51 protein-coding genes (1 of these 51 running past the window's edge) are annotated in these 56,027 nt (G+C 68.9%); 28 read left to right on the top strand and 23 right to left on the bottom strand.

Features of this window, described 5'->3' with window-relative positions; all coding sequences use genetic code 11:
• The 5 genes in view from AC1DYD_RS29145 to AC1DYD_RS29125 are tightly spaced (at most 10 nt apart) and all read left to right on the top strand, a layout consistent with a single transcriptional unit that may run on beyond the window.
• Nucleotides 1–371, top strand: the final stretch of a protein-coding gene (locus AC1DYD_RS29145; RefSeq protein ID WP_478176236.1) for an SDR family oxidoreductase. The gene continues 463 nt to the left of window position 1, outside the view; the window shows 371 of its 834 coding nt (coding positions 464–834); its start codon lies off the left edge, out of view; it ends in the stop codon at nt 369–371.
• Nucleotides 368–1,549, top strand: coding sequence for a pyridoxal phosphate-dependent aminotransferase (locus AC1DYD_RS29140; protein ID WP_478176235.1), 1,182 nt, complete (start codon nt 368–370; stop codon nt 1,547–1,549). Before AC1DYD_RS29145 ends, AC1DYD_RS29140 begins: the two co-directional genes overlap by 4 nt.
• 10 nt (nt 1,550–1,559) lie before the next feature.
• Nucleotides 1,560–2,441 (top strand): alpha/beta fold hydrolase, encoded by an 882-nt coding sequence (locus AC1DYD_RS29135; protein WP_478176234.1) that lies wholly within the window; start codon nt 1,560–1,562, stop codon nt 2,439–2,441.
• The gene (locus AC1DYD_RS29130) at nt 2,441–3,721 is read left to right on the top strand and encodes a Zn-dependent hydrolase (protein ID WP_478176233.1); all 1,281 of its coding nucleotides are present in this window, start codon (nt 2,441–2,443) and stop codon (nt 3,719–3,721) included. The genes AC1DYD_RS29135 and AC1DYD_RS29130 overlap by 1 nt, the downstream gene beginning before the upstream one ends.
• On the top strand, nt 3,718–4,656 hold the full coding sequence (locus AC1DYD_RS29125) for a cupin domain-containing protein (RefSeq protein ID WP_478176232.1): 939 nt from the start codon (nt 3,718–3,720) through the stop codon (nt 4,654–4,656). Before AC1DYD_RS29130 ends, AC1DYD_RS29125 begins: the two co-directional genes overlap by 4 nt.
• Here AC1DYD_RS29125 and AC1DYD_RS29120 read toward each other — a convergent pair.
• Complete coding sequence (locus AC1DYD_RS29120; protein WP_478176231.1) at nt 4,653–6,224, bottom strand: cation:proton antiporter; 1,572 nt, start codon at nt 6,222–6,224, stop codon at nt 4,653–4,655. The genes AC1DYD_RS29125 and AC1DYD_RS29120 overlap by 4 nt on opposite strands.
• On the opposite strand from AC1DYD_RS29120, the gene AC1DYD_RS29115 reads away from it, so the two are divergent.
• Complete coding sequence (locus AC1DYD_RS29115) at nt 6,202–6,378, top strand: hypothetical protein (RefSeq protein ID WP_478176230.1); 177 nt, start codon at nt 6,202–6,204, stop codon at nt 6,376–6,378. The two genes, AC1DYD_RS29120 and AC1DYD_RS29115, sit on opposite strands and share 23 nt — an antisense overlap.
• A gap of 12 nt (nt 6,379–6,390) precedes the next feature.
• Here the strand turns inward: AC1DYD_RS29115 and AC1DYD_RS29110 are convergent, their stop codons facing one another.
• Both AC1DYD_RS29110 and AC1DYD_RS29105 read right to left on the bottom strand, forming a co-directional pair.
• Nucleotides 6,391–7,479 carry a transporter substrate-binding domain-containing protein gene (locus AC1DYD_RS29110; RefSeq protein ID WP_478176229.1) on the bottom strand — a complete coding sequence of 363 codons (1,089 nt, stop codon included), beginning with the start codon at nt 7,477–7,479 and terminating at the stop codon, nt 6,391–6,393.
• Nucleotides 7,480–7,524: 45 nt separating this feature from the next.
• A complete protein-coding gene (locus AC1DYD_RS29105; RefSeq protein WP_478176228.1) occupies nt 7,525–8,106 on the bottom strand; it encodes a TetR/AcrR family transcriptional regulator in 582 nt (193 codons plus the stop codon).
• 99 nt (nt 8,107–8,205) lie between these two features.
• On the opposite strand from AC1DYD_RS29105, the gene AC1DYD_RS29100 reads away from it, so the two are divergent.
• The 3 genes from AC1DYD_RS29100 to AC1DYD_RS29090 all read left to right on the top strand — a co-directional run bounded on the left by AC1DYD_RS29100 (nt 8,206) and on the right by AC1DYD_RS29090 (nt 9,720).
• Entirely contained in the window at nt 8,206–8,673 is a 468-nt protein-coding gene (locus AC1DYD_RS29100; RefSeq protein ID WP_478176251.1) for a nuclear transport factor 2 family protein, read from the top strand.
• 95 nt (nt 8,674–8,768) lie between these two features.
• The gene (locus AC1DYD_RS29095) at nt 8,769–9,002 is read left to right on the top strand and encodes a hypothetical protein (RefSeq protein WP_478176227.1); all 234 of its coding nucleotides are present in this window, start codon (nt 8,769–8,771) and stop codon (nt 9,000–9,002) included.
• A gap of 73 nt (nt 9,003–9,075) precedes the next feature.
• On the top strand, nt 9,076–9,720 hold the full coding sequence (locus AC1DYD_RS29090) for a hemerythrin domain-containing protein (protein WP_478176226.1): 645 nt from the start codon (nt 9,076–9,078) through the stop codon (nt 9,718–9,720).
• Nucleotides 9,721–9,753: 33 nt separating this feature from the next.
• On the opposite strand, the gene AC1DYD_RS29085 is transcribed toward AC1DYD_RS29090, so the two are convergent.
• From AC1DYD_RS29085 to AC1DYD_RS29020, 14 genes are all read right to left on the bottom strand, one after another.
• On the bottom strand, nt 9,754–10,158 hold the full coding sequence (locus AC1DYD_RS29085; RefSeq protein WP_478176225.1) for a ribonucleotide reductase subunit alpha: 405 nt from the start codon (nt 10,156–10,158) through the stop codon (nt 9,754–9,756).
• A gap of 10 nt (nt 10,159–10,168) precedes the next feature.
• The gene (locus tag AC1DYD_RS29080) at nt 10,169–10,975 is read right to left on the bottom strand and encodes a peptidylprolyl isomerase (protein ID WP_478176224.1); all 807 of its coding nucleotides are present in this window, start codon (nt 10,973–10,975) and stop codon (nt 10,169–10,171) included.
• A 10-nt stretch (nt 10,976–10,985) separates the two neighbouring features.
• Nucleotides 10,986–11,720, bottom strand: a complete 735-nt coding sequence (narI, locus tag AC1DYD_RS29075) for a respiratory nitrate reductase subunit gamma (protein ID WP_478176223.1) — start codon at nt 11,718–11,720, stop codon at nt 10,986–10,988.
• The gene (gene narJ / locus AC1DYD_RS29070) at nt 11,717–12,406 is read right to left on the bottom strand and encodes a nitrate reductase molybdenum cofactor assembly chaperone (protein ID WP_478176250.1); all 690 of its coding nucleotides are present in this window, start codon (nt 12,404–12,406) and stop codon (nt 11,717–11,719) included. Before narJ ends, narI begins: the two co-directional genes overlap by 4 nt.
• A gap of 8 nt (nt 12,407–12,414) precedes the next feature.
• Nucleotides 12,415–13,938 (bottom strand): nitrate reductase subunit beta, encoded by a 1,524-nt coding sequence (gene narH / locus AC1DYD_RS29065; RefSeq protein WP_478176222.1) that lies wholly within the window; start codon nt 13,936–13,938, stop codon nt 12,415–12,417.
• The gene (locus tag AC1DYD_RS29060) at nt 13,935–17,753 is read right to left on the bottom strand and encodes a nitrate reductase subunit alpha (protein ID WP_478176221.1); all 3,819 of its coding nucleotides are present in this window, start codon (nt 17,751–17,753) and stop codon (nt 13,935–13,937) included. Before AC1DYD_RS29060 ends, narH begins: the two co-directional genes overlap by 4 nt.
• A 24-nt stretch (nt 17,754–17,777) precedes the next feature.
• A complete protein-coding gene (locus AC1DYD_RS29055; protein ID WP_478176220.1) occupies nt 17,778–19,430 on the bottom strand; it encodes an MFS transporter in 1,653 nt (550 codons plus the stop codon).
• Between the two features lie 27 nt (nt 19,431–19,457).
• Nucleotides 19,458–20,714 (bottom strand): MFS transporter, encoded by a 1,257-nt coding sequence (locus AC1DYD_RS29050; RefSeq protein WP_478176219.1) that lies wholly within the window; start codon nt 20,712–20,714, stop codon nt 19,458–19,460.
• Nucleotides 20,715–20,878: 164 nt separating this feature from the next.
• Nucleotides 20,879–21,553 carry a response regulator gene (locus AC1DYD_RS29045; RefSeq protein WP_478176218.1) on the bottom strand — a complete coding sequence of 225 codons (675 nt, stop codon included), beginning with the start codon at nt 21,551–21,553 and terminating at the stop codon, nt 20,879–20,881.
• 5 nt (nt 21,554–21,558) lie between these two features.
• Nucleotides 21,559–23,421: a type IV pili methyl-accepting chemotaxis transducer N-terminal domain-containing protein gene (locus AC1DYD_RS29040; protein ID WP_478176217.1), complete on the bottom strand. Its 1,863-nt coding sequence runs from the start codon at nt 23,419–23,421 to the stop codon at nt 21,559–21,561.
• 85 nt (nt 23,422–23,506) lie between these two features.
• A complete protein-coding gene (locus AC1DYD_RS29035) occupies nt 23,507–24,055 on the bottom strand; it encodes a hemerythrin domain-containing protein (protein ID WP_478176216.1) in 549 nt (182 codons plus the stop codon).
• A 222-nt stretch (nt 24,056–24,277) separates the two neighbouring features.
• Entirely contained in the window at nt 24,278–24,400 is a 123-nt protein-coding gene (locus AC1DYD_RS29030) for a hypothetical protein (RefSeq protein ID WP_478176215.1), read from the bottom strand.
• A 109-nt stretch (nt 24,401–24,509) separates the two neighbouring features.
• Nucleotides 24,510–27,404, bottom strand: coding sequence for an adenosylcobalamin-dependent ribonucleoside-diphosphate reductase (locus tag AC1DYD_RS29025; RefSeq protein WP_478176214.1), 2,895 nt, complete (start codon nt 27,402–27,404; stop codon nt 24,510–24,512).
• A 70-nt stretch (nt 27,405–27,474) separates the two neighbouring features.
• Complete coding sequence (locus tag AC1DYD_RS29020; protein ID WP_478176213.1) at nt 27,475–28,182, bottom strand: GntR family transcriptional regulator; 708 nt, start codon at nt 28,180–28,182, stop codon at nt 27,475–27,477.
• Between the two features lie 190 nt (nt 28,183–28,372).
• Between AC1DYD_RS29020 and AC1DYD_RS29015 the strand changes: the two genes are divergently transcribed.
• From AC1DYD_RS29015 to AC1DYD_RS28995, 5 genes are read left to right on the top strand one after another with little or no spacing between them, the layout of a single operon-like run.
• A complete protein-coding gene (locus AC1DYD_RS29015) occupies nt 28,373–29,104 on the top strand; it encodes a DUF969 domain-containing protein (protein WP_478176212.1) in 732 nt (243 codons plus the stop codon).
• A gap of 2 nt (nt 29,105–29,106) precedes the next feature.
• A complete protein-coding gene (locus AC1DYD_RS29010) occupies nt 29,107–30,063 on the top strand; it encodes a DUF979 domain-containing protein (RefSeq protein ID WP_478176211.1) in 957 nt (318 codons plus the stop codon).
• 10 nt (nt 30,064–30,073) lie between these two features.
• Complete coding sequence (locus AC1DYD_RS29005) at nt 30,074–30,874, top strand: LamB/YcsF family protein (protein ID WP_478176210.1); 801 nt, start codon at nt 30,074–30,076, stop codon at nt 30,872–30,874.
• Complete coding sequence (locus tag AC1DYD_RS29000; protein ID WP_478176249.1) at nt 30,874–32,484, top strand: 5-oxoprolinase subunit B/C family protein; 1,611 nt, start codon at nt 30,874–30,876, stop codon at nt 32,482–32,484. The genes AC1DYD_RS29005 and AC1DYD_RS29000 overlap by 1 nt, the downstream gene beginning before the upstream one ends.
• Entirely contained in the window at nt 32,481–34,211 is a 1,731-nt protein-coding gene (locus AC1DYD_RS28995) for an acetyl/propionyl/methylcrotonyl-CoA carboxylase subunit alpha (protein ID WP_478176209.1), read from the top strand. The genes AC1DYD_RS29000 and AC1DYD_RS28995 overlap by 4 nt, the downstream gene beginning before the upstream one ends.
• Before the next feature lie 7 nt (nt 34,212–34,218).
• On the opposite strand, the gene mgtA is transcribed toward AC1DYD_RS28995, so the two are convergent.
• The 4 genes from mgtA to AC1DYD_RS28975 all read right to left on the bottom strand — a co-directional run bounded on the left by mgtA (nt 34,219) and on the right by AC1DYD_RS28975 (nt 39,892).
• The gene (mgtA, locus tag AC1DYD_RS28990; protein ID WP_478176208.1) at nt 34,219–36,795 is read right to left on the bottom strand and encodes a magnesium-translocating P-type ATPase; all 2,577 of its coding nucleotides are present in this window, start codon (nt 36,793–36,795) and stop codon (nt 34,219–34,221) included.
• 105 nt (nt 36,796–36,900) lie between these two features.
• Entirely contained in the window at nt 36,901–37,572 is a 672-nt protein-coding gene (locus AC1DYD_RS28985; protein WP_478176207.1) for a hypothetical protein, read from the bottom strand.
• 58 nt (nt 37,573–37,630) lie between these two features.
• Nucleotides 37,631–38,398 (bottom strand): bestrophin-like domain, encoded by a 768-nt coding sequence (locus AC1DYD_RS28980; protein WP_478176206.1) that lies wholly within the window; start codon nt 38,396–38,398, stop codon nt 37,631–37,633.
• A gap of 117 nt (nt 38,399–38,515) precedes the next feature.
• Nucleotides 38,516–39,892 carry a DcaP family trimeric outer membrane transporter gene (locus tag AC1DYD_RS28975; RefSeq protein WP_478176205.1) on the bottom strand — a complete coding sequence of 459 codons (1,377 nt, stop codon included), beginning with the start codon at nt 39,890–39,892 and terminating at the stop codon, nt 38,516–38,518.
• Between the two features lie 201 nt (nt 39,893–40,093).
• On the opposite strand from AC1DYD_RS28975, the gene AC1DYD_RS28970 reads away from it, so the two are divergent.
• From AC1DYD_RS28970 to AC1DYD_RS28905, 14 genes are all read left to right on the top strand, one after another.
• Complete coding sequence (locus AC1DYD_RS28970; RefSeq protein ID WP_478176204.1) at nt 40,094–40,681, top strand: DUF3302 domain-containing protein; 588 nt, start codon at nt 40,094–40,096, stop codon at nt 40,679–40,681.
• Entirely contained in the window at nt 40,681–41,901 is a 1,221-nt protein-coding gene (locus tag AC1DYD_RS28965; protein WP_478176203.1) for an HlyD family secretion protein, read from the top strand. Before AC1DYD_RS28970 ends, AC1DYD_RS28965 begins: the two co-directional genes overlap by 1 nt.
• Nucleotides 41,901–43,313, top strand: coding sequence for an efflux transporter outer membrane subunit (locus AC1DYD_RS28960; protein ID WP_478176202.1), 1,413 nt, complete (start codon nt 41,901–41,903; stop codon nt 43,311–43,313). Before AC1DYD_RS28965 ends, AC1DYD_RS28960 begins: the two co-directional genes overlap by 1 nt.
• Nucleotides 43,314–43,405: 92 nt before the next feature.
• Nucleotides 43,406–43,783: a hypothetical protein gene (locus AC1DYD_RS28955; protein ID WP_478176201.1), complete on the top strand. Its 378-nt coding sequence runs from the start codon at nt 43,406–43,408 to the stop codon at nt 43,781–43,783.
• Nucleotides 43,784–43,800: 17 nt separating this feature from the next.
• Nucleotides 43,801–44,049 (top strand): YMGG-like glycine zipper-containing protein, encoded by a 249-nt coding sequence (locus AC1DYD_RS28950; protein ID WP_478176200.1) that lies wholly within the window; start codon nt 43,801–43,803, stop codon nt 44,047–44,049.
• Between the two features lie 154 nt (nt 44,050–44,203).
• Complete coding sequence (locus AC1DYD_RS28945) at nt 44,204–44,893, top strand: lipid-binding SYLF domain-containing protein (RefSeq protein ID WP_478176199.1); 690 nt, start codon at nt 44,204–44,206, stop codon at nt 44,891–44,893.
• Between the two features lie 34 nt (nt 44,894–44,927).
• Entirely contained in the window at nt 44,928–47,297 is a 2,370-nt protein-coding gene (locus AC1DYD_RS28940; RefSeq protein WP_478176248.1) for a DUF3141 domain-containing protein, read from the top strand.
• Nucleotides 47,298–47,331: 34 nt separating this feature from the next.
• The gene (locus tag AC1DYD_RS28935; protein WP_478176198.1) at nt 47,332–48,270 is read left to right on the top strand and encodes a phosphate acetyltransferase; all 939 of its coding nucleotides are present in this window, start codon (nt 47,332–47,334) and stop codon (nt 48,268–48,270) included.
• Nucleotides 48,271–48,274: 4 nt separating this feature from the next.
• Nucleotides 48,275–49,474, top strand: coding sequence for an acetate/propionate family kinase (locus tag AC1DYD_RS28930; protein ID WP_478176197.1), 1,200 nt, complete (start codon nt 48,275–48,277; stop codon nt 49,472–49,474).
• A complete protein-coding gene (gene fabI / locus AC1DYD_RS28925; RefSeq protein WP_478176196.1) occupies nt 49,464–50,246 on the top strand; it encodes an enoyl-ACP reductase FabI in 783 nt (260 codons plus the stop codon). Before AC1DYD_RS28930 ends, fabI begins: the two co-directional genes overlap by 11 nt.
• Nucleotides 50,247–50,273: 27 nt before the next feature.
• Nucleotides 50,274–50,528, top strand: coding sequence for an RNA-binding protein (locus AC1DYD_RS28920; protein ID WP_478176195.1), 255 nt, complete (start codon nt 50,274–50,276; stop codon nt 50,526–50,528).
• 15 nt (nt 50,529–50,543) lie between these two features.
• Nucleotides 50,544–51,560 (top strand): hypothetical protein, encoded by a 1,017-nt coding sequence (locus AC1DYD_RS28915; protein WP_478176194.1) that lies wholly within the window; start codon nt 50,544–50,546, stop codon nt 51,558–51,560.
• 25 nt (nt 51,561–51,585) lie between these two features.
• A complete protein-coding gene (ppk2, locus tag AC1DYD_RS28910; RefSeq protein ID WP_478176193.1) occupies nt 51,586–52,467 on the top strand; it encodes a polyphosphate kinase 2 in 882 nt (293 codons plus the stop codon).
• Between the two features lie 2 nt (nt 52,468–52,469).
• Nucleotides 52,470–53,024 carry an N-acetyltransferase family protein gene (locus AC1DYD_RS28905; protein WP_478176192.1) on the top strand — a complete coding sequence of 185 codons (555 nt, stop codon included), beginning with the start codon at nt 52,470–52,472 and terminating at the stop codon, nt 53,022–53,024.
• Between the two features lie 6 nt (nt 53,025–53,030).
• On the opposite strand, the gene AC1DYD_RS28900 is transcribed toward AC1DYD_RS28905, so the two are convergent.
• Together AC1DYD_RS28900 and AC1DYD_RS28895 are read right to left on the bottom strand one after the other, a co-directional pair.
• The gene (locus AC1DYD_RS28900) at nt 53,031–54,797 is read right to left on the bottom strand and encodes a SulP family inorganic anion transporter (RefSeq protein ID WP_478176191.1); all 1,767 of its coding nucleotides are present in this window, start codon (nt 54,795–54,797) and stop codon (nt 53,031–53,033) included.
• Nucleotides 54,798–54,978: 181 nt separating this feature from the next.
• Entirely contained in the window at nt 54,979–55,914 is a 936-nt protein-coding gene (locus tag AC1DYD_RS28895) for a DUF2950 domain-containing protein (RefSeq protein WP_478176190.1), read from the bottom strand.
• Nucleotides 55,915–56,027: the final 113 nt, after the last annotated feature.

Raw genomic sequence — 56,027 nt, 5'->3', positions numbered from 1 at the left:
CCGGCAATGCGGCCGTCATGGCCTTCACGCGCGCGCTCGGCGGCGTCAGCCTGGACGACGGCATCCGCGTGGTCGGCGTCAACCCCGGCCCGGTGGCCACCGACCGCATGGTCAAGCTGATGAAGCGCCGCGCGCTCGACACGCACGGCGACGAGGGCCGCTGGGAGGATCTGTTCGACAACTATCCCGGCGGCCGCCCGGCCACGCCCGAAGAAGTGGCCGAACTGATGGTCTTCCTGGCCTCGCCACGTGCGGGCTACATCACCGGCACCGTGGTGACCATCGACGGCGGCATTGCCGCGCGCGGTTCGATCATCAAGACCAGCAAGAAGGTCATCGCCGCCGAGCAGGCGCGGAGGCTCGCGGCATGAGCGCGGTATTGAAGTCCTTCCCCGCGGCGCCCGCCGCCCCGGCGACGAACGATGCGGAAACCCGCAACCAGTACTTCGACCGGCTCTTCACCAACCCCGACCTGATGTGGCTGGGCCAGAACACCAACCACTTCCCGCTGCATCCGGCCGTGCGCAAGGCGCTGCACGACGCGATCGACGACGAGAGCTTCCATGCCTATGCGCCGCCGCTGGGCATGGAGGCCTTGCGCACGGCCATCGTGGCCGACCTGGGCGTGCCGGAGCAGTCGGCGGTGGTCACCGACGGCGCGGTCTCCGCGCTGGCGCTGGCCTGCCGCGCCTTCTGTGCCGAAGGCAAGGGTTTCGTCACCACCGACCCGGGCTGGAAGTGGCCGCTCCAGTTCGCGGCCAAGGCCGGCTCGGTGATCACCGAGGTCCCGATCTACGGCCCCGAGTACGGCTTCAAGCTCTCGGCCGAGGCGCTGGCCGCGGCGACCGACAGGAACACCGCCGTCATCTATCTGGTCGACCCGAACAACCCGCTCGGCACCGCCTACACCGAGGACGAGATCCGGGCCTTCGCGGATCGCGCGCGCGAGATCGGCGCGATCCTGATCCACGACTGCACCTACCGCGACTTCGCCGACAGCCACACGCTGGCCGCGCGCTTCTATCCGGAAGGCACGGTCACCATCGTGAGCTTCTCGAAGTGGCTCGGCCTGGCCGGCCTGCGCCTGGGCGCGCTGGTCGCGTCGCCCGCGCTGCTCGCGCGCATCCTGCCGCATTCGCAGGCCCCGCTCGGGGCCAGCGTGCTGGCCCAGCGCGCGGCCATCGCGGGCCTGGCCGTGAAGGACGAATGGATGCGCAGCGTGATCGCGCAGCAGCGCGAGAACCAGCGCCTGATCGTCGATGCCTTTGCCCGGCTGCCAGGGTTCGAGGTGCCGGTGTTTCCTTCGCAGGCGAACTTCATCGTGGTCGAGTGCACCGGCGCCGGCGTGACGCCCGAGGCGCTGGTCACCGCGCTCGGCGAGCACGACATCATGGTGCGCCAGGGCACCTACCACACGCCGCGCTTCGGCCACCGCTTCGTGAAGATCTCCACCACCGTGCCGAAGGCCTGGGCCCAGGCCCTGTGCGACGTGCTGCCGCGGGCTGTCGAGCGCGCCCGCAGCCTGCCCGCGACCGCGGCACTTTTCTGAGGAGCGGCGCATGAGTTTCGCCACCACCGCGGACGGCGTCCGCCTGTACTACGAGACCGCCGGCAGCGGCACGCCGATCGTGTTCGTGCACGAGTTCGGCGGCGACCACCGCAGCTGGGAACCGCAGATGCGCTACTTCGCGCGGCGCCACCAGTGCGTCACTTTCGGCGCGCGCGGCTATCCGCCGTCGGACGTGCCGGCCGGCATGGAGCGCTATTCGCAGGCCATCGCCGCCGACGACATCGCCGCGGTGATGGATGCGCTGGGGCTGGCGCGGGCGCACATCGTGGGTCTCTCGATGGGCGGCTTCGCGACCTTGCATTTCGGCCTGCGCCATGCGGCGCGCGCGGCCTCGCTGGTGATCGCCGGCGCGGGCTACGGCGCCGAGAAGGCGCACGAGGACTACTTCCGCGGCGTGTCGCTCGAAGTGGCGCGCCAGTTCGAGGCCCAGGGCTCGGAGCGCTTCGCGCGCACCTACTCGCTGGGGGCGAGCCGCGTGCAGTTCCAGAACAAGGACCCGCGCGGCTGGCAGGAGTTCGCCACCTGGCTCGGCGAGCACGATGCCGTGGGGGCGGCCAACACCATGCGCGGCGTGCAGGCGCGCCGGCCTTCCATCTATGACCTGGAGCGGGAGCTGCGCGCCATGGCGGTGCCCTCGCTGGTGGTGGTCGGCGACGAGGACGACCACTGCCTGCAGCCCGGCATCTTCCTCAAGACGACCGTTCCGGCCTGCGGCCTCGCCGTCATGCCCAAGACCGGCCACACGCTCAACCTCGAGGAGCCCGCCGCCTTCAACGCCTTGCTGGCCGAGTTCTTCGCCCAGGTCGAGGCCGGCCAGTGGAAGCCGCGCGACCCGCGCGCGCTGCCCAGCCAGATCATGAAGACCGACTGATGAGCGAGGCAGCCTCGGCCCGGGCGCCGGCCCTCCTGCGCGTCGATGCCGACCGGTTGTGGGGCCGGCTGATGGCGCTGGCGCGCTGCGGCGCCACGCCCGCCGGCGGCGTCAACCGCCAGGCGCTCAGTGCGCAAGAAATCGCGTCCTGGCAGGTGATGATCGATTGGGCCCGGTCGGCCGGGCTGGAGCCTTCGACCGATGCGGCGGGCAACCTGTTCGTCGCGCTGCCGGGCATGGACCGCGCCGCACCGCCCGTGCTCGCCGGCAGCCACCTCGACAGCCAGCCCGGCGGCGGACGCTTCGACGGCGTGTACGGGGTGGCCGCTGCGCTCGAGGTGTTGGTCACGCTGGCGGAGCAGGGCGTGCGGCCGGCCGTGGACATCGTCTGCGTGGCCTGGATGAACGAGGAGGGATCGCGCTTCGCGCCCGGCATGATGGGCTCGGAAGCCTTCGCCGGCGTGCGCAGCCTCGAGGCCGTGCGCGCGACGCGCGATGCCGAGGGCGTGTCGGTCGCCGAGGCGCTCGATGCCTTGCATGCGGCGTTTCCCACGCTGCGGCGCCGGCCGCTCGGCTTTGCGCTGAAGGCGTACATCGAGGCGCACATCGAGCAGGGCCCGGTGCTGGAGGCGCAGGGGCGGGTGATCGGCGTCGTCACGGGCATCCAGGGAAAGAAGACCTTCGACATCGTGATCGAAGGCGAGCGAGGACATGCCGGCACGCTCGCGATGGCGGAGCGGCGCGACGCGCTGGCGGCCTTCGCGCGCACGGCTTCGGCGCTCTACAGCGAAGTCGGCGGGCACGACCCGGCCGTCAAGTTCACCATCGGCCGGCTGCAGGTCGAACCGAACGCGCCGTCGGTCGTGCCCGAGCGCGTCACGCTGCGGGTCGACCTGCGCCATCCCGACAACGCGGTGCTGGATCGGCTGGGCGCCCGGCTCGTCGCGCTCTGCGGGACCCACGCCGCGCCGTGCCGGGCCACGGTGACGCGCCTGGTCGACGCCCCTTCCAACCGCTTCGACCCGCAGTTGCAGCGGGCCATTGCCGACGCCGCCGCGCTCGACGGACAGCCATTCATGCCCATTCTTTCCGCCGCCGGCCACGACGCGCGCCACATGGCGCCGCTGTGCCCGAGCGCGATGATCTTCATCCCCTGCCGCGGCGGCGTGAGCCATGCCGAGCACGAGTGGGCCGAGCCCGCGCATGTGGCGGCAGGCGCGAACGTGCTGCTGCGCGTGCTGCTGCCCTGCGCGGGCGTCGAGGAGGGCCTGGCCCGATGAGCGTCGCGACCGATGGTCCGATGGCCGACATGGCCGACCTGCCGGTGCAGCCGCCGCACGCACCGGCCAGCGCTGCGCAGGCGCGGGCGCGCTTCTTCAATTCGGGCAACGCCTTCAATGTGAAGCTGCCCGAGGTGCCGGCGCGCCTGTTCGCGGCGCCGACGGGCGCCGAGTCCGGCGTGTTCGACTGCGACCAGCGCGACGCGCTCGGCTGCGCCTTTCCTGCCACCACGCCGCTCATGCTCGCGCGCTATGTGCGCATCGCTGCCGGCGATGTGCGAGCCGTCGGCGTCGGTGCGACCGCTTCGGTCTGGTACGTGATCTCGGGCGCCGGCCGGGTCGGTGGGATGGCGGAGCCCCTGGCCTTCGGCGCCGGCGATGTCTTCCTGCTGCCCGGCGCCCCGGGCTGCCGCCTCGAAGCGGGGGCGGGCGGCGCCCTGCTGTGGACGGTGGGCAACGAGCCGCAACTGGCCTTCGACGCCTCGCAGCCGCCGGGCCCGGCCGATGCGCCGGTCGAAGCGGTGCACTACCCCGCCGCGGAGATCGAATGCCAGTTGGCGCTGCTGTCTTCGATGGGCAGCCGCGACGGCACCTCGGGCCGGGCGCTGATCTTCTCCTCCGATCGGCAGGAGGCCGCGCGCAATCTCACGCCCACCCTGACGCTGAGCTTCAACACCCTCGCTGCGCAGACCCATCAGCGCACGCATCGCCACAATTCGGCGGCGGTGACGCTGGTGGTTCGGGGGGAGGCCTGCCACTCCATGGTCGGCGGGTCGCATTGCCCCTGGGCTCCTTGGGCCACGCTCGTGACTCCGCCGGGTGCGCCGCATTCGCACCACAACGCCGGCGACGCCGGCGCGCGCTTCCTGATCGTGCAGGACGGTGGGCTGCACTACCACATGCGGACGATGGGCTTCGAGTTCCTCGAGGCCTAGTCTGCGCTGGCGCCGCCGGCGCTCAGTTCCGCCCAGTCGAATTCCTGCAGCAGGACCCGGTAGGCGTCGTCGCCGATCACCTCGTCCCGGCGAAGTTCGAAGGCGCGCTGCCGTGCGACCGTGATCGCCCGTCGCCGGAGCGCGCCTCCGGACAATTCGTCGATCGAGGTCCCGGGTCCCGGGCTGGAATGGAGTTCCACCGCCGCGCCGTACTCCTTGCGCAACAGCTTCGCTGTCAGGCTCTCGTCGTCCTTGATCGCCTCGAGGAGTGCGCCATAGGCCTGGATCCGGCCCAGCCGGACTTCTCGGCCGACCGGGTCGTCGTCGGCCAGGCCCAACCGGCGGATCAGCGGCGCCATCGTCAACCCCTGCAAGACCAGGGTGCCGAACACCACGGCGAATGCGCAGAGCAGGATCAGGTCCCGGAACGGGAAAGGCGCGCCGCTCGGGAGCGTCTCGGGGATCGCGAAGGCGGCGGCCAGCGTCACGATGCCCCGCATGCCGGCCCAGGACAGCACCACGCTGCTGCCGAATGTGGGCGCCGCATTCGCTGCCAATCCGGGCCTGGGACGGCGTGCGCGCCAGCGCTTGATTGAGTGATAGCCGAAGACCCAGGCGAAGCGTGCCGCGATCGTCACGCACAGGACTGCGACCGCCGTGGCGATGGCATCGTTGCGCGCGCTGCCGGTCTCGAGTCGGTCCCAGATGGGCCGCAGCTGCATCCCGATGAGCACGAACGCGAATGCGTTCAGGATGAACACCGCGGACTCCCAGACCGTGAACACGGGCACGCGCATGCGGGCCGGCATCCGCGCGCCGCTGCGCCGCGCCAGGGTCATCGCGAAGGCGACCAGGGTCAGGATGCCTGAAAGTCCGATGGCTTCGGCGGCGATCCAGACGCCGAAGGTCAGGGCGAACTGGACGATCAGCGCGATCGGCACGTCGCGCAGCCGGGTCGTCAGCGAGCCCACCGCATACGCACAACCCACACCGACCCCGAGGCTGCCGAAGATGGTCAGCAGGAAGACCGGTGCAAGGCTCGCGAAGCCGAGATGGCCGGCCATCGCGGCCATGATGGCCAGCCGGTAGACCAGCAGCGAGCTGGCGTCGTTGAGCAGGCTCTCCCCCTCGAGGATCTTCAGCAGCTTGTGCGGCAGTCCGACCTGGCGCATCACCGCGGTGGCCGCCGCCGCATCGGGCGGCGCGACGATCGCGCCAAGCGCGATCGCGACCGCCCAGGGCATGCCGGGCACGAGCCAGCGCGCCACGCAGGCGACGGCCAGCACGGTGGCACCGACGGCGGCGATCACGAGGCCGGCCACCGGCCGCCAGTTGCGTCGCAGGTCGCGCAGCGACGTGTCGTAGGCCGCGTCGACCAGCACGGGTGCGACGAACAGCGTCAGGGCCAGGTGGGGATCGAGGGTCCAGTTGGGGCTGTGCGGCACGAACGCGAGCAGGGCGCCGCCGATCGCGAGGAAGGTGGGGTAGGGCGCGCCGATCCGGTTCGCCAGTGCCGCGAGCAGCGCCGCGCCGAGCAGCAGCAGGATGATCCATTCGAAGGTTGCCATGACAATGCGTGGAGTTTTTGGCCAGGCCTCGATCCAGGATACCTTCTCCTGCCGGTCGTCCGCAGCCCGGAACGCCGGGCCGCTGTCGCGCCCGGAAGCCGTGGAGGCCGCAGGGCTGGCGCAGAAGGCGCAGCTGCTGCGCGACAAAGGCTGAGCACGGCGCCGTCTACCTGCGCGAGGCGAACCACTTGTCGTGGATCTCCTCATACGTCCCGTCCTGGTAGACCTCCAGCAATGCCTCGTTGATCCGCTTGCGCAGCGGGCTGCCCAGCGCCACGACGATGCCGTACTTCTCGGGCCTGAACACGGGGCCCACGACCTGCAGCGTGCCCTTGCCCGACGTGGCGGCCCAGTATTGCAGCGTGGGCGCGTCGAAGACGATGGCCTGCACCTTGCCGCGCATCAGCAGGTCCACGCCGGCAGCGGGATTGGCAATTTCGACGACCGGCAGGTGCAGCCGCGCCAGGTAGTCGGCCGCGATGCTGCCGGGCACCGTCGCGATCGTCTTTCCGGGCAGGTCGCCCGGTCCCGCAATGCTCGAGCGCAGCCGATGCACCGTCTGCGATGAGGTGACGGTCGCAGTCAGTTGTGCGATCAGCACGATCCCCATCAGCCACACGCACGCGATCACGAGCCGCCTGAGCGCGCCTGGGGTACTTCGCTCGCCATGCTCGCCGGTGGCGATGATGAGCATCGTGTTCCAGACCTCGTTGCCGACTCCGGCCGCGTAGCCTTTGCCGAGTTCCGGATTGCGCGTGTGTTCAATGAACCAGAGCACGTTGGCCCACAAGAACACCAGCACGAGTGCCGCGGCGAACAGCTTTCCGATGGTGCTCCAGGGGATGGCCAACAAGGTCGCGAGGACCGGGCCTTCCTCTTCGGCGCGGACCATGATCTGCAGGCCGGAGTCGAAATAGGATTGCGAAAAGTCGGCAAGCTTCTCGCGCTCCGGCGTCATCACGATGGCCGAGACGGCGACGTCCGCATCGCCGCGACGTACGCTCTCCAGCTGCTCGGCGCGCGGCCCCGCATCCACCCATTCGAACTTCACGTCCATCCGGCGCGCGAGTTCGTTCCACAGGTCGACGCTGAAGCCGGCCAGCCGACCGTCCTGCCAGAACACGAAGGGTGCCAAGGGTCCGGTGGCCACGCGCAGTGGAGCGACGGGTGCTGCGACTGCCTCGGCCGCGAACGCGCCCGCAGCGAACACCAGCGTCACACACATCGTCGCGAGGCGTGCTGAACATCGGGTCATCGTGCAGAGAATATGCACCCTCGCCGCCAGGCGGATTGACGCAGCTCAAGCGCTTGTCTTCAGCGTCGCCTTCAGGAGCTGTTCGAAGCCGGATGACACCTGTTCGGCATCCATGCCCAGCTGCACGTGAACGATCGCGCCGTCGACAGCCAGCGCCAGCGATTGCGCGAGGGCACGCCGGCGTCGTCCCGGCGGCAGCGTCGATGAGATCGCCTCGATCATCTCTTCCTTGTGGACGCGGCTCACCTCGAGCACCTCGTCGCTGGACGTACCGAGTTCCACCGATGCGTTGATGAATGCACAGCCGCGAAAACGCGCGTCGGACCACCATTCCTCCAGCGTCGGAAGGAGTGCCATCGCTCCAATCCTTGCGCTCCCATGCCGGGCCAGCGCGTCCCGGAACCAGTCGATCCACAGTCGGTGCCGATGGTCGAGGTAGGAACGAATCAGGTCGTTCTTGCTCGGGAAGTGCCGGTAGAAGGTGACCTTCGTGACACCGGACGCGGCGATCAGCTTGTCGATGCCGGTCGCTCGAATTCCGTCTCCATAGAAGAGGTCGTGAGCGGTCGCGAGGATGCGCTCTCGCGCGGGCAGCTCGGCAATTTCCGGACTTCTCGATGTGGGCATGGCGCCAGTGTAGACAGCTTCGTCTACGTCTGCTACATTGAGGCCATGTAGACGAACCTGTCTACATGCCAAACCCCATCAACCTTGGAGGTCCACACCATGGAAACTCGCCCGCCGCTGCCGCCGTTCACCAGAGAATCTGCCATCCAGAAGGTCCGACTCGCCGAAGACGGGTGGAACACCCGCGATGCGGCGAAGGTCGCACTCGCCTATACGCTCGACACGAAGTGGCGCAATCGGGTCGAATTTGCCAACAGCCGTGAGGAAGCCCAGGCCTTCCTCGAGCGCAAGTGGCGCAAGGAACTGGACTACCGCCTGATCAAGGAGCTCTGGGCCTTCGATGGCAACCGCATCGCCGTCCGCTACGCCTACGAGTGGCGCGACGACTCCGGCAACTGGTTCCGCTCGTACGGAAACGAGAACTGGGAGTTCCGCGAGGACGGCCTGATGCAGCGCCGCTTTGCGTGCATCAACGACATGCCCATCCAGGCTTCGGAGCGGAAGTTCCACTGGCCGCTCGGCCGCCGTCCCGACGACCACCCCGGCCTCAGCGACCTGGGCCTCTGATCGTCCGCCGCCGGCGTTCGTCCGGGCGGTGGCGCAGGCCATTGCGCTGAAGGGGGTTGTCGCCCTAAAGTGGCGCCCAACCAGGAGGAGCCAGGATGGCGACCGAACAAGCCGCGTTCGTGTACCGGGGATACCGGGTGCATGCTTTCACCAGTCGATCGCCCTACCGGAAGCTGTGGGCTTGGGTGACCTTCGATCTCGTGACCGGGGTTCAGGGCGGCCATCCGCGCCACCTCGTCCCGGGGGAGTTCTACGACGAGGAATCGGCATTGACTGCGGCCTATGGCTATGCGAGGAGCAGGATCGACAAGGGCGAGGTCTGGGGCTGAATTTGATCTGCCTCAAGACGCGGAACGCAGAACGGAGGATGCTGAGCGATGCGAACTCCCCGGACCGTGCAGCATGACACCCGCGAGCCTGACCATCATCCGCCACGAACACCGCGCGCTGTCGGCGATGTTGCGGTCGATCTCGCTGCTGCTCGACACGCACCGGCGTCGCGGCACCTTGCCCGACTTCGATGCGCTGCAGGCCATGCTGTTCTACGTCGACGAGTTTCCCGAGAAGCTCCACCATCCGAAGGAAAGCGGCTTTCTCTTTCCGAAGCTGCGGGGTCGCACGCCGCACATGGACGCGGTGCTCGATCGGCTCGATCGCGACCACGCGCGAGGCGAGCAGGCGGTACGTGAACTCGAACACGCGCTGCTCGCCTTCCGGCTGATGGGTGGCACTGCCCAGAGGGAGGCCCGCCGGGAGGCGTTCGACTCGGCGGTGAAGCACTACGTGGACTTCTACCTCGAGCACATGGGCGTCGAGGAACGAGAGGTCCTCCCGTTCGCGGAGGCGGTTCTCAAGCCTGAAGACTGGGCCGAGATCGATGCCGAGTTCCTGAAGAACCGCGATCCGCTGATCGGCTACGAGGCCGACGAGGCGTACCGGCCGCTGTTCACCACCATCCTCGCCGCCCTCGAACATTCCGGCAACTTCGCCTCGGTGCTCGAAGCGCTCGCCGGCACTGCCAAGCCGCGATTCCCGTCGCAGCATTAGCCAGGTCCGGCTGGAAAGGCCCGCTCGCGGGGCTCATGAAAAGCCCAGCGGCTCCCCATGCAGGTCGTAGGCCGCGTAGCGGCCGAAGGCGCCCTGGCGGACGTCGTCGACCATCGCCTCGACGGCGCGCTCGGTCTCGGCGTCGCTCGGCGCACTCCGGCCCTTGCCGCAGAGGCCGGCGACGAACACCACGTGCCAGGTCGCGCCGAGCTCGCGTGCTTCGGCCGCCAGGCCCGCGAAGCTGCCGAGCGCGTCCGGTGCCTTGTCCACGCACATCACCGGCGCGAGCTCGCCGCCCTCGCCGGCCTCGAAGCGGGCCCGTTGCTCGGCACTCGCATCGGCGGGCAGGCTCGCGGCCGCGAAGACGAACAGAAGACGCTGGGGTTCGGGCTGCGATCTGGCGGCCTGCAGCAGAAGCTCGAAGTGGGACGGGTTCATGGCGTTGCTGCTACTGGACCAGCGGTGAATCGGCGGCCTCGAGGTCCACGCCTTCGATCCGGGCGTCGGCCGCGAGCAGCTGCAGGAACTGGCGCGTCGCGGCCACCAAGGCCTGCTGCCGCAGGGCCAGCTCGACCGCGGCGCGCACCGCCTCGAAGGGCCGCTGGATGCCGGGCTCGCGCGCGATGACCTCGACCACGTGCAGGCCGAAACGACTGTGGACGAGGCGCGGCAGGACGCCGACTTCGGCCCGGCCGAAGAGTTCGCGGCCGAATTCCGGCGCGCAGTCGCCGAGCTCCAGCCAGCCCAGCTCGCCGCCCTCGGCGCCGCTCGGGCAGTTCGACAGCGCCGCCGCCTGGGTGGCGAAGCTCGGCGACGCGCTGCCGTCGAAGCAGCGCACCTCCAGCATGGCCATCTCCGCGCGCCTTCGCAGCGCCACCACGTCCACGCCGGGCGTCACCGCGAAGAGGATGTGTCGCACGCGCACCCGCTCGCCGCCGCGATACTGGCCCTCGTGGGCGGCGTGATAGCGCCTGCATGTCTCCTCCGAGGGGGCGGGCAGCGAGATCGAGCGGTCGAGGAGCGCCTCGATCGCGTCGGTGGCGGCCTCGCTGGTCGCACCGTCGACCGAGGCCGCGTCCGCCCGGTCGAGCAATCCGGCAGCCTGCGCGGCCTGGCGCAGCAGTTCGGTGCAGGCGCGCTGGCGCAGTTCCTCGGCCGACAGCAGCAGTCCCGGCGCATGAAGCGCGACACCGTTGACGCGGGCGATGGGCGGCACCCCGAGGGCCGGATCCGTTGCGATGGGTTCGACTTGCATGGGGCTGCCCTCAATCGTTCGCGCCGGACGAACGCGGCTGGTTCTGTCCGGGCGGCACATTGAGCCGCCGGCTGCGGACCACCTGGTAGGGCCGCAGAAGGTAGCCGACCGAAGCGAATCCGCTCCACACATGGACCAGGCGGCTGAAGGGAAAGAGAAGAAAGATCGTCATCCCCAGCACCAGGTGGAACAGGTACGGCCACGGCAGGCCCGCGAGCAGCTCGGCGTCGACGGCCCGCAAGGTGAGGATGCGCTGCGCCCAGTCCGCAAGGATGAGCATCACGCTGCCGTCCGAGTGCGCCCAGGAGAAGGGCAGGGTGATCAGCCCCACCACCAGCTGCACCCAGAGGATCAGCAGGATCGCGATGTCGGTCCGGTGGCTGGTGTAGCGGATCCGCGGATCGAACAGCCGGCGGTAGATCAGCATCGACAGCCCGATGAAGCAGAGCACGCCGAAGATGCCGCCCGAATAGATGGCGATCTTCTGCTTGACCGGTGCTTCGAGGAAGTGGCTGTAGAAGGCGTGCGGCGCGAGCAGGCCCACGAAATGCCCGAAGAACAGGAACAGGATGCCCACGTGGAAGAGGTTGCTGCCCCAGCGCAGCAGGCCGCTGCGAAGGAGCTGCGACGAATCGCTCTTCCAGGTGTACTGGTCGCGATCGAAGCGGATCAGGCTGCCGAGGAGAAACACCGTGAGGCAGATGTACGGATAGACACCAAAGACAAAGCCGTGCAGCGTGATCATGCGCGTTCTCCTTCGACAGGGCGGTCCCTGCGGACGATGTGAATGGGTTGCGGCTGGTCCGGTCGGCCCTGGCCCTTGACAGAACAGCCGTCGAAGACCACCGGCTCCTCCCAGCTGGCGTCCAATGGCTCCTCGGGCGCGATCACCACCGGCTGCGCGGTCTCGCCCGCGAGTTCGAGCAGCGCGCCGAGCACGCTGGCGTAGGCACTCTGGCGCTGCTGAAGCGCCGCGAAGATCGCGTTGAACAGGTGCGCCATCTCCGCCAGGAACTGGCGCGCCTCGCGTGGCGGCTGGGTCGACGCGAACTCCAGCACGACCGGCAGGAAATCGGGCAGCTCGTCCTCGCGGACGAAGAGGCCGGCGGCCTCGTAGGTGCGCGCCAGATCGATCATGGCCGGCCCCCGGTCGCGCGAGTCGCCGTGGACATGTTCGAACAGGTGCAGCGAAGTGGCCCGGCCGCGGTCGAACAGGTCGACGTAGCGGGCCTCGCTTTCCAGCGGGCCGGCGCGGCCGAGCAAGTCGAGCAGCGCGTCGAGTTCGGCGAGCCGCGAAGGCGACAGGGCGCGCTCGTCGTGAAGCGCGCTGCGCAGCGCCTCGAGGTTCCGGCGCAGCTCGTCATCGGGATAGCCGAGCAGGCGGCCCAGCGCGCGCAGGCTCCTGGAAGCCGCGGGTGCATGCTTGAAGATCGACATGCTCAGACCTCCGCCTTGATCGGGATCGTGCGCTTGCGGTGGCCGCCGAAGAGGCTCACATCGCTCGAACCGTCCGAACAGCCATTGCCGAAGGAGAAGCCGCAGCCGCCGCGGACGTCGAAGGTGTTCTCGGCATATTCGCGATGGCTGGTCGGAATCACGAAGCGGTCCTCGTAGTTGGCGATCGCCATGACGTGGTACATGTCCTCGACCTCGGCCTGGCTGATGCCGACCTGCTCCAGCGCGTCCAGGTTGATGCGTCCGTCGACATGCTTCTCGCGCTGGTAGGCGCGCATGGCCAGCATGCGCTCGAGCGCCCGCACCACCGGCTGCGTGTCGCCGGCGGTCAGCAGGTTCGCGAGGTACTTGACCGGGATGCGCAACTGGTTCACGTCGGGTATCTGGCCATTGATGCCCACGTGGCCGGCGTTCGCGGCGGCGGTGATGGGCGACAGCGGCGGCACGTACCAGACCATCGGCAGCGTGCGGTACTCGGGATGCAGCGGCAGCGCGACCTTCCAGTCGACTGCCATCTTGTAGACCGGGCTCTTGCGCGCGGCCTCCATCCAGGCGTCCGGAATGTTGTCGATGCGCGCCTGCGCGATGACCGCCGGATCGTTCGGATCGAGAAAGATGTCGAGCTGCGCCTGGTACAGGTCGCGGTCGTGTTCCACGCTCGCCGCTTCCTGGATGCGGTCCGCGTCATACAGCAGCACACCCAGGTAGCGGATGCGCCCGACGCAGGTCTCGCTGCACACCGTCGGCTGGCCGGCCTCGATGCGCGGGTAGCAGAAGGTGCACTTCTCCGCCTTGCCGCTCTTCCAGTTGTAGTAGATCTTCTTGTACGGGCAGCCCGAGACGCACATCCGCCAGCCCCGGCACTTGTCCTGGTCGATCAGCACGATGCCGTCCTCCTCGCGCTTGTAGATCGAGCCCGACGGGCAGCTCGCCACGCAGGCCGGATTGAGGCAGTGCTCGCACAGGCGCGGCAGGTACATCATGAAGGTGTTCTCGAACTCGCCGTAGATGTCCTTCTGGATGTCGTCGAAGTTCTTGTCCTTGCTGCGCTTGCTGAACTCGCCGCCGAGGATCTCCTCCCAGTTCGGGCCCCATTCGATCTTCTCCATGCGCTGGCCCGTGATCAGGCTGCGCGGGCGCGCGGTGGGCGTGGCCTTCATTTCGGGCGCCGACTGCAGGTGGCCATAGTCGAAGGTGAAGGGCTCGTAGTAGTCGTCGATCTGCGGCATGCTCGGGTTCGCGAAGATGCGCATCAGCAGCTTCCAGCGCGCGCCCTGCCGCGGCTCGATGCGGCCGTTGGGCTTGCGTACCCAGCCGCCGTTCCACTTGTCCTGGTTCTCCCACTCCTTCGGGTAGCCGATGCCGGGCTTGGTCTCGACGTTGTTGAACCATGCGTACTCCATGCCGGGACGGCTGGTCCAGACGTTCTTGCAGGTCACCGAGCAGGTGTGGCAGCCGATGCACTTGTCGAGATTGAGCACCATGCCGATCTGGGCGCGTATCTTCATGCTGCCTCCCCGAGTTGTTGCACCACCTCGGCCCGCTCGTCGCCGCGTGGCGTGTCGAGCCAGTCGACCTTGTCCATCTTGCGCACGACCACGAACTCGTCGCGGTTGGTGCCGATGGTCCCGTAGTAGTTGAAGCCGTAGGAAAGCTGCGCGTAGCCGCCGATCATGTGGGTCGGCTTGAGCACGATGCGGGTCACCGAGTTGTGGATGCCGCCGCGCTGGCCGGTGATCTCCGAACCCGGCGTGTTCACGATCTTCTCCTGCGCGTGGTACATCATGACCATGCCCGGCTTGATGCGCTGGCTGACCACGGCACGGGCCGCGATGGCGCCGTTCACGTTGTAGAGCTCCACCCAGTCGTTGTCCTCGACGCCGATGGCCTTCGCATCGTCTTCGCTGAGCCAGATGATCGGGCCGCCGCGGCTCAGCGTGAGCATCAGCAGATTGTCGGTGTAGGTCGAGTGAATGCCCCACTTCTGGTGCGGCGTGATGAAGTTCAGCAGGATCTCGGCGTTGCCGTTGGAGCGGATGCCGTGCATGCCGGCGGTGGCCTTCAGGTTCACCGGCGGCCGGTAGCTGGCGAAGCCCTCGCCGAAGGCCAGCATCCACGGATGGTCCTGGTAGAACTGCTGCCGCCCTGTCAGCGTGCGCCAGGGGATCAGCTCGTGCACGTTGGTGTAGCCGGCGTTGTACGACACCGTCTCCGACTCGATGCCGCTCCAGGTCGGCGAGCTGATGATCTTCCGCGGCTGCGCCTGGATGTCCCTGAAGCGGATCTTCTCGTCCTCGCGGTGCAGCGCCAGGTGCGCGTGGTCGCGCCCGGTCTGCTTCGACAGCGCCTCCCAGGCCTTCACCGCCACGTGCCCATTGGTCTCGGGCGCGAACTGCAGGATCATCTCGCAGGCATCGATGTCACTGTCGATCCGGGGCATGCCGCAGGTGGCGCCTTCCTCGGTGACGACCCCGTTCAGCTGGCCGAGCTGGCGCACCTCGGTCTGGGTGTTCCACGCAATGCCCTTGCCGCCGTTGCCGATCTTGTTCATCAAGGGCCCGACCGCGGTGAAGCGCTTGTAGACATTCGGATAGTCGCGCTCGACGACGCTCAGGCCCGGCGCGGTCTTGCCCGGCACCAGCTCGCATTCGCCGCGCTTCCAGTCTTTCACCTCGAAAGGCTGGGCCAGCTCGCCGGGCGAGTCGTGCATCAGGGGCGTCAGCACCACCTCGCTCTCCACGCCGAGATGACCCACGCAGATCTCGCTGAACTTCTTCGCGAAGCCCTTGTAGATCTCCCAGTCGCTCTTCGATTGCCAGACCGGGTCCACCGCCGTGGACAGCGGATGAATGAAGGGATGCATGTCGCTGGTGTTCAGGTCGTTCTTCTCGTACCAGGTCGCCGTCGGCAGCACGATGTCGGAATACAGGCAGGTCGTGCTCATGCGGAAGTCGAGGGTGACCAGCAGGTCGAGCTTGCCCTCTGGCGCCTTGTCGTGCCAGACGACCTCGGTGGGCTTGGCTTCCTCGCTGCCGAGATCCTTGCCCTGCACCCCGTTGCTGGTGCCCAGCAGGTGCTTGAGGAAGTACTCGTGGCCCTTGCCCGAGGAGCCGATGATGTTGGACCGCCAGACGAACATGTTGCGCGGCCAGTTGTCGGGATGGTCGGGGTCCTCGCAGCTCATGCGCAGCGTGCCGTCCCGCAGCGACTGGACGACATAGTCCTTCGCCTCCATGCCCGCGGCCTGCGCGTCGCGCACCACCTGCATCGGGTTCGTCTGCAGCTGCGGTGCCGAGGGCAGCCAGCCCATGCGCTCGGCGCGCACGTTGTAGTCGATCATGCTGCCGCCGTAGCGCGCCTTGTCCGCGAGCGGCGACAGGACCTCGTCGACGCCCAGCTTCTCGTAGCGCCATTGATCGGTGTGGGCATAGAAGAAGCTCGTCGAGTTCATCTGCCGCGGCGGCCGGATCCAGTCGAGCGCGAAGGCCAGCGGCGTCCAGCCGGTCTGCGGGCGCAGCTTCTCCTGGCCGACATAGTGGGACCAGCCGCCGCCGCTCTTGCCGATGCAGCCGCACATCATCAGCATGTTGATGACGCCACGGTAGTTCATGTCGCTGTGGTACCAGTGGTTCATGCCGGCGCCGATGATCACCATCGAGCGGCCCTGGGTCTTGTCGGCGTTCTCGGCGAACTGGCGCGCGACGCTGATGACCTGGTCGCGCGGCACGCCGGTGATCTGCTCCTGCCAGGCCGGCGTGTAGGGCGTGTTGTCGTCGAAGTCGGTGGCGGCCAGTTCTCCGGGCAGGCCGCGCGCAACGCCGTACTGGGCGGCCTGGAGGTCGAACACCGTGGCCACCAGGGCCTCGCGCTTCTCGCCTTCCTTGCCCAGGGGGATTCGCTGGACCGGCACCGTGCGCACCAGCACGTCGTCCTGCGCGTTGGAAGCGAAGTGCGCGTGAGGGATGCCGCCGAAGTACGGAAACCCGACCCTGGCGACCTGGTCGCCGGGATGCTCGCCTTCGAGCAGCGAGAGCTTGAGATTCACTTCGTGGCCGTTGCGCGCCTCGCGGGCCTCCAGATTCCATTGGCCGGTGTCGGCACGGCCGTCCGGCCCCCAGCGGAAGCCGATCGCGCCGTGCGGCAGCACCACCTTGCCCTGGGCGTCGAAGGCGACCGTCTTCCACTCGGGATTGTTGGCCTGGCCCAGCTTGCCGTTGAAGTCGGACGCGCGCACGTAGCGGTCCGGCACCATCACGGTCTCGCCGTTGGCGAGCCGGTGCTCCTTCAGCATCACCAGCATCGGCAGGTCGGTGTAGCGGCGGGCATAGTCGTCGAAGTAGGCCGAGCGCGGCTGGCCGTTGCCGCCGAAGTAGAAGTCCTTCAGGATGACGTGGCCCATCGCCATGGCCAGCGCTGCGTCGGTGCCCTGCTTCGGATGCAGCCACAGGTCGGACAGCTTCGCGACCTCGGAGTAGTCCGGCGTGATCGCGACGGTCTTGGTGCCCTTGTAGCGGACCTCGGTGAAGAAGTGGGCGTCCGGCGTGCGCGTCTGTGGCACGTTCGAGCCCCAGGCGATGATGAAGCTCGAGTTGTACCAGTCGGCGGATTCGGGCACGTCCGTCTGCTCGCCCCAGATCTGCGGGCTCGCGGGCGGCAGGTCGCAGTACCAGTCGTAGAAGCTCATGCAGACCCCGCCCAGCAGGCTCAGGTAGCGGCTCCCCGCCGCGTAGCTGACCATCGACATGGCCGGGATCGGCGAGAAGCCGATGATGCGGTCCGCGCCGTGCTTCTTGATGGTGTGGACGTTCGCGGCCGCGATGATCTCGTTGACCTCGTCCCAGGTCGAGCGCACGAAGCCGCCCAGGCCGCGAACGCCCTGGTAGTCGCGCCGCTTGGCGTCGTCATGCACGATCGCCGCCCAGGCTTCGACCGGATCGAGCGCCATGCGCGCCTCGCGCCAATGCTGCAGCAGCCGCCCGCGCACCATCGGGTACTTGACGCGGTTGGCGCTGTAGAGGTACCAGCTGTAGCTGGCGCCGCGCGCGCAGCCGCGCGGTTCGTGGTTGGGCATGTCCCAGCGGGTGCGTGGATAGTCCGTCTGCTGGGTCTCCCAGGTCACGATGCCGCCCTTGACGTAGATCTTCCACGAGCAGGAGCCGGTGCAGTTGACGCCGTGGGTGGAGCGCACGATCTTGTCGTGCGCCCAGCGGTTGCGGTAGGCGTCCTCCCATGTGCGGTCCTCGCCCGTGGTGACGCCGAGGTCGCCCGAGAAGCCTTCGCGCGGGTTCGAGAAGTGTTTGAGGCGATCGAGAAAATGGCTCATGAAAAGTCTCCGGAAAGAGGGCGCTCAGGGGTTCTTCACGTACGCCGCCGGGCGCAGGTAGAACCACCAGTTGAGAACGAGGCAAAGGGCGTAGAACGCCGCGAAGCCGTACATGGCGATCTCGGGCGTGCCGGCCTTGATCTGCGCGCCGATCACGACCGGCGCGACGAAGGCGCCATAGGCGGCCACGGCCGAGGTCCAGCCCAGCACCGGACCGGCCTGCTGGCGGTCGAAGATCACGCCGATGGTCCGGAAGGTCGAGCCGTTGCCGATGCCGCTGGCCGTGAACAGCACCACGAACAGCACCATGAACAGCAGGAAGTGCTGCTCCGGCGCCGGCGACCGGTAGGCCAGCAGCATCACGTAGCCGACCGCGACCGAGGCGGCCACCATCACCGCCGAGATGATCTGGGTGACGATCGAGCCGCCGATGCGGTCGGAGATCCAGCCACCGACCGGCCGCACCAGGGCGCCGACGAAAGGGCCGATCCACGCGTAGGTCAGGGCCGAGGGCGCATTCGGGTTCTTCAGCGTGTGCTGCATCACGCCCGCCGCATCCGGCACATGGCTGATGCCGAAGATCACCGTGATCGACAGCGGCAGCGCCATCGAGAAGCCGATGAAGGAGCCGAAAGTCACGATGTAGAGCAGCGTCAGCGCCCAGGTGTGCCGATTGCGGAAGATCTCGAACTGCTTGGCGACGCCTTCGGCCATCGTGCCGAAGGCCGTGACTTTCATCATCAGCAGCGTGCCGACGATGATCAGCGGCATGGCCGCCCACATGTTGAGCAGGCCCAAACCGGTCGGCGCCGGCAGGTACAGATACAGGCCGACGCCCGCAGGCACGAAGGACAGCGTGTAGAGCCAGATGATCTTGAGAAAGGCGACGAGGGTGCCGCCGGTGTCGGGCGACACCGTCTTCAGGTTGTTCATGCCGAACCAGCACACGGCCGCCAGCGGAACCAGGGACAGCAGCCAGGCGAAGCCGGCGTTCTGGATCCAGGTCGGCGTGCCGGCCAGGATCTTGCCGAAGATCCAGCCGCTGTCCTTCACCAGCGTCATCGGCTCTCCGCCGAAGGCGCCGAACAAGCCCACCGTCATGACCAGCGGGATCACGATCTGCATGCTGGTGACGCCGAAATTGCCGAGGCCGGCATTGAGCCCCAGGGCCGTGCCCTGCAGCCGCTTCGGAAAGAAGGTGCTGATGTTCGACATCGAGCTCGCGAAGTTGCCGCCGCCCACGCCCGACCAGAGCGCCATGAGCTGGAAGGCCCAGAGCGGCCAGTCCTTGTGCTGCAGCACGATGCCGGTGCCGATGGCGGGGGCCAGCAGCATCGCGGTCGTGAGGAAGATGGTGTTGCGCCCGCCCGCGAGGCGGATCAGGAACGAGGCCGGGATCCGCATCGTCGCGCCGGCCAGGCCCGCGATGGCGGTCAGGGAGAACAGCTCGGCCTGGCTGAACGGGAAGCCCAGGTTCAGCATCTGCACCGTGATGATTCCCCACATGCCCCAGATCGCGAAGCCGCACAGCAGGCAGGGGACCGAGATCCAGAGATTTCGGTAGGCGATGCGCTTGCCGGTGGATTCCCAGAAGGCCTCGTCCTCCGGACGCCAGTCGGGGATGTCGGTGCCGCCGGTGGGGCGCGGTGCCGTGCCTTGAAGTGGAGATGTGTTCATGAAGGGTGCCTGCGGAGGTTGGTGGGATCAGCCCTTGAGGCTGAAGGCCCGTGCGCGCTTGCCCATCACTTCGGTGCCGCGCACCTCGGTCCAGTACATCCAGATCAGCGAGACCCAGACCACGCCGTACATCAGCATGAAGGCGCTGGAACGGATGCCGGTGATGTCCATCAGCGCGCCGAACATGATCGGAAGGACGAAGCCGCCCAGGCCGCCGGCCAGGCCGACGATGCCGCTGACGGTGCCGATGTTCGACGGGAATTCGTCGGCGATGTACTTGAACACCGACGCCTTGCCGAAGGCGAAGGCGATGCCGAGCAGGAACATCAGGCCGGTGAAGGCATAGACGTTCAGGCCAAGGTGGAAGGTCTTCGGCCCGTCCACGGTCGCCACCGTGAAGTCGGTCTGCGGATAGCTCAGCAGGAACAGGCAGATCCAGCTCACCCACATCACCCACCAGGTGACCGGGTGCGCGCCGTAGCGGTCGCTGAGCCATCCGCCCACCGCGCGCAAGACGCCGCCCGGCAGCGAGAAGCAGGCGGCCAGCAGCGCGGCCACGCGGATGTCGAGGCCGAACTCGCCGATGTAGTACTGCACCATCCAGAGGCTCAGCGCGACATAGCCGCCGAAGACGATGCTGTAGTACTGGCAGTACTTGATGACCTTCGGGTCCTTCAGCGCCCGCAGCTGGTCGACGAATCGGGTGTTGCTCGGCACCAGGTGCGCGGGGTCGCTGGCGCTGAACAGCCAGAACAGGAGCATCGCGCCGAGCATGACGGCCGCGTAGACCTGCGGCACCATGGCCCATCCGAAAGCCACCACCAGCGCCGGCGCGACGAACTTGTTGACGGCCGCGCCCGAGTTGCCGGCGCCGTAGATGCCCATCGCGAAGCCCTGCTGGTTCTTGGGAAACCAGCGTGCGACATAGGGCGTGCCGACCGAGAAGGAACCGCCGGCCAGTCCCACGAACAGGCCGATCAGCAGGAAATGCCAGTAGGCGGTGGCGTAGCTCATGAGCCAGATCGCCGGCACGGTGACGGCCATCAGCAGCGTCATGACGATGCGGCCGCCGTACTTGTCGGTCCAGATGCCCAGGGGCACGCGGACCAGCGATCCGGTCAGCACCGGCATGGCGGTCAGCAGGCCGAACTCGGTGGCGTTGAGGCCCAGCGTTTTCTTGATCGGAATGCCGATCACGCCGAACATCATCCACACCATGAAGCACACGGTGAATGCCAGCGTGCTGACCATCAGGACCGCCAGGGCCTGGCTCTTCTTGCTCATTGTCGCGTCCGCTCGTTGTGCATGAGAGGACTCTAGGGATCGGACGCCTTCGGCGGCATCCTCCGGAGTGACTGCCGGCCGGAGGCACAGTGACGATGCGGCGCACGCGCCGCATCGTCATGAAGAACTACCGACGCGGGAGAGTGCGAGGCGCTTGCGCTGGATCAACCCAGGCCGTGCGCGACTGCGATAACGGCAGCCTGCACGCGCGAACTCACATCGAGCTTGCGCAGGATGTGCTGCACGTGGATCTTCACGGTGGTTTCGGCAATGCCGAGCGCGCGGGCGATCTCCTTGTTGCCCTGGCCCCGGGCGATCTTGCCGAGGATCTCCTGCTCGCGCGGCGACWGCGAATCGACGGCGGAAGCAGGCACCTCCGGCTCGGCCACCGCCGCCGGGCGCGGCGCCGCCGCGGTCCGGTAGGCATCCACCAGCTTGCTGGTCATTTCTTCCGCGACCACGCTCTCGCCGCGCATGGCGCGCCGGATGGCTGCGGACAGCACCTCGCCCTCCACCGTCTTCAGCAGGTAGCCGCAAGCGCCGCCACGCAGGGCGCCGGCGAGGTCTTCGGCGTCTTCGCTCACGGTCAGCATCAGCACGCGCGCTGCCGGTGCGGCCTCGCGCAGGGCCGGCAGCGCATCGACGCCGGTGACGCCGGGCAGATGGTTGTCGAGCAGGATCACGTCGGGCTGCAAGGCCTGCGCGCGCCGCTGAGCCTCGCCGGCATCCGCGGCGTCGCCGACGACTTCGAACTCCGCATCCCGCTGCAGGAGCGCGGTGAGCCCGCGACGGAAAAGCGTGTGGTCGTCGACGACCAGGATTCGGATTTTGCAGGTCAAGGTGTTCAAGGCAAGGTCAGAACCACGGAACTGCCGTGGCCCAGCCTCGAAGATACCTCCAGGCTGGCGCCCATGCGCTGCGCGCGCTCCGCCATGATGCGAAGGCCGACGCTTGTTTCGTTGACCGCCCCGGCTTCGGTCGCGAAGCCTCGGCCGTTGTCCCGTACCTCCAGCCGCCATTGCGGCTGCTGCTGGACATCGAGCCACACGTGGGAGGCGCGGGCATGCTTGCGGATATTGGACAAGGCCTCCTGCACGATGTGCAGCACCTGGATCTGCGTCGCGGGCTCCAGCGGCATGCCCTGTCCCAGCATCTGCAGGCTGGCCTTCAGGCCGGTCTGGTGCTCGAACTTGCGCAGCGTCGTCATCAGCGCGGGCTCGATGTCTTCGGCATTGGCCCGGGTGCGGAAGTGGAGGAGCAGTTCGCGGACGTCGCCATAGCACTCGCGCACGCCGACATCGATCTCGTCCAGCACGTGCTGCGCCTGCTGTTCATCGCCGCTGGCCATCGAATCCCGCATCAGCTGCACCTGGATCTTCAGGAAAGCGAGCGCCTGGGCGATGGAGTCGTGCAGCTCCCGCGCCAGGAAGCCGCGCTCCTCCGAGATGGCCGCCTCCAGGCCGAGTGCGTTGAGCCTGAGGTTCTCCATGGCGCCCGCAAGATGGACCGTCAGGGATTCGAAGAGCGAGCGCTCGGCCTCGGAGACGGCGACCCGCGCGTGGAAGAAGAGGTCCACCTCGCCCATCAACCGGTCGTGGAGCCGGATCGGCACCGCCACCACGGTCTCGAAGCCTGCCTGCTCGCAATGGCGCATGCGAGCCGGCGCCATGGCCCGGATCGGGATCACGCGGGCGCCTTGGGGCGCGGCTGGCGTACCGCAGTGGCAGGCGTCCGCCTTCACGCAGCGCTCGGCCTCGACCATGGCCGTCGGCAACCCTTGCGAGGCGAGCATGAGGTAGCGGCTGTTGCTCTCGTCCGACCAGCGCAAGGCGACGCCGTCGGCCCGGGCGATGCGCGCGAACTCCCGCGTGAATCCCTGCGCCACCTCGTCGAGCGTGGTGGCCCTGTTGACCAGCGTGGTGATCTCGTAGAGGCTTTCCAGGCGTTCGCGCTCTTCCTCCAGCAGTGCCGTCTTCTCCTGCACGCGGCTCTCGAGGTTTCGGTACATCGATTGCAACTGCCCGGCCATGCCGTTGAAGCCCGCGCTCAGCGTGCCGAACTCGTCCGTGGTGGCGCAATCCACGCGGGCGCCGAAGTCGCCGGCCTGGATGCGATGGATCGCTTGCTTGAGCAGGCCCACCGGCTCGAGGATGAAGCGGTATCCCATGTGGACCAATGTTGCCGCGCCGATCAGCGCCATGCCCAGCATGGCGACCTGAAGCAGGTGCATGATCGACGTCCAGCGTGACAGATGAGACTCGATGGCGGCAACGAACATGTCGACGTGGGACGCGAAATCCGCGGCGTTCCGGCCCAGCGCCCTCGCGGCCTCGGGTCCGGGTGCGTCTGCGAGAAGGGAGCGGAACCTGGCCCACTCGCGCTCGACCTCCGAGAATCGCAGGCGGACCTGGTCGTCCCATGGCACGAACAAGGGCCGCTCCGGATCGCCGAGCCGCAGCAACTGAATGGCGCGATCGAATTCGGCGAGCTGCCCCGGCAACGCCTGCGTGTCGGCAGTGCCGGCCGATAGCGCCATGCGGTAGGCCTGCATGCGCATGCGTCCGGCCTCGTTGACGGATGCTGCGCCCCCCTCGATCTGCCACGACATCCATAGCAGGGCGCCGATCGAACACATCGCGATGAAGAGAAAGGGCGCGGCGGCCAGGCCGAGCTTGGCGCCGAGGGACCACTGCGGCGTCGATTTCATGCGAACCAGAATAGCCTCGCACCCGCGCACTTTGCTTGAGGCAGATCAATGAGTGGCGCAGGACTTCGATGCGCCTGCGGCGAGCTCACAGGGTATCGAGATCGTAGAGATTCGTTGTCCGCGGCCTGCTGTCGATGCCCTTTGCCGTGCGCATGGCGACAGACATCCCCGACACCACGGTCGCCCACTCCTCGCGAGTGAGCAAGAGATCCATCTGAAGGTGCAACAGCGTGTCCTCCCGCTCCAGATGGCCACGCATCAATCGGGCATGCTCGGACAGCAGGGTTTCAACCGCATCGATGGCATCCGCATCCCCCGATTCGACGAGGCGCAGTGCGGCCTTTGCCTGGGCGAGCAAGGCGTCGCAGCGCTTGCGATCGAGTTCCAGCCCGTCCAGCAGTTCGTCGGCCTCCGCGGACCTGCCGCGCAGGATGTCGAGCAGAACCACGCCTTTGGGCCGATGCGTGGCCTCGTCGAAGGTCTGGAGGCGGTCGACGAGCTCGAGGGGCCGGGCCGTGATTCGATGACGCTTCCAGGCATCGGCGTTCAATGCCGCGCGGATCTGATCCAGCAACCCGCGGATGCGGGTGTGCTCGGCCCGCAAGACGATCCATGTGCATTCTGACGCCAGCATGCGAGGCCCCCTTCGATCGTTTGGAGCTCGTCCAGTGTGTGTGGTTGGCTGCTGCGCCGAGCCTCATCGGACAGCATAGGAAATCTGGCAGGCAGCACAAGGCTGCCCGGCGGTCTGTTAACGATCGCTCACACTATTTCCACCCAATCGGTGGCGCGGCGTCCGGCCGCCGCTCTTTGCGCCAGCGCAAATCGGGATCCCGCGCCAGGGCGCAGACTGCATTCAGGTGATCGAGGCGCTCGATGCCTTGCCTTCCCGTGGCAGCCAGTCGACCGGCTTGTTCGGTGCGAGCACGCCGCGCTGGAGGTCGTCGCCGGGTTGGCTTGCGCATGGTTCCTCGCGCACCTTCGCGCCGCCGATCGAGGGTCGGGGAGCGCGCCGCGCATGGCTTGATCCAGCGCCGGGAGTCACGTGCCGGCGAGCCGAGGAATCGACCCGCTCGCCGGGTCCGGCTTCAGTGGCCGCAGCCGCCCAGGTGGCCGCAGGCCGTGCAGAAGTCGCAGCCGTCCTTGAGGATCATCGTGGCGTTGCCGCATTCCGGGCAGCGGGCGCCCGGCATCGGCGCGGGCTGGTCGGAGGTCTGCGCGGGCGCCTGCAGAATGCCCATCGCCTGCACCGGGTAGCCCTTGGCGTCCAGCACGCCCAGCATCGCATAGCGGTGGATGATGAGCCGTGCCATGTAGGCGACCGTCGACGGCCAGACCTGCTGGCGCTGGCGGCCGCTCGGCAGGCCCGGCACGGGGGCCATGAAATGGCCTAGCGGCTCGGCGTAGTTGAGCAGCTTGCGCAGCTTCATGCCGATCCACGCCGGATCGAGCACGCGCATGTCGAGCGACAGCACGCGGGCCAGTCCATCGAGCGCCTTCGGGTAGTTGCCGGAGAGCCCCATGGCGCAGGGCCGGGTGACGCGGCCGCCCTGGGCGTCCGGCAGCCAGACTTCCTTGAGCGTCAGCGTGAAGGTCTCGTCGCTCGCCGGATTGTGGATGTCGACCGCCCAGGCGAGGGTTCCGTTCGGGCCGGTCTGCGGCTCGCCGCGGCTGAACAGGGCATCGATCACCGGGCTCGGCGGGTCCCCCTCGTCCTGCCACAGGCCCAGCTGCTCGCAGCGCCAGCGGATCACCGCCGCGGTGGCCGCCACGACGCCGGGAAACTGGCGCAGCTCCCCGTGCGGCGGGAAGGGCATCTCGAATGCGCGCTCCTCCTGCACCGTGGCCAGCAGCTCCAGCTTGAGCCGCACCCAGGTCGGATCCTTCGCGCGCAGGTCCATCGACAGGGTCTTGGCCAGCGCGCCGAGGCCGCGCGGCTGCTCGACGCCGTTGACCCAGGCCTCGAAAGGCGCCGGCTTGCCGCCCTCCGACAACTCGCCGACGAAGAGCGCGAATTCGCCGTGCGGGTGCCGGACCATGTAGGACCAGGCGGCGTTGCCCGCCGGCAGCTCCGGACGCCCGGGCCAGCGCAGCGACGCCAGCACCGGCCGCGGCATGCGCTCGAGGATCAGGCGCGCGTTCAGCGGGCCGGCATCGACCGCCATGGGCTCCTGCGCGAGCGGGCCGCCCTCGGGGCTCAGGACGGCGCCGAGCACGGCGTTGGGCCGGTAGGTGGCCAGGCCCTTGAGCCCCGAGCGCCAGGCCCGCAGGTACAGGTCCTTGAAGTCCGCGTAGGGATAGTCCGCCGGCACGTTGACCGTCTTCGAAATGGCGGTGTCGACCAGGGGCGCCACTGCGGCGACCATCTCCACATGGGCCTGGGCGCTCATCTGCAGCGCGGTCACGAAGGCCGGGGGAAGCGGTGCGTCCGCGCCCTTCAGTTGCCGGAACAGGCGCCATGCATGGTCCTCGACCACGTGCTCCTCCCAGGTGCCTTCGGGCGTGCGCTTGCGCCGGGTGTAGGTCCAGGAGAAGGCCGGCTCGATCCCGTTGCTCGCGTTGTCGGCGAAGGCCAGGCTGATGGTGCCGGTGGGCGCGATCGACAGCAGGTGCGAGTTGCGGATCCCGCCGGCCCGGATGCGTGCGACGAGCGGGCCCGGCAGCCGCGACGCGAAGGTGCCGCGGCTCAGGTAGAGGTCGGCGTTGAAGAGCGCAAAGGCGCCGCGCTCGGCCGCCAGGTCGATCGACGCCTCGTACGCGGCGTCGCGCAGGACTTCGGCGATGCGGCGCGCGGCTTCGCGGCCGGCGGCGCTGTCGTAGCGCAGGTTCAGCATCGCCAGCGCATCCCCCAGCCCGGTGAAGCCGAGGCCGATGCGCCGCTTGCTGCGGGCCTCCGCGTGCTGGCGCTCCAGCGGCCAGAAGCTGATCTCCAGCACGTTGTCGAGCATCCGGACCGCCACGGCCGCCAGCCGCGCGAAGGCCTCCTCGTCGAAGCGCGCGTCGGGCGCGAAGGGCGCGCGCACCAGGCGCGTCAGGTCGATCGACCCGAGGCAGCAGCAGCCGTAGGCCGGCAGCGGCTGTTCGCCGCAAGGATTGGTGGCCGCCAGGGTCTCGCAATAGGACAGGTTGTTGTCTTCGTTGATGCGATCGAGGAACAGCACGCCGGGCTCGGCATGGTCGTAGGTCGAGCGCATGATCTGATCCCACAGATCGCGGGCGCGCAGCGCCCGATAGACCCACAGGCCGTCTTCGCGCTGGCGGGCGCCGCCGGCCCGAAGCCGCGGTCCGGGTGCCGCCCGGTGCACCAGCTCGAAGGGCTGGTCGTCCTGCACGGCCTGCATGAAGGCATGGGTCACGGCGACCGAAATGTTGAAGTTGGCCAGGTCGCCCTGGTCCTTGGCATGGACGAACGCCTCGATGTCGGGATGGTCGCAGCGCAGGACGCCCATCTGCGCCCCGCGCCGCGCACCCGCGGATTCGACGGTCTCGCAGGAACGGTCGAACACGCGCATGTACGACACCGGCCCCGATGCGCTCGACCGGGTGCTGGCGACCCAAGCGCCGCGCGGCCGGATGCGCGAGAAGTCATAGCCCACGCCGCCGCCGCGGCGCATGGTTTCGGCGGCTTCGGTCAGCGCCACGTAGATGCCCGGATGGCCGTCCTCCTCGGCGGAGATGGCGTCGCCCACCGGCTGCACGAAGCAATTGATCAGGGTCGCGGAAAGATCCGTTCCGGCCGCCGACTGGATGCGTCCCGCGGGCAGGAATCCGTCCTGCAGCGCCTGCAGGAAGCGCGGCTCCCAAAGGGCGCGAAGCTCGGCCTTCTCGGCCTGCGCCAGCGCCCGTGCCACCCGGCGGCGCACGTCGTCGATGCTGCGCTCGCCGTCCTTGGCGTACTTCTCGAGCAGCAGCTCCTGGCTGATCCGCTGCGCGGGGAGCGCCGGCGTCGCCAGCGGATTCTTCAGGGCATCGGTTGTCGTCATGGGCCTTCGGTCCGCAAGCACGGCGTCACATCATGCGTCGACTCCCGGGCCTTCGTCCAGATGGCCGCGCCTACGGGCGGCTTGCCGGGGCCCCGTTCTCCCAGCCGGCGTCGCTGATGTGCCTCGCGTAGACCGCCAGCACGATGCGCTCGGAGTGCACGAGGTAGTCGTTGAGCGCGGCGGCGGCGCCCGCGTAGTCGCCGGCTTCCGCCAGCTCCAGGATCTTCACGTTCATGTCGACGTAAGGGGCGTGCAGGAACTCGGGATCGCGCAGCAGCCCGAAGGCCAGCCGCAGCTCGGCCAGCACCGGTGCGAACAGCTGGTTCAGCCGCTCGCTGTCGGCCAGTTCGACGATGGCCATGTGGAAGGCCATGTTCGCGGTGCCCACGCCCAGCCAGTCGCCCTCGGCGCGGCAGCGCAGCGAAGTCTCGACCGCCTCGCGCATCTTCTTCTTGGCCGGATGGCGAGGGTAGGCCTGCGCGAGCGCCTGGCACTCGATCAGCCGGCGCACCCGGTAGATGTCGATGATCGACGCGATGCTGGGGATGGCCACGAACACCCCGCGATTGGGCGCGTGCTTGACCAGGCCGTCCTTGGTCAGCATGCGGAACACCTCGCGCAGCGTGTTGCGCGAGATCCCCAGGCTGTCGCTCAGGACCTGCTCCGACAGCCGCTGGCCCGGCGAGAACTCACCCTGGGTGATCTTCAGGCGCAGCTGCTCGGCCACACGCTCGCTGAGCGTCTGGATGGCGGGAGAAGGGGGCGTGGCAAGGCTCATTGGCCCCAGGTTGTAACCGATGTTGCCCCCAGATCCCCCTTCATTGCTCAACAACATTCGGGTTATTACTTAGAAATTGGCACGCAAGTTGCAAGCAATTTCCATTGGATTGTTCAACAATCCAATGCCTTTGACTCAATCGAATATTCCTTCTGTTGAGTCATCCACCCTTCATCCAGGAGTAACTGCCTTGCCTACCGACATCAACCTGTGGCCCCTGTTCGGGGTCGCCGTCATCATCGCGGGGTTCATCCTGCGCTTCAATCCGATGCTGGTCGTGATCGTGACCGCCATCGTGACCGCCCTGGCCGCTCACTTCCCGGTCGACAAGATCCTGGCGACCATCGGCACCGGTTTCATCAAGACGCGCAACCTGCCGCTGATCATCCTGCTGCCGCTGGCGGTGATCGGGCTGCTGGAGCGGCACGGGCTGCGCCAGCACGCGCAGAACTGGATCAGCACGATCAAGTCGGCGACGGTCGGCCGCCTGCTGATCGTCTACCTGGGCGCCCGGCAGCTGACGGCCGCGATCGGCCTCACCAGCCTGGGCGGACACCCGCAGATGGTGCGGCCGCTGCTGGCCCCGATGGCCGAGGGCGCGGCCGAGGCGCGCTACGGCAAGCTGCCGGACCGCATCCGCCACAAGCTGCGCGCCTACGCCGCGGCGACCGACAACGTCGGCCTGTTCTTCGGCGAAGACATCTTCGTGGCCTTCGGCGCCATCGTGCTGATGACCACCTTCCTGCGCGAGGCCGGCGTCGACGTCGAGCCGATCCATGTCGCGTTGTGGGGCATCCCGACCGCCACCTGTGCCTTCCTGATCCATGCCTGGCGGCTGCGCCGGCTCGACCGGATGCTGGCGCGCGAACTCGGCGCCGATGCGCCCGCCGCTGACGGCCTCGTCGCCGTGAAGGGCGCCTGATCATGACGCTCTCGATCGTTCACCTCTACTATTTGGTCGGCGCCATCCTCGCCATCACGGCGCTGATGACGCTCAGGGACCGCCAGCATCCCAAGCGCTATTCGAGCGCCTTCTTCTGGGGCCTCTATTCGCTGGTGTTCCTGGTCGGCGACCAGGTGCCGCCGGTCTGGGTCGGCGTCGGCGTCGTGGTGATGGCGCTGATCGCCGCCTTCGGCGGTGTCGGCGTCGGCCGCCAGAGCGATCGCAGCGCGGCCGACTACGCGGCCAGCGCCAGGCGCCTGGGCAACAAGCTGTTCATTCCGGCGCTGGCGATCCCGCTGGTCACGATGGTCGGCACCCTGTCGGCCAAGTACCTCGTGTTCGGCGGCACGCCCTTGCTCGACCCGAAGAACACCACCCTGGTGAGCCTGGGCATCGGCTGCCTCTTCGCGCTCGGACTGGCCTGCCTGCTCACCAGGGAAACGCCGGTGCAGGGCATCCGCGAGTCGCGCCGCCTCACCGATGCGCTCGGCTGGGCGCTGGTGCTGCCGCAGATGCTCGGCATGCTGGGGCTGGTGTTCTCCGACGCCGGCGTGGGCAAGGCCGTGGCCCACATCACGACCAGCTACATCAACATGGACGTGCGCTTCTTCGCCGTCGCCGTGTACGTGGTCGGCATGGCGCTGTTCACCGTCATCATGGGCAACGGCTTCGCGGCCTTCCCGGTGATGACCGGCGGCGTGGGCGTGCCGATCCTGGTCGGCATGTACCACGGCAACCCGGCGGTGATGGCCGCCATCGGCATGCTCTCGGGCTACTGCGGCACGCTGCTGACGCCGATGGCGGCCAATTTCAACATCGTGCCCGCGGCCTTGCTGGAACTGCCCGACAAGAACGCCGTGATCCGCGCCCAGGTGCCGACGGCGCTCACGCTGCTGACCTGCAACGTGTTCCTGCTGTACTTCCTGATGTTCCGCTGAGGTTGCCGCGATGAAGATGGACCTCAACAGCGACCTCGGCGAGAGCCTGGGCGCCTGGCGCATGGGCGACGACGAGGCGATGCTCGGCATCGTGAGCAGCGCCAACGTGGCCTGCGGCTTCCATGCCGGCGACGCCGCCGGCATCCTGCAGACGCTGCGCCGCGCGCAGGCGCTCGGCGTGGTGGTCGGTGCCCACGTCGCCTACCCCGACCTCGCCGGCTTCGGCCGCCGCAACATGGACCTGGCCAGCGCCGACCTGGTGGCGGACGTGATCTACCAGATCGGTGCGCTCCAGGGCCTGGCGACCGCCGCGGGCACCGCGGTGCGCTACGTCAAGCCGCATGGCGCGCTCTACAACACCATCGCGCACGACCCGCGCCAGGCGCGCGACGTCATCGCCGCCATCCGCGCGATCGATCCCGGGCTGGCGCTGGTCGGCCTGGCCGGCTCGCCGCTGCTCGGCTGGGCCCGGGCGAGCGGGCTGCGCACCGTCGCCGAGGCCTTTGCCGATCGCGCCTACATGCCGGACGGATCGCTGGTGTCGCGCCGCGAGAAGGGCGCCGTGCTGCACGATCCGCAGGCGGTGGCGGCGCGCATGCTGCGCCTCGCGGCCGAGGGCGTGGTCGAGGCCATCGACGGCAGCAGGGTGCGCATCCAGGCCGATTCGATCTGCGTCCATGGCGACAGCCCCGGCGCGGTCGAGATGGCGCGGCAGGTGCGCAGCCTGCTCGAGCGCTCGGGCGTGGCCATTCGCCCCTTTGTTGATGCCGAAGCCGAAGCCGAAGCCGAAGCCGGAGGCACAACGCGATGATGCGATTCCTGCCCGTCAACCTGGATGCGCTGATGGTCGAGCTCGACGACCTGGCGCAGACGCTGGCCCTGCTCGCATCGCTGCAGGCCGAGCCCATCGCCGGCATCGAGGAACTGGTGCCCGCGGCGCGCACCCTCCTGGTTCGCTATCGCCCCACGATGGTGTCGCACGAAGCGCTCGTTGCGCGCATCGGCGGCCGCGGCTTGCACACGCCGGTGGCGCGCGCGGCCACGCGGATCGAGATTCCCGTCGACTACCAGGGCGAGGACCTCGAGGCGGTGGCGCAGATGCTGGGGATCTCGCGCGAGGAACTGATCCGCCGCCACGCCGGCAGCGACTACACGGTCGCCTTCACCGGCTTCGCGCCGGGCTTCGCCTACCTGAGCGGCGGACATCCGAGCCTGAACGTGCCGCGCCGCACGACGCCGCGCACCCGCATCCCGGCCGGCGCCGTCGGGCTCGCGGGCCCGTTCAGCGGCGTCTATCCGCAGGCCAGTCCGGGCGGCTGGCAGATCATCGGCGTGACCGCGACGCCGATGTGGGACCTGGACCGCGAGGTGCCGGCGCTGCTGCAGCCCGGCTTCAAGGTGCGCTTCGTCGATGTCTCCGGACGGCGCTTGCCGGCCCCGCCGACGCCGCGAATCGCGCCGGCCGAACCGGCCGTTGCTGTCGAGCGCGGCGCCGCCGCGCTGCAGGTGCTGGCCACCGGCCTGCAGGCCCTGTTCCAGGACCTGGGCCGGCATGGCCAGGCCGGGCAGGGCGTGTCGGCCTCGGGCGCCATGGACCCGGGCGCCTTGCGCGCAGCCAACCGGCTGGTCGGCAATCCCGCCGACACGGCCTGCCTGGAACTCGTCTATGGCGGCTTCCAGTTCGTCTGCCGCGGCGAGGCCGTGGCGGCCTTCACCGGCGCCGACGCGCCGGTTCGCCTGCTGACCGCTGCCGGCGCCGCGCTGAACCTGCGCCGCTACGAAGCCGTGGCGCTGTCAGACGGCGACACCGTGACGCTCGGCGAGCCGGTCGCCGGCATCCGCTCGTACCTCGCGCTGCGCGGCGGTTTCGCCGTGGCGCCGGTGCTGCGCAGCTGCTCGACCGACACGCTCGCCCACGTCGGGCCGCCGCCGGTCCAGGCCGGCGACCTGCTGGGCGTGCGACCGGTGGCGCGCGGCGCCGTGGTCGGCCTGCCCGAACCGGCGCCCGCCGACCTGCCCACCGCAGGGGGCGTCGTCGTGCTCGACGTCGTGATGGGCCCGCGCACCGACTGGTTCACGCCCGAGGCGATCGCGCTGCTCGCGAGCCAGTCGTGGAGCGTGACGCCGCAGTCCAATCGCGTCGGGCTGCGCCTGGCGGGCGAACAGCCGCTGGCGCGCGCCAATCCCGGCGAACTGCCGAGCGAAGGCACGGCGCCGGGCGCCATCCAGGTGCCGCCGAGCGGGCAGCCGGTGCTGTTCCTGGCCGACCATCCGTTGACCGGCGGCTACCCGGTGATCGGCGCCGTGGCCCCGTACCACCTCGACCGCGCCGGGCAGATCCCGATCGGCGCCAGCGTGCGCTTCAACCCGATCCGCGCCTTCCGTCCGACCACCCTTTCCGTCTCGAGAGACACCCCATGAAAAAAGTCCTGATTGCCAACCGCGGCGAGATCGCCGTGCGCATCGTGCGCGCCTGTGCCGACTACGGCGTGCAGTCGGTCGCCGTGTACGCCGATGCCGACCTCGACGCGATGCATGCGCGCATGGCTGACGAGGCGTATGGCCTCGACGGCCAGCGCCCGGCCGACACCTACCTGAACATCGACAAGCTGTTGACCGTGGCCGCGCGCTGCGGGGCCGACGCGGTGCATCCGGGCTACGGCTTCCTGTCGGAGAACGCGGGCTTCGCGCGCGCCGTCATCGGCGCCGGGCTGGCCTGGATCGGCCCGCCGCCCGCCGCCATCGAGGCGCTGGGCGACAAGGTGCAGGCCCGCAAGATCGCGCTGCAGGCCGGCGCGCCGCTGGTCGCGGGCACCTCGGATCCCGTGCGCGACGCGCAGGAGGTCGTGGCCTTCGCCGAAAAGAACGGCCTGCCGATCGCCATCAAGGCGGCCTTCGGCGGCGGCGGCCGCGGGCTCAAGGTCGCGTGGCGCCTCGACGAGGTCGCCGACCTCTACGAATCGGCGGTGCGCGAGGCGGTCACCGCGTTCGGCCGCGGCGAGTGCTTCGTCGAACAGTTCCTCGACCGTCCGCGCCATGTCGAGGCGCAGGTCATCGCCGACACGCACGGGCACGTGGTGGTGCTCGGCACGCGGGACTGCTCGCTGCAGCGGCGCAACCAGAAGCTGGTGGAAGAGGCGCCGGCGCCGTTTCTCAGCGATGCCCAGCGCGAGCGCATCCACCAGGCCGCGCGCGATGTCTGCATGCGCGCCGGCTACGTCGGTGCCGGAACGGTGGAGTTCCTGCTCAGCCCTTCGGGCACGATCTCCTTCCTGGAGGTCAACACGCGGTTGCAGGTGGAGCATCCGGTGACCGAGGAGACCGCGGGCATCGACCTGGTGGTCGAACAGCTGCGCATTGCCGACGGCCTGCCGCTGTCGGTCACCGAGACGCCGGTGCCGCGCGGCCACGCCTTCGAGTTCCGCATCAACGCCGAAGACGTCGGCCGCGGTTTTCTGCCGGCGCCCGGCCCGGTGCGCCTGTTCGAGGCGCCCTCGGGCCCCGGCGTGCGCGTCGACACCGGCGTGCAGTCGGGCTCGACGGTGCCGGGCACTTTCGACTCGCTGATGGCCAAGCTGATCGTCACCGGTGCCACGCGCGCGCAGGCGATCGCCCGCGCCCGGCGTGCGCTCAGGGAGTTCCGCATCGAAGGCGTGCCCTCGGTCCTGCCGTTCCACCGCGCGGTGATGGAGCACGCCGACTTCGTCTCCGCCGAGGCCTTCAAGGTGCACACCCGCTGGATCGAGACGGATTTCGCGAACGTGCTGGCCGCGGCGGTGCGGCCCGAGCCGCTGGCGGAGGTCTCGCTGGTGCGCACGGCGCTGGAGATCGATGGCCGCCGAATGGCGCTGGGCCTGCCGGCGGAACTGCTGCGCGGGATGCAGTCCGCGGGCGGCGGCGAGTCGCCCGTGGCTGTCGATGCCGCGGTCGCGGCGGACCCCGCCGGTGTTCCCGCACCGATTGCCGGCACCCTCCAATCGTGGCAGGTGGCCGACGGCGACACGGTCGCGAAGGGCGACGCGATCGCATCCATGGAAGCCATGAAGATGGAGCTGCAGGTGACGGCTCACCGCGCCGGGCGCATCGTCCTCCAGTCGGCGCAGGGCGACTACGTCGCCGCGGGCGTGGCGATCGCGCTGATCCACTGAAGAGCGCTCAAGACGACTTCAACGGGCGGGCCGGGGCGTCCGGCCGTGCTTCGCGAGGCGCCCGGCGCCGGGGGCGATCCGCCAGGTGCCGGTAGAAGAATCGCTTGGCGGCCTCGACCAGGATCAGGTAGGCCGCCACCATCCCGGCCAGCCAGGCGAGAAAGGCCGCGGGCAACGGCTCGAAGTCGAAAAGCCGGCCTACCGGGGTGTAGGGCAGCACTACGGCCGAAGCCACGACCGCCAGCGACGCCGCGCTCAGCACGGCGCTGGGTCGGCTGGTCCAGGGTCTTCCCCGCGTGCGGATGACGAAGATCACCAGCACCTGGGTCACCAGCGATTCGACGAACCAACCGGTGCGAAACAGGCCGACATCCGCGTGCAGGATCCGCAGCAGGAGCCAGAAGGTCAGTGCATCGAAGGCCGAGCTGATCAGTCCGAAGAGCCACATGTAGCGCTGAATGAACCCCATGTCCAGCGTGCGCGGCCGGTGCAGGTCCTCGGCGTCGACGCGGTCGAGGGGAATCGCCGCTTCCGACAGGTCGTAGAGGACGTTGTTGAGCAGGATCTGCGTCGGCAACAGCGGCAGGAAGGGCAGGAACAACGAGGCGCCGGCCATGCTCAGCATGTTTCCGAAGTTGGAGCTGGTGCCCATCATGATGTACTTCATGACGTTTCCGAAGGTCCGTCGGCCCTCCAGCACGCCCTCGTGCAGCACCGCCAGGTCGTGCTCGAGCATGACCATGTCCGCCACCTCGCGCGCGACGTCGACCGCGGTATCGACCGTGAGCCCGACATCGGCCGAGCGCAGCGGCGGCGCATCGTTGATGCCGTCGCCCAGGTAGCCGACCACCAGGCCGCGCGCCTTCAGCGCCAGGACGATTCGGTTCTTCTGCGCCGGATTGACGCGGCAGAACAGGGTGGTCGTGCGCACCCGCGCGCGCAGCGCGGCCTCGTCCATGTGCGCAATTTCCTGGCCGGTGAGCACGCCCGTCACCGGCAGGTGGAGCAGGGCGCACAGGTGCTGGGTCACGAGTTCGCTGTCGCCGCTGACGATCTTCACGGCGACTCCGCTTTTCGCGAGGGCGGCCAGCGCCTCCGCGGCGCCGGGCTTGGGCGGGTCGATGAAGGCGGCGAAGCCGGCGAAGACCAGGTTGCTTTCGTCGCGGACGTCGGCGTGCGGATGATCCGGCGGCACCTCGCGCCAGGCGACGCCCAGCACGCGCAGGCCTTGCCGCTCCAGGTCGTGGCAGCGCGCGCGCAGGCGCTCCCGCGCGGCCGCGTCGAGCGGGGCCTGCGAGCGGCCCTCGTGGTCTTCGTGGCGGTCGCACAGGGTCAGCACGTCGTCCGGCGCGCCCTTGACCACCAGCCAGCGCGCATCGCCGCGATCGACCAGCACCGAGACCCGCCGGCGCTCGAAGTCGAAAGGCACTTCGTCGATCTTCGTCCAGGCACCGGTATCCATCTCGTGCGCCAGGATGGCGTCGTCGAGCGGGCTCTTCAGGCCGCTCTCGAATGTGCTGTTGAGGTGAGCCAGCATCAGCACGCGCGGGCTGTCGCCTCCGTCCGCGCCGACGCACTGCGCCAGGCTGATCCTGGCCTCGGTCAGGGTGCCGGTCTTGTCGGTGCACAGCACGTCCATGGCGCCGAGGTTCTCGATCGAGGCCAGGCGCTTGACGATCACGCGCCGCTGCGCCATGCGCATCGCGCCGCGCGAGAGCGTGACCGACACCACCATCGGCAGCAGCTCGGGCGTCAGGCCGACGGCCAGCGCGACGGCGAACAGGAAGGACTCCAGCAGCGGCCGGTGCAGGATCAGGTTGACCAGCAGCACGAAGAGCACCAGCAGCAGCGTCACCCGCATCAGCAGCATGCCGAAGCGGTGCATGCCGACCTCGAAGGCGGTGGGCGGTGGCTCGGCCTCGATGCTGTGCGCCACTTCGCCGAGCGCCGTGGCGGCGCCCGTCGCCATGACCCGCACGCGGGCGCTGCCGCTCACTACGGTGCTTCCCATGAAGACCGCGTTGAGCGCCTGTTGAAGCTCCGTCGCGCCCGGATCCGGCACGCCGGGATGCTTCTCCACCGGGTACGACTCGCCGGTCAGCAGGCCCTGGTTGACGAAGAAATCGCGTGCTTCCAGCACCCGGCCGTCAGCCGGCACGCGGTCGCCGGCGGAGAGCAGGACGATATCGCCCGGCACGATCGCCGCCACCGGAATGTCCTGGGTGCGGCCATCCCGGATGACGCTCGCACGCAGCGCCACCGACTCGCGCAGCTTCTCCGCCGCGCGGCCGGCGCGATGCTCCTGGACGAAATCCAGTATCACGCTCAGCAGCACCATCGCCATGATGATGACGAAGTTGGCCACGTCGCCGGTCGCCGCCGAGACGGCGCTGGCCGCGAGCAGCACCAGCACGAGCGGGTTGCGAAAGCGCGCCACGAACTGCAGGGCCAGCGGAAGTTTCTTCGCGGCCTCGAAGCTGTTGGGGCCGCAACGTGCCAGTGCTTCCTCGGCCTGCGTTGAGGACAGTCCCTTGACATCGGGTGGCGTGGCATCGAGCCACCAGGGTGCGGGGGAGGGGGTCATGAAGGGGGGCGGGTCAGCAGGAGGGGGGTGGCGCGAAGTCGACAAGCGGCACGGAATCCGCTGCCGAGCCGCGTGCAGTGTGCACCCTGGTTTCGGCCCGGTGGCTCAGCCCCCGAGGGCCATGACCGCGGCCACGAGCGCGGTGCCGAGCCCCGCCATGACGAACCCGACCCTCCAGCTGCCGTAGCCCGCGTAGCGGCCGAGGGCCAGCCCGCCGACGAACAGCATCGCGAGTGCGATGGCGCGCGACATGTTCTTCGCCAGTCCGATGTCCTGGATCAGCACGAAGGGCAGCACGACGGGAAAGGTGGCCATGACCACGATCAGGAAGATGGCCAGCGCGGCGAGCAGGTCGTCGCGCAGCAGGGCCGGCCGTTCGGGCACGGACGCCAGCGCGAGAATGCGTCCGCGAGCGGCTTCGAGCTCCTCCGACTCGAGCAAGCTCGCCCCGACCCGCGACAGGGCGCCGGCGATGAGGCGGCGGCCGGCTTCGGGGTCCGCCGCCGCGCGCACGGATCGCACGAGCGTGAGCCACCTTCCGCGGTCGGTGATCGTGCGCACCAGGTACATGACCGCATCGACCAGGCCCCAGGCCAGGTTGCATCCCAGGGCGGCGGCGAACATCTGCCGGAGATCCTCGCGACCGGATTCCGCCACCGACACGGCGCCGACGAAGGTGAGCGCCATGAACAGGCCGAAGAGCATCTCCGACACGCGGTCCACCGGACTCAGCACCGGCTCGCGCACCGTAACGGCGTCAGGGTGTCGTTCGGTCATCGCGTTCTCCTTGGGGGGGCGAGCAGTCGTCGATACATGGCGGCGCGCCGTTTCTTCGTCAGCGCGGGCGCACCGATTCCGCGATGCTCAGCAGGTTGACCGGCTGCACGAGAATGACGCCGCTGCGCGGGCTGTCGATGTCGGCGATGAGCATGAACGCGATGGACATGACAAGGGGCAGGACGAGAAGCAGGGCGCGTTCCTCCTTCGGATCCTTCACGCCGTAACCGACCAGCACATGACAACAGATGCTGATCAGGAGCATGAGGAGCCAAGCGGCGCGGGGAATCCGGTTCCACCAGGCGGCCTGGGTGTAGCCCTGCGAGTTCAGGACGTCGTTCATGCCGATCGTCGCCACGGCCATCGTCGGCGATGGCGCCGCTGCCGCCGGTGCGGCGACCGCAGACCACAGGGCGGCCTGCAACTGCGCGGTGCGGGCGTTGATCTTCACCAGCGCCTCCTCGTCGCGGGTCGTGTAGAACAGGACGCGCTGATCGAAGTAGTCGGCCAGCAGCGCGCGAACCTTGGCGGCATCGACTGCGGGCAGCAAATCGGCCCGCAGGAATTCGGTGCCGATCGCGTTGGCCTCGGCCTCCTCGAGGTTCTTGCGCTGGTCGTAGCGGCTGACGGCCATCGAGAACGTGAAGGCGATGATGAGCCCCAGCAGCGTCAGCGTGGTGGTCTGGATGACGCCGAAGTCGTCGCGCGTGCTTTCCTTGGGCGGCCACCATCGCCTGAACACCAGGACCCCCGTCCATACCGAGCACAGCAGGATCACGAAGGAGGCCACGAAAACTGCCAGCGGGTAGTCCGTCAATCTGGGCATGGGCGCTCCATCGGGGTGCGCGCGCCGGCGGCGCTCTGCGCCCCCAGCGCGCGCTGCGCGATCAGGATCGGAAGTGTCGATTTGAACTGCATGGCGATGTCGGCGCCGGCGACGGCGTCAGAAAGTGACCTTGGTGGAGAACTGCAGGCGGTAGTCGTCCGCTGCCAGCCCGGCCTTGTTCTCGAGCCGGCCCCAGACGAATTCGCTGCCGATCAGCACGTTCTTCTGCAGCGCGTAGAGCAGGTTGACCGACGAATAGCTGCCCTTCTGGAAGGCCGTCGCGAGCTGGCCGCCGGTGTTGTTCTGGCGGTGCTCGCTGTAGCCGATGGAGCTGCTCCACTGGTCGCTCCAGTAGTGGTTGTAGAAGACCAGCCAGCCGACCGAGGTCACGGTCTCGGCCCGCAGGTTGGCGCCCGGCGCCAGGTCGACGCCGCCGTCGTTCATGTAGCTGGCGATCGCCTTGCCGCCGACCAGCTGCCAGCTGAGGCGGTCCTTGCCGAAGGCATTGAGGGCGCCGCTGAGGTTCAGGCCGTAGCCGGTGCGCGTGCCCGAGGGGTCTCCGTCCGGGGCGGCCGGGTTCTGGAAGCCGACCTGGCGCACGATGGCGGCGGAACGGACGTGACCCCAGTCGCGGTCGAGCCGGAGCGACGCCACGGCATCCGGCGCGCGGTTCCAGCCCGTGATGCTGGCGCCGAGCGCAGGGTCGATCCGGTTCACCCGGCCGGTGTCGATCGCCGAGTTGGGGGCCTCCAGAGAGAACGCCATGCGCAGGCCGTCCTTGTCGTAGGGCGAGATGCGCAGCTGCGGGTTGCGCACGAAGACCATGCCGCTCGGTCCCCAGTAGTCGATGGTGCTCGGGAACACATCGATGTCCATGAAGTTCGAGTAGGTCTGGCCGGCGCCGTACATGCCCAGCTCGGCCCAGGCGTTGAGCCAGTGGATCTGTGTCGAGCCGTTGCTGCCGAAGAGATCGAAGCTCAGGTCGGTCTTGATCTCGCCGTACGAGGTGGGGATGAAGGACTTGAAGCCGAGGCTCGACTGCCGCACGCTGAGGACGGTGGTGCCGTCCTTGCCGCAGCCCGGGGAGCCCGGGCAGATGATCGGAATCTGCGAAGGCCGCAAGGTGGCGTTCCAGTCGGGATTCATCCGCTTGAAGTCGTAGATGGCGTCGAGCATCGCCTGGCCGTAGAACTCGACCCGGGCCTTGTCCGCATCGGGCGCGCCGTCCTCGGCGCGCGTGCCCACCGACACCACCGGCGCCCACGCGGCGGTCCCCGATGGGGCCCCCGCCGGCGGTGGCGCCGGCGAAGCGGAGGCAGCGGCAGCGGCAGCGGGTGCCTTCTGTTCCAGCGCAGTCACGCGACCCTGCAGATCCTGGATCGTCTTCAGGGCCTGCTCCAGCAGGGCCTTGAGCTCCTCGTTGGACTGGGCCTGCGCCGGGGGCGCTCCGGCCAGGGCAAGTGCGAGGGCGGCGACGGCCGTGAGTCTGTGCATGGTGTCTTGTTCTTCTTCCGGCGCGCAAGCGGCCTGGAGTCAGTCTCCATTCCTCGCTTGCCGGGCGCGATGCGTTGCGTCAATCGTCGAGCCAGATTCGCCCCGGACAATTGATATTTCTCAATTGAGCGCGTGGCGGCTCCCCTAGCATCGTCGCATCGTCAAGGGGCAGGCCGGCTTCGGCTCCCGCAGGAGACCGACATGAATCGAGCATCGAGAAAATCCGAGGGGGCGCCCCGCCGCCGAAGCCTGCGCCTTCCGTGTGCCTGGCTGGGCGCGGCCGGGCTGGCGGCGCCATTCGAAGCCGGCGCCTCCTTCCTCCCGCACGAGATGATGGCGAGCGCGGCGACCGGGCTGGCCTGGTTCATCATCGTGCTGGTGCCCATTGCCGGGATCGTGCTGTTCTGGATGGTGCATGTCCTGCCCGAGAAGATCGCCCACCAGCGCCACCATCCCCAGCGCGATGCGATCAAGACGCTGTGCCTGCTGTCGCTGGTGTTCGGCGGCATGCTGTGGCCGATCGCCTGGCTCTGGGCCTACGTGAAGCCAATCGGCTACCAGGCGGCCTACGGCACCGAGAAGCACGCGGACTATTTCCACGAGCAGGGCGAGAAGGCGCTGAAGGGCGAGTTGCTGGCCCACGACATCGAGCATCTGCGCGATGAACTCGACGCCATGGATGCCAAGGGCGCGCTGACGGCCGATCTCAAGCGGCTGCGCAACAACCTGGCCGCGGTGGCGCCGCGGGCCGAAGGCGATGCCGCGGCGGCAAGAAATGCGAGCGCCTGATGGAAGCCCTGCTGCTCGGCATCTACGCCTTCTTCGTCTGGCTCATCTTCATCAAGCTGAAGTGGCTGCCGTGGAACACCACGTCGCAGGTCACGGTGGTGATCATTCCGATCGTCGCCCTGACGGCGCTGGTCCTGACGCTGAACGTGGTCGCCCCCTCGTCGGCCGACGTGCGGGTCATCAAGTACGTGGTGCAGGTGGTGCCGCAGGTGCGCGGCCGGGTGCTCGAGGTGCCGGTCGAGCCCAACCGGCTGGTCAAGAAGGGCGAGCTGCTGTTCCGGATCGACCCGACCCAGTACCAGAACGAACTCGATGCCGCCAAGGGCAAACTGGCCGCCGACGAGGCCAAGTTCGCGCAGGCCGGCGCCGCCCTGGTCGACGCCACGGCCGGCGCCCGGCAGTTGCAGGAGCAACTGAAGGCCGCCACGGGGCAGGTCCGGTCGCTGCAGCCGAAGCTGGAGCTGGCCCGGATGCGCGTGCGGCAGAACCGCGAACTGGTCGCCACCGGCGCCGGCGACCGCTTTGCGCTCGAGCAGGCCGAGTCCAACCTGGCCGATCTGCAGGGCCAGCTGTCGACCGCCATCGCCAACGAGGCGCAGGTCTCGCAGAAGCTCTCGGGGCAGGTCAACGGCGAGCAGGCCTCGGTCGCGGCGGCGCGGGCCCAGCTCGCGACCGCCAAGGCCCAGGTCGACATCAGCCGTGCCGAGCTCGGAAATGCGCAGTGGAACCTCGACCAGACGGCGGTCTTCGCGCCGGCCAACGGCTATGCGATCAACGTCCAACTGCGGCCGGGGTCCTACGTGGTGGCGGTGCCGCTGGCGCCCGCCATGACCTTCGTCGAGGAGACCTACCAGGTCATCGCGCTCTATGCCCAGAACGAACTGCGGCTGGTCGAGCCCGGCAACCTGGCGGAGTTCACGCTCAGCACCTACCCGGGCCAAATCATCTCGGCCAAGGTCGATTCGATCGTCTGGGCGCAAGGCCAGGGGCAGGTGGCCCAGTCGGGCACCCTGCCGCAGACCGGCGCCTATCCCCAGGCAGCTGGGCGCTTCCCGGTCAAGTTGATCGTCGACGAGAAGGACCGCGAGCTGTTCCTGGCCGCCGGCGCGGACGGCCAGGGCGCGATCTACACCGAGCACGTGGCGGCGATCCACATCCTGCGGATGGTGATTCTTCGCGTCGGCGCGATCACCAACTACCTTGTCCTGAAGCTGCACTGATGCGCACGCCTTCGCTTCTTCGCGGGATTCAGGTGGCGCTGCTGGCGGCCGCGATGGCGGGCTGTGCGCTCAAGGCCCCGCCGACCACCGCCGAGCTGCAGCAGCAGGCCTTGCCCCAGGCCGCCCCGCCCGAGGCCTACAGGGCCGGCGGCGGTGTCGCGGCGCCGGTGGCCGACGGCTGGCTGGCGGCCTTCGAGGAGCCCGCGCTGACGGCGCTGGTCAACGAGGCCCTGGCCTACAACGTCGACCTGAAGGTGGCGGCGGCGCGGGTCGAGCAGGCGGCCGGGTACGTCAAGGTGGCGTCCGGGGCCTTGCTTCCTTCGGTGGGCGTGGTCGCCCTGGGCGGCGGCAAGTCGGGCGGTGGCGGCGGCCTCGACGGCGTCTTTCTCAACGCGTCGCTGGAACTCGACGTCTGGGGCCGCCTGCGCTATGCGCGGCAGGCGAGCCGCGAGCAGTCCGCGGCGGCCGATGCCGACTACGCGTACGCCCGGCAGTCGCTGGCGGCGATGGTGGCCAAGGCCTGGTTCCTGGCGGTCGAGGCCGGGATGCAGCGCGTGATCGCGCAGGACGCCCTGAGTTCGTCGGAGACCCTGCTGCGGATGACCGAGGATCGGCTGCGTGTCGGCAACGCCAGCGCGCAGGCGGTGGCGCAGGCGCGCGCGAGCGTCGGCCCCTATCGGGATACGCTGAAGCAGGTCGAGCTCGCACGCGAACAGGCGCGGCGCGCGCTCGAACTGCTGCTCGGCCGCTATCCGGCGGCCGAGATCGCGGTCGCCGACCGCCTGTCGCCCATGCCCCCGCCGCTGCCCGTGGGCATGCCGTCGGAGCTGCTCGAGCGGCGGCCCGACGTGGTGGCGGCGGAGCGTCGCGTGGCGGCGGCCTTCGATCGCGTCGGCGAGGCCAAGGCGGCGCAGCTTCCGAGGATCAGCCTGACCGCGGGCGGCAGCAACGTGTCGAGCGAGCTGATCGAGTTGAAGGACGTCAGCAGCCCGGTCTGGAGCCTCGGCGCCAACCTGATCGCACCGCTCTACCAGGGCGGCGCGCTGCGTGCGCAGGTCGAGATCCGGTCGGCCGAGCAGAAGCAGGCGGTGGCGGAGTACGCGCGCGCGGGCCAGAAGGCTTTCGGCGAAGTCGAGAATGCGCTGGGCGCGGAGTCCACGCTGCGCGAACGCGACGCCATCCTCGCGGCGACCGTGCGCGACAGCGCGGAGGCGCTCGAACTGGCCCGGACCCAGTACCGCGTCGGCTCGGTCGACCTGCGCACGGTCGAGCAGGGCCAGCTCGCGCTCTACGCGGCACGTACCGCGCGCGTGCATGTGCAGGCCGAACAGCTGGCCCAGCGCACCAATCTCTATCTGGCCCTGGGCGGCGGCTTCGACCTGCCGGCCATGGCCGCGGCGGCCTCGCCATGATGTACCGAGCGCTGAGCCGGAGGTCCCGGCTCGTGCCGGCAGGGAGTGCTCGCAGAGCACTGCGTCCAACGTCTCGCTTGGAGGTGAAAGAGATGCATACGAAACAGAAATGGCGGCTGATGATGGTCCCGGTGCTGCTCGCCGCGGCCATGGGCTGGGGCAGCGCCCGCGCCCAGGAGATCCCGCTGGTTACCGGCGAGCACTGGACCCGGTCCACGGAGCAATTGAAACGGGTCTACCTGATCGGGCTGGCCAACGTGATGCAGGTCGAGACCGCCTACCAGGCCGGCAATGCGCCGCCCGACAGCCAGAGCCTCATTCCGAGGGCGGTCAGGGGGCTCAGGGGCCAGACGCTCGACACCGTGCGCGACGGGCTCGACCGCTGGTACGCCGCGCATCCGGACCAGCTGCAGCGGCCGATCGTCGAGACCCTCTGGTTCGAGATGGTCGTGCCCGGCCTCTCGAAATAGACCTGACGGAGAACGCCATGAATCGCATTGGACTCATCGTGTCGATCGCCGCGGCCACGCTGGCGACCGCTTGCACCAACATGACGCCGCAGCAGCAGGGAACCGCCAGCGGCGCGGCCATCGGGGCCGCGGCCGGCGCCGGCATCGCAGCCATCTCGGGCGGCAGCGGCTGGACCGGCGCGGCGATCGGCGCCGTCGCCGGGGGAGTGGCCGGCAACATCAAGGGCAGCAAGCAGCAGCAACAGCAACAGCCCCAGAAGCAATGATGCGAGCGGGGGCTCGTCTCGCCGGGGTTGATCGATGTCAAGACGCTCGCCGTGCCCGGTTCCCACAATGACACGATGGGGCTCATGAGAAGGCCCGGCGATCGTCCGTCCACAACAACGCCGTCATCGACGGCACCCTTCCGAGGAGAACGCCATGAACAGCACTCGCAGACATTTTTCGCTCGCCGTCGGCGCCGTTGCCTTCGCCGGCGCGTTCGGCAGCCTCTCGGCACGGGCAGCCGACGATGCCGCCGATGCCAAGGCGCTGGTCCAGAAGGCGCAGGCCACGGTCACCCACTTCTCCGGGAACAAGGACTTCCCCGAGTTCGGCGCCGCCCTGGGCAAGGCCAGGGGCGTGCTGATCTTTCCGCAGATCCTCAAGGCCGGCTTCGTGCTCGGCGGCTCCGGCGGTACCGGCGTGCTGATGGTGCGCGACGAAAAGACCGGCAGCTGGAGCGGTCCGGCCTTCTACACGATGGGCTCGGCCAGCTTCGGATTCCAGGCCGGCGCGTCGGCGGCGGAGATGGTCATGCTGGTGCATACGCAGAAGGCGCTCGACTCGCTCTACGCGAGCAAGGTGAAGCTCGGCGGCGATGCCTCGGTGGCGGTCTGGAAGAAGGGCATGGGCGCCAGTGCCGCGCTCACCGACTTCGTCGCCTATTCCCTGGTCAAGGGTGCTTTCGCCGGATTGGCCGTGGATGGCTCGGTGATCGACGTCCGCGAATCGCTCAACGCGGCCTACTTCGGCAAGCCCGCCACCCCGATGGACATCCTGGCCAAGCACGAAGTCAGCAGCCCCGCGTCCGCGGGCCTGCAGGCGGCGCTGAAGAAGGCCGCCAGGTAGCCACGAGCCCACATTCTTTGAGGGAGCCATGACCATGGATGCAGGAGCGCAGCTTGCGCACAGCCACAAGATCGCGACCCGGGTCGCCGCCGTGCTCCAGAAGCGCACGCAGCTTGCGCAGGAGCAATTCAGTCGCAGGGTGAGCCAGGCGGTGGAGAAGGCCGGCGGCGACGCGCTGGCCCGGTCGATGGCCTCGATGACCCCGCAGGGCTGGGCCCAGTACGCCGTCGATGCCGCGCAGCGGTCGCTTCTCTTCTGGGATACCTTGTGGAAGCGCGGCAACAACTTCGTCGAGCGGTCCTCTCAGGGCCTGAAGCCGGTGCTGCATTTCGACTCCGAGATCGTGCTCGACGGGCGCACGTTCGCGCGCCCGGTGAACTATGCGCTGCTGCGCATCACGCCGCCCGAAGGCGTGGTTGTCGATCCGAAGCTGCGGCCCTACCTGATCATCGATCCGCGCGCCGGCCATGGGCCAGGCATCGGAGGCTTCAAGGACGATTCGCAGGTCGGGGTCGCGCTGCGCGCCGGCCATCCGGTGTATTTCGTCATCTTCTTCCAGGAGCCCGAGCCGGGCCAGACGCTGCTCGACGTCTGCAGCGCGGAGCAGCAGTTCGTGAAGAAGGTGCGGGCGCTGCATCCACGCAGTGCCAAGCCGGCCATCATCGGCAATTGCCAGGGTGGATGGGCGGCGATGATGCTGGCCGCCTCGGACCCCGACGACACCGGGCCGATCGTCATCAACGGCGCGCCGATGTCCTATTGGAGCGGAGCCTGGAACGAGGGCGAGGGCGACAATCCGATGCGCTATGCGGGGGGCATCCTGGGCGGCTCCTGGGCGGCGTCGCTGGCGGCCGACCTCGGCAACGGCAAGTTCGATGGCGCCTACCTGGTGCAGAACTTCGAGAACCTGAATCCGGCCAACAGCCTGTGGGACAAGTACTACCACCTGTTCGACCAGGCCGACACCGAGCCGCCACGCTTCCTGGACTTCGAGCGCTGGTGGGGCGGCTACTACCTGATGAACCGCGAGGAGATCGAGTGGATCACCCGCAATCTCTTCGTCGGCAACAAGCTCTGGTCCGGCGACGTCAAGGCCGCCGGCGGCAAGGCCTTCGACCTGCGCGACATCCAGGCGCCGATCGTGCTGTTCGCATCGATGGGGGACAACATCACGCCGCCGGAGCAGGCCTTCAACTGGGTGGCCGACGTCTACGGCAGCACGGCCGAGATCAAGGCCCGCGGCCAGGTCATCGTCGGGCTCCTGCACGAGAGCATCGGGCACCTGGGCATCTTCGTGTCCGGCACCGTGGCCAGGAAGGAGCACGCCCAGATCGTCTCGGTGCTCGACAGCATCGAGATGCTGCCGCCGGGCCTCTATGGCATGGCGATCAACGAGCGCAAGGGTACGCGTGGCGAGCCCGCCTACGACGTGGAGTTCCGCGAGCATCGGCTGGAAGACATCACGGCCCATCTCAACCGCTTCGAGCGCGCCGACGAAAAACCCTTCGAGGCGGTGGCGGCGATCTCGGACTTCAACCAGCGGGCCTATGAGCTGTTCGCGCGGCCGCTGGTGCAGTCGATGTCGAACGACTACACGGCCGAGCTCCAGCGGGCGTTCCATCCCTTGCGCTTGCAGAACTGGTCGGTCTCGCGCCTGAATCCGTGGCTGTCATGGATCGCACCCGCCGCCGAGGCGGTCCGGTCGGATCGCCAGGCCGTGGCCGCCGACCATCCGCTGCGCCAGGGCGAGAAGCTGGGCGCCGAGCTGATGAGCGCTTCGCTCGACCTGTACCGCGCACTGCGCGATGCGGCGAGCGAAGCTCAGTTCTTCTCGATCTACGCCAACATGCCGTCGCTGCAGGTCGCCGACGAGGCGAGAGGGAAGGCGGCGCCCGGAACGGTCGAGGTTCGCGATCTGCCGCAGGTCAGGGACGCGCTCGCCGCGATCGAACAGGGGGGCTATGTCGAAGCGCTCGCGCGCGTGGCCTTCCTGACGGCGCGCGACGACGGCGAGGCGCTGCCGCTGTCGCGGCTCGAGATGCGGCAGGAACTGGTCGGCGCCTATGCGGACTTCCTGCCGGACGTCTCGCCGCATCAATGGCGCACCATCCGCGGCGTGCAGGAGATCATCGCGCGCTGCGAACCGGACCAGGCCGTGGCGACATTGCCGGCCCTGCTGGCGGATCCTGCCGACCGCGAGCGCCTGCTGATGCTGGTGGACAAGTTGACGGCTGACCGTCGGGTGCTCGCGGCCGGGCCGACCGCCGAGCAGGCGGCGATGGTGGCCCGCATCCGGGCCACCCTGGGCGACGCGGAACGCAAGAGGACTCGGCCGGCGCTTGTGGCTCGCGCCGAGGCCGGGCCGGCGCGCCGGACGCCGGCACGAAAGAAGAAGGTCGCGTGATGAGCACCGCAGTGCGCGGCACGGAGGCCACCCAATGAGCGCGAAGCACGAGAAGTACCAGCGCCTGATCGACGCCTGCCAGGGCATGCCGCCGACGCCGACGGCCGTCGTGCATCCGTGCGACCAGAGCTCGCTCGAAGGGATGCACGAGGCCGCGAAGCTCGGATTGATCGCGCCGATCCTGGTCGGGCCGCGGGCACGCATCGAGGCCCTGGCCAAGTCGCTCGGCGTGGACATCTCCGGCTATCCCATGGTCGATGCGCCCTACAGCAAGGCGGCGGCGGAAGCGGCGGTCCAGCTGGTGCGCGAGGGCAAGGCCGAGGCGCTGATGAAGGGCAGCCTGCACACCGACGAACTGATGGGCGCCGTGGTGAAGCGCGATGGCGGCCTGCGCACCGCGCGCCGCATCAGCCACTGCTTCGTGATGGACGTGCCCAGCTACGAGCAGGCCCTGATCATCACCGACGCGGCCATCAGCATCGCGCCGACACTCGAGGACAAGGTCGACATCGTGCAGAACGCGATCGACCTGGCGCATGCCTTGCAGTTCGAGGACGTGCGGGTGGCCATTCTCTCGGCGATGGAGACGGTCAATCCCAAGGTGCCTTCGACCATCGAGGCCGCCGCCCTGTGCAAGATGGTGGACCGGCACCAGATCACCGGCGCGGTGGTCGACGGCCCGTTGGCGCTCGACAATGCGATCAACCTGGAGGCCGCGAAGATCAAGCAGATCGATTCGCCCGTCGCCGGACGCGCCAACGTGCTGGTGGTGCCGGACCTCGAAGCCGGCAACATGCTGGCCAAGAGCCTGTCCTTCCTGGCCGGTGCCGATGCGGCCGGCATCGTGCTCGGCGCGCGGGTGCCGATCATCCTGACCAGCCGGGCCGACTCGCTCATTGCGCGGCTGGCGTCCTGCGCGGTCGCGGCGATGGTCGCCAAGGCCCGCCGCGAGAGCACCGCGGTGCTGGGATGAGGCCATGACCGACGTCATCCTGGTGCTGAACGCGGGCTCGTCGAGCATCAAGTTCAGCGCCTTCGCGATGCGGGGCCAGGCGCTCGATCTGGTCCTGCGCGGCCAGGTCGAGGGGCTCTTCACCGCGCCGCGGTTCGCGGCCGTGGACGGCCACGGCGCGGAGGTCGGCGCCAAGGCGTGGGGCGAGGGGGTCGAGCTGGGGCATGCGGGCGCCATCGGCCACCTGGCGACCTTCCTGCGGGAACACCGCGGAGGCTATGCGCTGGCCGCCGTCGGCCACCGCGTCGTCCATGGCGGACTGGGGTTCTCGCAGGCGACACGGGTCACGCCGGCGGTGATCTCGGCCCTCCGGACGCTCATTCCGCTGGCTCCCCTGCATCAGCCGCACAACCTCGAGGCCATCGAGGTGGTCGCGAAGCAGCGGCCGGACCTGCCCCAGGTGGCCTGCTTCGACACGGCCTTCCATCGCGCGCAACCCGAGGTGGCCCAGGCCTTTGCGCTGCCCTCCGCGATCACCGCCCTCGGCGTGCGGCGCTACGGCTTCCACGGCCTGTCCTACGAGTACATCGCCAGCGTGCTGCCGCAGTTCGATCCGAAGGCGGCGGCGGGCCGGACGATCGTCGCGCACCTCGGCAACGGCGCCAGCATGTGCGCGATGTCCGCCGGCCGCAGCCTCGCCAGCACCATGGGATTCACCGCGGTCGACGGCTTGCCGATGGGCACGCGCAGCGGCAATCTGGATCCGGGCGTGATCCTCTACCTGCTGGACGAAATGCGGATGGATGCGCGCGCGGTCGAGGAGCTGATCTACAAGAAGTCCGGGCTGCTGGGCGTCTCCGGCCTGTCGAGCGACATGCGGGTGCTGCTGGCCAGCGACGACGCCCGCGCCCGCTTCGCCATCGATCTCTATGCCTACCGGATCGGGCGCGAACTCGGATCCCTGGCTGCCGCGACGCAGGGCATCGACGCGCTGGTGTTCACCGCCGGGATCGGCGAGCACGCAGCGGCACTGCGCGAGCGCGTCTGCCGCGACGCCGCCTGGCTCGGCGTCGAGCTCGATGCGCAAGCCAACCGGTCCGACGGGCCGCGCATCAGCACGCCGTCGAGCAAGGTCTCGGCATGGGTGATCCCCACCAACGAGGAGTGGATGATCGCCCGACATACCCACCAAGTGATCGCTTCAGGGAGTGACGATGACCATTGAATTGCCACGCCCGCTGCTCAAGGGCGCCAAGGTGCTGGTCTGCGGGATCGCCAACGAGCACTCGATCGCCTACGGCTGCGCAGCGGCCTTCCGCGAGCTGGGCGCGGATCTGGCCATCACCTACGCCGGCGAGAAGGCGAGGGCCCATGTCGAGCCGCTGGCGACCGCCCTGGCGGCGCCGATCCTGATGCCGCTGGACGTCTCCAAGGCCGGCGAGCTGGAAGCGTTGTTCCAGCGGATCGAGCGTGAATGGGGCCGGCTCGACGTGGTGGTGCACTCGATCGCATGGGCACCGAAGGAGGACCTGCAAGGGGGGCTGCTGCAATGCTCCGCCGAGGGCTTCGCCCAGGCGATGGACGTCTCGTGCCACTCCTTCGTGCGGATGGCCCGGCTGGCCGCCCCCTTGATGAAGGACGGCGGCACGATGTTCACGATGTCCTACCACGGCGCCAACAAGGTGGTCCCCAATTACAACGTGATGGGGCCGGTCAAGGCCGCCCTCGAGGCGTCGGCCCGCTACCTGGCCTATGAGCTCGGCCCCCAGGGCATCCGGGTGCATGCGATCTCCCCCGGTCCGCTCAAGACCCGGGCGGCCGGCGGGCTCAAGGACTTCGACCTGTTGCTCACCGAAGCGGCGCAGCGCGCTCCGCTCGGCGAGCTGGTCGACATCATGGATGTCGGCTTCACCTGCGCGTTCCTTGCGACGCCTTACGCGCGGCGGCTCTCGGGTGAAACGCTCTACGTCGACGGCGGCGTTCACATCATGGCGTAGCAACGTCTGCTTCCAAGGAGATTCGAGATGGCACGGCTGTTGTTGGGAAATATCGAAAGCGGCACCACCGACGAGGAGGTCAAGGCCTTCCTGCTGAAGTACGGGTTTCCGGCCTTCGACGAGATTCAGCATGTCCCGGGCGCCGGCACGCGGCCTGCGGTGGTGCTGACCTTCCGCGATGTGCATCCGGACGGCCTGCACAAGCTCAAGGAAAGGATCCACAACATGTACTGGAGGAAGGGCCGGATCAATGCGCAGATCCTGAGCGACGACTTCGCCTGACCGGAGGAACGCGCCATGGGACTCATCGGCCGCCTGTTCGGCGACAAGGAAAAGCACGCGCCGCGGGACGAGGAAGTCGAGCGCATGATCGCTCGCGTCATCGACCTGAGCCCGCGGCTGCGATTGGCGCAAGGCCATGAAGAGCGATTGAGGTCGGCGATCGCGCAGGCGGCGGAACACCTGCGCGAGCTGGTGGCGGCGTTTCCTTCGCCGCACGCCTTGAGCCCGGCAAGCTGGGCCGCCGACTCCTATGTTCGCGCGTTCTTCGGCGCTGCGGACGATGTCGGACCGACACTCGGCCGCTCGACCGAATTGGCCAGCTTGTTCGATCAGCAGCCAGGCCTTGCGCAGGCCTATGCCGTGCTCGGGATGGCCATGAACGAGCGCCGCACGCTGGGCGTTGCGCAGGAAGGCGATGTCACGCGCTCGGATGTTCCGCAGACCACGTTGAGCTTCAGCGATCACCAGATCAGGATCTGCGGCGCGACGGAGGCCGAGCTCAGGCAGGAGATCCGGCGCCGGATGGTCGACCAGCTGGCGATCGAGGCGCTGGCCGGGATCGCCGCGGACACCGCCCGTCGTGACGACCTGGAGCAGGAGCGCGCACTGGTCACGGCCCGGTTGCGGCTCTTGGGGCGGCAAGGTGTCGGCATGCAATCGGTGCTCGGCGGCGACGCCGAGGTGGATGCCGGCGAACTGGCGCGCCTGCGCGCGCAGCGCGAGGAGAACGACCAGGCTCTCAAGCGCCTGGGCTCGCGTTCCGAGGCGCTGGACCGCCAGCTCGACCGCATGTGCGAGGTGTTCGCGGACGCCAGGAACCTGATTCGCGTCACCCCCAGGACCCTGCGCCTGAGCCGGATGAATGTCGTTCTGCCGGCGCAGGGAACGGAGGATGGCCACACGCTCGATCTGGAAATCGCCCGGGTGCCGGGCGACCCGCCGAGCGAGCGCGCGTTCGCGCTGGTGCGGGTGGCCAGGGTCGACGTGCCGAAGCCCCGGAACCTGCTGGACGAAGCCGCGAGGCTGCTGTGAGTCGAAACAACTGATGGAGGCAATCATGTCGAAGAGCGAAAAGAAGGAGCACCCGGGAAAGGCCGCCCACAAGGACGACGCCCATGAACCGGCCCCGCAAGTGAGCGAAGACGACGCCAAGAGCTCGGCGCACAAGCCGCTGTCGAGAAAGGAATACGACAAGGCGATGCGGGAACTCCACGTCGAGCTGGTCAAGATGCAGCAGTGGGTGCAGCACGCCGGGCTCAAGGTCTGCGTGCTCTTCGAGGGGCGCGACGGTGCGGGCAAGGGGGGCACGATCAAGGCGATCACCGAGCGCGTCAGCCCGCGGGTGTTTCGCGTCCTCGCATTGCCGGCCCCGACGGAGCGCGAGAAGTCCCAGATCTATCTGCAGCGCTATATCCCCCATCTGCCGGCCGCGGGCGAGGTCGTGATCTTCGACCGCAGCTGGTACAACCGCGCCGGCGTCGAGCGCGTCATGGGGTTCTGCACCGACGCGCAGGTCAAGGCCTTCCTCGCCGCGACGCCCCTCGTGGAGCGGGCGATCATCGACTCCGGCGTGATCCTGCTGAAGTACTGGCTCGAGGTCAGCCCCGAGGAGCAGACCCGCCGGCTGGAGGCCCGCATCGAGGACGGGCGCAAGGTCTGGAAGCTGACGCCGATGGACCTCAAGTCCTACAGCCGCTGGTACGACTACTCGCGCGCGCGCGACGAGATGTTCAAGGCCACCGACCTGCCGACGGCGCCGTGGTTCATCGTGCGCTCCGACGACAAGAAGCGCGCGCGCCTGAACCTGATCAAGCACCTGCTGGCGCACGTGCCCTATCAATCCGTGCCCCGCGAGAAAGTCAAGCTGCCGAAACGGCAGGCGAGCGGCGACTACCAGGAACTGGATCACCCGTTCCGCTACGTCCCCGAGGTCTTCTAGCCATGGACGACCCGGCGGACTCCCCGTCGGCCCCGGCTCTTCCGGCGACCGTGCTGCTGCGCGATGGCCGCCGGGTCAGCGTGCGCGAGATCCTTCCCGGGGACAAGGAGGGACTGCAGGCCGCCTTCGAGCGCATGTCGCCGGACTCGCGCTACACGCGCTTCATGGCCACGATGCGGGAGATCCCGGACACCCTGCTCGAGGCGGCGACGCACCCGCGGCCGGACCGGGAGTTCGCGCTGGTCGCGGTCGCCGGAGAGGGCCCCGGCGAAGCCATCATCGGCGGGGCGCGCTATGCCTCGGAGCGCGGCAGCGACAGCTGCGAGTTCGCCATCGCCATCGTCGACGGCTGGCAGGGCCAGGGCCTGGCGCCGCGGCTCATGGAGATGCTGATGGCAGCGGCCGAGGCGCATGGATTCCGGTCCATGGAGGGCTATGTGCTGTCGGCCAATGCGCCCATGCGCGGGCTCGCCAAGCGACTCGGCTTCCATGAATCGCAGTGTCCCGGCGATGCCACCGTGCGGGTGGTGAGGCGCGCTCTCGGCCCGGGCCATTGAGCGCACTCAGGCATCCGCCTGTCCCGGCTCCGGAGCCTCGTCTTCCCAGTCTTCCCAATCGACCGGGTGGCTGCGCAGGTAGCCGCGCACGGCTTCGCCGAGCGTCGGGTAGAAGCGCTCGGGGCCCAGGCGCGCGAAGAGGCCGAAGCGCTTGAGCTTGTCCTTCACCGGGTCCTTCATTTCGGCGAAATTCAGCTCGATGCCCTCGGCGAGCAGCGTGTCGTCGAGTTCCGCCAGGATGTCGGCGGCGGTCACGTCGACGCTCGTCACCGGTTCGGCCGCGACCACGATCCGGCGCACCGGCGTGGGTGAGCTCGCCACCGCCGCCAGCACCTGGTCGCGGAACAACTCCGCATTCGCGAAGAAAAGGGGCGCGTCCCAGCGGAACAGCACCAGGCCCGGGATGCGGTTGGCCTCGGGATAGCGCTCGATGTCGTGATAGCCCTTGATGCGGTCGACCCGCCCGAGCACGGCGGAATGGGGACGCCAGCCGTCCCAGAGGAATTCGATCACCGCGATGACGACCGCGATGCCGATGCCGGGGATCGCGCCGAACAGCGCGACACCGGCGAAGCAGACCATCGAGAGCCAGAACTCCCACTGCTGGATGCGATAGATGCGGCGCAGGTCGGCGACTTCGATCAGGCCGATGGCCGCCGCGATCACGACGGCCGCGAGCGCCGCGCTGGGCAGGTTCTGCAGCAGGTTCGGCGCCACCAGCAGCAGCGCCGTGATGGCCAGGGCGCCGACCACGCCGGTGAGCTGCGTGCGCGCGCCGGCGGCCTCGGCCACCGGGGTGCGCGATGCGCTGCTGCTGATCGGCATGCCCTGGAAGAACCCGGCGGCGAGATTGGCGGCGCCGAGGCCGATCATTTCCTGGTTCGGGGCGGGCGGCGTGCCCATCCTCGCGGCGTACACGCGCGAAAGCACGCTGGTGTCCGCGAAGGACACCAGCGCCACGGCCAAGCCGCCGAGCAGCACCGGCGTGATGTCGGCCACGCCGATGACCGGCAGGCTGGGTGCCGGCAGGCCCTGGGGCAGGGCGCCCAGCACCGAGATGCCGGCGCGCGCGGCAAGGTCGAACGCATGGGTGGCCACCGTGGCCACCACGACCGCGAGCAGCACGGCCGGGACCCGCGGCCGCCGCGACAGGACAAGAATGGCGGCGAGCGTTGCGGCTCCGATCGCGAGCGCGGTCGAATTCGGCTTGCCGGCCAGCAGGCCCTGGGCAAAGGCCCAGAGCTGGCGATGCGGGCCTTCGGCGTCGACCGAGAAGCCGAACAGCTTCGGCATCTGGCTCACGATGACCGTGAGCGCGATCCCGTTCATGTAGCCATAGCGGATCGGCTTCGAGAGCAGCTCGGTCACGAAGCCGAGCCTGGCGAGGCCGGCGCAGATGCAGACCACGCCGGAGACGATGGCCATGGCGCTCGCGAGGGCGATGGCACGCAGGGGATCGCCCGCGGACAGCGGCGCCACGACCGCCAGGATCAGGGCCGCGAGTGCCGAGTCGGGTCCCAGCACGAGGATCCGGCTGGGTCCGAACAGCGCGTAGGCGAGCAGCGGAACGATGGTCGCGTAGAGGCCGTAGATGCCGCCGACCCCCGATGCCTCGGCATAGGCGATGCCGGCCGGCACCAGCATCGTGGTCAGGACCAGGCCGGCGACGAGGTCATGCCGCAGCCAGGCGAGTTCGTAGGTGCGCAGCGTCCGCCAGCCCGGCAGCCAGCGCAGCGGCGACGGGCCGTCGCTGTCCCGGGGAGAGTGGTTCACGGCGGAGCCCCGAGATGTCCGAGGCGCATCTCAGTGCTCCACCACGTGATCGCGTGACCCGCGACGCATGAAACCGGCGCAGCCAAATGCCAGGGATACCGCGGAACCGGCTTTGCCGGGCCGCCGGTATCGCCCCCCTTGAGGGGGGAGGCGCCGCAGGCGCTTCGGGGGGTGTTTCATTTCAGCTTCCGGGCACGATCGCCTTGCGCCAGCCCGGATCTGGATCGAAGCGCGTCAAGGCGCGCGCGGCGGCGTCGCTGCCCGGCCCCAGGTCTTTCTCGTAGACGATGCCGTCGTGGCTGACCAGGAAGCTCATCACGCCGGTCTCGCCGTAGCGCACGGGCCATGCGACGAGCGCGAAACCGCCCCGCATCCGGCCGCCGATCACGTAGTCGTAGGCCCCGCCCGGTGCGTCCTTGCCCTGGGCCTTGAGGATCTTGAAGTGATAGCCGTGGTAGCCCTCGCCGGCCGTGCGGGGGGCATACAGCGGCCCGAGCGGGCTCTCGTCCTGTCCGGCCGCGTCGGGCCAGTACAGGCCATCGTGCTTGCCGGGTGAACTGGCGAACTTCTGCGCGTACTCGAGCACGCCGTTGCCGTCCCGGTCCTTCTGCGCGTATTCCTTCTGGGCATCGAAGTAGGCCAGCGCCGCCTGCATGGCGGCGAGTTCGTTGCGGCCGATGCGCCGGCTGCGCATGGCGTCGGCGCCCGCACGCGGATCGAAGCGCCAGCCGGCGGCGGTCTTGACGATCGGCACCGGCAAGGTCCAGTCGCCTTCGCCGGCCGCAAGCACAGCCTTGCCCGGATTCTCGAGAATGACCTGGTGCCGCTTGGCCCACGCGCCGAGAAAGGTGTAGACGTCTTCCGCGTCGATGCCGGCTGGCGGAACGAAGCGCCGCCAGTCGGGCCCGAGCACCGTGCCCAAGGCTGCGGCATCGACGCGCGAAACCGCATCGACGAACGCTTGCGCGGCCGCCTCCGGTGTCGGATAGGCGCGCTGCGCGAACGAGGCTCCCGAGGCGAGAGAGAGCGTGATGGCCACGGCCGCCGCGAAGCGTTTGAAGAGGATGGCGTTCAGGAGCGAAGTCCCGAAGCGCTGGAGGGGTGTCGATTGCGCCATGTGTGTCTCCTGTCAGCGGCCACGGCCGCCGCCGCCGCCGCCCCGCCCACCGCCGCCACCGCCGCCGCCCATCCGGGCGCCGCCGCCTCCGCCCGCGCTGGGGCGCGCTCCAC

The sequence above is a fragment of the Variovorax sp. P4_B11 genome, from assembly GCF_056402355.1.
This window is presented reverse-complemented; position numbering and strand designations above follow the sequence as displayed.

What these genes read in the sequence shown, in the direction of transcription:
- AC1DYD_RS29135 (WP_478176234.1), top strand. Translation starts at nt 1,560, where the DNA reads ATGAGTTTCGCCACCACCGCGGACGGCGTCCGCCTGTACTACGAGACC.
- AC1DYD_RS29105 (WP_478176228.1), bottom strand. Translation starts at nt 8,106, where the DNA reads ATGCCCACATCGAGAAGTCCGGAAATTGCCGAGCTGCCCGCGCGAGAG.
- narH (WP_478176222.1), bottom strand. Translation starts at nt 13,938, where the DNA reads ATGAAGATACGCGCCCAGATCGGCATGGTGCTCAATCTCGACAAGTGC.
- AC1DYD_RS28980 (WP_478176206.1), bottom strand. Translation starts at nt 38,398, where the DNA reads ATGCCCAGATTGACGGACTACCCGCTGGCAGTTTTCGTGGCCTCCTTC.
- AC1DYD_RS28945 (WP_478176199.1), top strand. Translation starts at nt 44,204, where the DNA reads ATGAACAGCACTCGCAGACATTTTTCGCTCGCCGTCGGCGCCGTTGCC.
- mgtA (WP_478176208.1), bottom strand. Translation starts at nt 36,795, where the DNA reads ATGACCCCCTCCCCCGCACCCTGGTGGCTCGATGCCACGCCACCCGAT.
- AC1DYD_RS29000 (WP_478176249.1), top strand. Translation starts at nt 30,874, where the DNA reads ATGCGATTCCTGCCCGTCAACCTGGATGCGCTGATGGTCGAGCTCGAC.
- AC1DYD_RS29120 (WP_478176231.1), bottom strand. Translation starts at nt 6,224, where the DNA reads ATGGCAACCTTCGAATGGATCATCCTGCTGCTGCTCGGCGCGGCGCTG.
- AC1DYD_RS29090 (WP_478176226.1), top strand. Translation starts at nt 9,076, where the DNA reads ATGACACCCGCGAGCCTGACCATCATCCGCCACGAACACCGCGCGCTG.
- ppk2 (WP_478176193.1), top strand. Translation starts at nt 51,586, where the DNA reads ATGTCGAAGAGCGAAAAGAAGGAGCACCCGGGAAAGGCCGCCCACAAG.
- AC1DYD_RS29040 (WP_478176217.1), bottom strand. Translation starts at nt 23,421, where the DNA reads ATGAAATCGACGCCGCAGTGGTCCCTCGGCGCCAAGCTCGGCCTGGCC.
- AC1DYD_RS29035 (WP_478176216.1), bottom strand. Translation starts at nt 24,055, where the DNA reads ATGCTGGCGTCAGAATGCACATGGATCGTCTTGCGGGCCGAGCACACC.
- AC1DYD_RS28920 (WP_478176195.1), top strand. Translation starts at nt 50,274, where the DNA reads ATGGCACGGCTGTTGTTGGGAAATATCGAAAGCGGCACCACCGACGAG.
- AC1DYD_RS29110 (WP_478176229.1), bottom strand. Translation starts at nt 7,479, where the DNA reads ATGACCCGATGTTCAGCACGCCTCGCGACGATGTGTGTGACGCTGGTG.
- AC1DYD_RS28935 (WP_478176198.1), top strand. Translation starts at nt 47,332, where the DNA reads ATGAGCGCGAAGCACGAGAAGTACCAGCGCCTGATCGACGCCTGCCAG.
- AC1DYD_RS29140 (WP_478176235.1), top strand. Translation starts at nt 368, where the DNA reads ATGAGCGCGGTATTGAAGTCCTTCCCCGCGGCGCCCGCCGCCCCGGCG.
- AC1DYD_RS28905 (WP_478176192.1), top strand. Translation starts at nt 52,470, where the DNA reads ATGGACGACCCGGCGGACTCCCCGTCGGCCCCGGCTCTTCCGGCGACC.
- AC1DYD_RS28965 (WP_478176203.1), top strand. Translation starts at nt 40,681, where the DNA reads ATGGAAGCCCTGCTGCTCGGCATCTACGCCTTCTTCGTCTGGCTCATC.
- AC1DYD_RS29085 (WP_478176225.1), bottom strand. Translation starts at nt 10,158, where the DNA reads ATGAACCCGTCCCACTTCGAGCTTCTGCTGCAGGCCGCCAGATCGCAG.
- AC1DYD_RS29050 (WP_478176219.1), bottom strand. Translation starts at nt 20,714, where the DNA reads ATGAGCAAGAAGAGCCAGGCCCTGGCGGTCCTGATGGTCAGCACGCTG.
- AC1DYD_RS29020 (WP_478176213.1), bottom strand. Translation starts at nt 28,182, where the DNA reads ATGAGCCTTGCCACGCCCCCTTCTCCCGCCATCCAGACGCTCAGCGAG.
- AC1DYD_RS28930 (WP_478176197.1), top strand. Translation starts at nt 48,275, where the DNA reads ATGACCGACGTCATCCTGGTGCTGAACGCGGGCTCGTCGAGCATCAAG.
- AC1DYD_RS28995 (WP_478176209.1), top strand. Translation starts at nt 32,481, where the DNA reads ATGAAAAAAGTCCTGATTGCCAACCGCGGCGAGATCGCCGTGCGCATC.
- AC1DYD_RS28940 (WP_478176248.1), top strand. Translation starts at nt 44,928, where the DNA reads ATGGATGCAGGAGCGCAGCTTGCGCACAGCCACAAGATCGCGACCCGG.
- AC1DYD_RS28985 (WP_478176207.1), bottom strand. Translation starts at nt 37,572, where the DNA reads ATGACCGAACGACACCCTGACGCCGTTACGGTGCGCGAGCCGGTGCTG.
- AC1DYD_RS28975 (WP_478176205.1), bottom strand. Translation starts at nt 39,892, where the DNA reads ATGCACAGACTCACGGCCGTCGCCGCCCTCGCACTTGCCCTGGCCGGA.
- AC1DYD_RS29130 (WP_478176233.1), top strand. Translation starts at nt 2,441, where the DNA reads ATGAGCGAGGCAGCCTCGGCCCGGGCGCCGGCCCTCCTGCGCGTCGAT.
- AC1DYD_RS29005 (WP_478176210.1), top strand. Translation starts at nt 30,074, where the DNA reads ATGAAGATGGACCTCAACAGCGACCTCGGCGAGAGCCTGGGCGCCTGG.
- AC1DYD_RS29100 (WP_478176251.1), top strand. Translation starts at nt 8,206, where the DNA reads ATGGAAACTCGCCCGCCGCTGCCGCCGTTCACCAGAGAATCTGCCATC.
- AC1DYD_RS29055 (WP_478176220.1), bottom strand. Translation starts at nt 19,430, where the DNA reads ATGAACACATCTCCACTTCAAGGCACGGCACCGCGCCCCACCGGCGGC.
- AC1DYD_RS28960 (WP_478176202.1), top strand. Translation starts at nt 41,901, where the DNA reads ATGCGCACGCCTTCGCTTCTTCGCGGGATTCAGGTGGCGCTGCTGGCG.
- AC1DYD_RS28915 (WP_478176194.1), top strand. Translation starts at nt 50,544, where the DNA reads ATGGGACTCATCGGCCGCCTGTTCGGCGACAAGGAAAAGCACGCGCCG.
- AC1DYD_RS29010 (WP_478176211.1), top strand. Translation starts at nt 29,107, where the DNA reads ATGACGCTCTCGATCGTTCACCTCTACTATTTGGTCGGCGCCATCCTC.
- AC1DYD_RS28950 (WP_478176200.1), top strand. Translation starts at nt 43,801, where the DNA reads ATGAATCGCATTGGACTCATCGTGTCGATCGCCGCGGCCACGCTGGCG.
- AC1DYD_RS28895 (WP_478176190.1), bottom strand. Translation starts at nt 55,914, where the DNA reads ATGGCGCAATCGACACCCCTCCAGCGCTTCGGGACTTCGCTCCTGAAC.
- AC1DYD_RS29080 (WP_478176224.1), bottom strand. Translation starts at nt 10,975, where the DNA reads ATGCAAGTCGAACCCATCGCAACGGATCCGGCCCTCGGGGTGCCGCCC.
- AC1DYD_RS29060 (WP_478176221.1), bottom strand. Translation starts at nt 17,753, where the DNA reads ATGAGCCATTTTCTCGATCGCCTCAAACACTTCTCGAACCCGCGCGAA.
- AC1DYD_RS28955 (WP_478176201.1), top strand. Translation starts at nt 43,406, where the DNA reads ATGCATACGAAACAGAAATGGCGGCTGATGATGGTCCCGGTGCTGCTC.
- AC1DYD_RS29025 (WP_478176214.1), bottom strand. Translation starts at nt 27,404, where the DNA reads ATGACGACAACCGATGCCCTGAAGAATCCGCTGGCGACGCCGGCGCTC.
- AC1DYD_RS29115 (WP_478176230.1), top strand. Translation starts at nt 6,202, where the DNA reads ATGATCCATTCGAAGGTTGCCATGACAATGCGTGGAGTTTTTGGCCAG.
- fabI (WP_478176196.1), top strand. Translation starts at nt 49,464, where the DNA reads ATGACCATTGAATTGCCACGCCCGCTGCTCAAGGGCGCCAAGGTGCTG.
- narI (WP_478176223.1), bottom strand. Translation starts at nt 11,720, where the DNA reads ATGATCACGCTGCACGGCTTTGTCTTTGGTGTCTATCCGTACATCTGC.
- AC1DYD_RS28970 (WP_478176204.1), top strand. Translation starts at nt 40,094, where the DNA reads ATGAATCGAGCATCGAGAAAATCCGAGGGGGCGCCCCGCCGCCGAAGC.
- AC1DYD_RS29095 (WP_478176227.1), top strand. Translation starts at nt 8,769, where the DNA reads ATGGCGACCGAACAAGCCGCGTTCGTGTACCGGGGATACCGGGTGCAT.
- AC1DYD_RS29125 (WP_478176232.1), top strand. Translation starts at nt 3,718, where the DNA reads ATGAGCGTCGCGACCGATGGTCCGATGGCCGACATGGCCGACCTGCCG.